We start from the raw sequence: 57,671 nt of genomic DNA on the forward strand, positions 1-57,671 counted from the left end.
CTACACTGTCTGCATTTGACATCAGGAAGCCAGCATCATCAGCTGAACCTGAACGGTGGTTACGCTGCACCTGCTCACCTGCGGCTGCACTTCCTGCGACCGCAGTACCGCCCATTGCGCCACCAAACAGTACATTAATGATAGAGCGATTCATGGCTTTACACATGATATAAGATAAAATAGCACCTGATGAACCCACCAGTGAACCTGCCACTATCAGCATATTATTTTCCAGGGTAAAACCAATACCCGCAGCCGCCCAGCCAGAAAAAGAGTTAAGTAACGAAACCACTACCGGCATATCACCACCGCCAACCGGTGCAATCCATACCCAGCCAAAGACCAGTGCCAAGATAGTCATTGCCCAGAATGCCTGCATGTTTCCTGTTGTAAAGAAGTAAAAACCGCATGCTAACATGGCAATAAAGATAATCGCCTGTACTGGTTTTACCCAGCCACCAGAGATCGTTTTAGCCCATTTCTTTGCAGCCAGTTTACCGTAAGCAAATACTGAGGCTGTAAAGGTAATTGCACCTACAAAACAACCCACAAACAGTTCAAACAGGTGAACCTTGTTCATATGGGCATGTTCAACTCCAGCAGCAGTCAGGGCCGCTTCATTTTGTAAAAACAATGCGCTGAGCTGGTTATTATGCAGAATGGCTGCTATCGCAATCAGAACTGCTGCCAGACCCACCAGAGAATGCATTAAAGCTACAGTTTCCGGCATCTGAGTCATCGGTACAGTACGTGCCCGGGCAATACCAATTAACCCGCCCAGTACCATTGCTCCTACAATCATCCAGATGACTGGATGATCTGCAACAAAGAATGTAGTGATTACCGCAATCGCCATAGCAATCATGCCATAACGGTTACCAGCAATCGCTGTTTTAGGGCCTGATAAACCGCGTAAGGTCAGAATAAAAAGAATGGCACCAATCAGGTAGAACCAATCCGCATTTGCTCGAATAAATTCCATTTATTAGCCCTCTTTTTTCTTTTGCTTTGGCTTAAACATTTCAAGCATGCGTGCCGTTACAGCGAAACCGCCAAAAATATTAATACTGGCCAGAAAGACTGCGATTGCACCAAGTACACTCACTACATTGATGCTCTGGAACGCTACATTTGCATCTACACCAAACACAGGCATACCTACTGTCTGAATCATGGCACCCACAATAATAATTGAGGAAAGTGCATTGGTTACTGCCATCAACGGTGTATGTAATGCCGGAGTAACGCCCCATACCACGTAATAACCCACAAAGATGGCTAGGACAAAAATTGTAATAGTTTCAACCATGAGCAGTCTCCTTAACCACGTTTAAGCAGGACTTGGCCATTGTGAGTGACCAGCAGGGCTTTTTGAATTTCGTCTTCCAGGTTAACCGTAAAGTTTTTTTCTTGATCAAACAGGGTTTCGACAAAATTGAATACATTACGGGCATACAATGCTGAAGCTTCTGTCGCCACAGTGGCAGGAATATTCGGCACACCCAGAATTTTTACACCATTACTGGTCGTGACTGTCTCACCACATTTAGAGCCTTCTACATTACCGCCTGACTCAACTGCCATATCCAGAATGACTGAGCCCGGTTTCATCTTGGCCACAGTTTCAGCTTTAATAAGACGCGGCGCATCGCGGCCAGGTAGCAGTGCCGTAGTAATTACAATATCGGCATTGGAAACAGCTTTATCAACAATAGCGGCCTGATCTTTAATATATTGTTCACCAGGCATCCAGCCGTAACCATTTTTTGCAGCTTCCGCAGCACGTTGCTGCTCTTCTGCAGACATGGGTACATCCAGCCATTTGCCACCCAAAGACTCAACCTGATCTTTTGCAGTTGGACGCAGGTCAGTTGCTTCAACTACTGCACCCAGGCGCTTCGCTGTTGCAATTGCCTGCAGGCCTGCAACACCCACTCCCATGACTACTACACGGGCGGGCTTTACAGTACCAGCCGCGGTCATCAGCATTGGGAACATACGTTGATATTCATTGGCCGCCAGCAATACCGATTTGTAACCGGCCAAGTTGGCCTGTGAAGACAGTACATCCATATTTTGTGCACGAGACAAAGTACGGGGCAACAACTCAAGGGCAAATGCAGAAACCTGTTGTGATGCAAACTGATCAAGCTCAGTATTACGATATGGATCAAACATTGCCACAACCGTTGTATGAGGAGAAAGTTTCTGAATCTCCTCCCCTTTAGGTGCCCGAACTTTTAAAATAATCTGGCTATTCTGATAGGCATCATCGGTTATGGTTGCACCAACCTGTTCATAAGCGCTATCTATATAAGCAGCTTTAACCCCTGCTCCACGTTCAATAACGACACTATGACCAGCATTGATCAACTTTTTTACTGTCTCTGGCGTAGCAGCCACACGATTTTCACCGATAACAGTTTCGGTTGGGATTCCGATCTGCATGAGCGTTCCTCAAGCTAATTTTTCTTAAGTAAACATCGCCAAAAACGATGTTTCCCCCAGGATGTATTCTTGTTGAATTTCTGGATTCTAATTGAACCGTTTTAAAATACTACCCAATATTTATTTAATAAATACCTATATTTTGAACTGATGATTCATAAATATAAAAAATCCAACCATAAAATATAATTATTATTTATACATTAAATGAATATTTTTTATTCATTCTGTTTATTTTTTCTCCGTTCTTTCTTTTAATTTCCTTGTTATATATTTTTTATAATTTTCTATAGCAACATTGAATGGCATTTCTGACAATGAATGGAACACTTTTAAACATTCATCACGCCACTTGCCGACTTTATTTTCCGGCAACCTGTACTTAATTTAATTCTATATGAAGGCATATTTTGCTTTTCTGACAGAATAGTGAGTTCATTAAAATAAGAAAATAGCAGTGTTCTTTAAAGTTCTAGGCAAAAAAGTGAATCATGGATAAAGCATATTAAACTGGTTAGCTACACTTAGTAGTGATAGATATTTTGTTAAATCTAGAGCTTTATCATAGTTTGAAAAAAATATAGAAATTTACAGAAAAAGTTTTTTCATCATTTTATCTGATGATGAACAGCTGATCTATTTCTATTTTTTGATTTAAATTGCACTATTTTTGGGCATAAATACAACAAGAGTTAAGACTGTATAAGTTAAATTTCTATATAGTGATTATTCTGCTGTGTTCTGATCAAGCAAAACTTTCTCTAATAAATGATCTTAACAAATTGACTTATTCCCCAAGCTTTAAGGATTAATGACTTTTTTATATTTTCTCTCACCACGGTAAAACTTTATAATTCAAGTATCGATACGTTTGCCGCTCTGGCTGTATCAGGCAACGTGATTAAACAAGACTATAAAATGAAATTCTCCATTACCCGGATACAGCTTGGCTCCCTGTTTGCCATTTGCTCTGCTTTTCTATTTAGTACCAAAGCAATTTTTATCAAGCAGACTTATGCTCTTTCTCCACTGGTTGACGCTACGCTATTGATGGCGCTGAGAATGGCGAGTGCCTTGCCCTTTTTTCTTGTTATTTGCTGGCTGAATCGTCACCGTAATCAGGATATCAGACCGCGAGAATGGTTATTACTGGTGTTGGCGGGCATACTTGGCTATTACCTTGCCAGCTGGCTTGATTTCTTAGGATTAATGTTTATCAGTGCCTCATTGGAAAGGATTATCCTGTTTTTATATCCAACTCTAACGGTACTGGCTTCTAGTCTGATTTACCGGCAAAAGCTCGCTCCAAAAATGCTTTTTGCAATTTTACTCAGCTATAGTGGTACAGTTTTAGTGATGTTACAGGAACATCAGTCTGGTCCTGAAAACTCTTTATGGTTAGGTGCAGGACTGGTTTTTGCCAGTGCTGTGGCCTTTTCAGCTTACCTTTTGCTTACACCGCACCTAATCCATAAATTTGGTTCCTGGAATTTTACAGGCCTAGCCCTGAGTGTGGCTTGTAGTGGTACTTTAATACATTATTTTCTTGCTACCCCCCAACCTTTAGTACTGATTACACAGTTACCTGCCTCTGTGATCTGGTACGGTATTGCACTAGGAATTCTGGTGACAGTATTGCCTACTATTTTACTCATGCAGAGTATAGAGCGATTGGGTGCAGCGCAATCAGCCATGATTGCCTCTATTGGACCAATTTTGACACTGCTTCTGGCCGTAGTATTTTTAGACGAATACCTGAATGGCTGGCAGTGGCTAGGATGTATCTTAAATATTGTTGGTGTAATGATAATTACATTAAGTAAGCGAAAGCTGCAGCATTGAATTTTACTTTTATGGAAGTTAGATATTCTGCTTGTCTATAATAGTTATTTTCATAATGTGCTAAAAGAGTGCATGAAGAATCTTAAATAACTGCGTATCAAAGTAGAATAGCAGCAACTTGATGTAAGCTGGAGCTGCCCTGCATCTCTATAGCAAATACAGTTTCAGAAAAGTAACCGCCAGATTTGGCCATTTTTTAATTCCGGAAAAGTAAAATGGATAACTCTCAGGATATTAGCCAGAACAGACCACTGCTCTGGCTAATGGCAATCGCATGTGGGCTATGTGCAGGAGTAAATTATTATTGTCAGCCACTGGTACATTCTATTCAGCAATATTTTGCCGTAACTGAGGCCCAAGCAGCTTTAACTGTTACTTTTGCTCAGGTCTCTTATGCGCTAGGCTTGCTGTTTATTGTACCTTTAGGGGATATTCTCAATAAAAGCAGATTTATTCCTTTACTCATGTTTTTTGCTGCTATTGGTCTGCTTCTTTGTGGTTTTGCTATCAACCTGCCTATGCTCTGGGTTGGCACTGTTATAGCAGGTCTGTTTTCAGTTGCTGCTCAGGTGCTTATTCCACTGGCTACCATGGCGGTTCAACCGGAAAAGACCGGAGAGGTTGTTGGTTTTTTAATGAGTGGCCTGTTAATTGGGATACTTCTTTCAACCAGTCTGGCAGGCGTATTATCCAATCTATTTGAATGGAACATTATTTATTTGGCTAGCGCGGTCATGATGTTATGCCTGGCTTACCTGCTAAAAAGTCGGCTGCCTTATGTCATGCGTTTCAAGATGGGCTATCTGCAAATCTTTAGTTCAATGGCCAGCCTGATTAAAGAAGAAAAACGTCTGGTCTTACGCTCACTCGTCGGTGGGTGCGCATTCGCTTCGGTCAGTACACTTTTTTCAACAATTGCAGTATTACTTTCAGGGCCTGCATTCCAGCTACCTGACTTTATGATTGGCTTGATACCTCTTATGGGGATATTTGGTGCCTTATCCACCCAGTGGATTGGTAAACAGGCAGATAAAGGTTATACCCGGATTCTTACCTGGATCGGTTGCGGGCTATTAGGTATCAGCTGGATTGCATTTTATTTTACCCAGTATAGCTTAATAAGTTATATCACCGGCTTCGGTATAATCCATCTAGGTTTGGCAATAGTGCATAGCTGCAACCAGAATATTGTCTTCCGGCTACGCCCAGATGCCAAATCCCGTTTAAATGCCATTTACATGACCATGTATTTTATTGGAGCTGCGGGCGGTTCTGCATTAGGGATTTATGCTTGGCATCATGGGGGATGGCTGATGACCTGTCTCGCTGGTTTCTCTTTGGCTCTAGCTGCAACAGTATTTGCCCTGATTGACCAGTTGATCAAGCATGAGCCGCAGCAGGCTTAAAAAATTTTGATCACCTAGAAACTAGCAAACAGCAACTTGAGGATAAAAAGGCTGCTGGCTATGGCTAAAACATTCTCCATGTTCCAGCATGATTAAAATTAACACAGGAAGCAATGTAGTCAGGATACGGGAAGCCAGCTCATTCAGCTCAGCCTGTAACTGGCTTTTGCAGGTGATGCCACCTTGCAGAATTTGAGTATGTAGCGTTATTAATCTTGCAAATACTATTTCTAGTAATGCAGCAGTGTCTTTATGTCTGAATATCTGTTCACAGTTTTGCTGCTCCTGTAAATCTTGCATCTGCCATTCTGGCTGTGTTAGCTGGCCATGACGATATTGCCAGTAGGACTGCCGGCTATATTGACTCATCAGGTAAGTCTGTATAGCTGAATAAAGCCTTCCCCATAAAGTTCGCTCAAGTTTCCCTTCTACATCATATTGCAAGAGTGATTTTAAAAATAGGCAGAGTTCTTCTTGATGTGAAATTTGGTTTATTTTTGAAGTCACATATAGGGCCTGTAAGCTAATCCACAGGCTAAGTATCTTTAGCTCGAGATTTTCATCGAGATCAATCGATTGCTTCAACCAGCTGATGCTACGCTGCATCCGCAAATTAAAATGCTCAGGATATTCGGCTTTTTTTGCTCTGAAAACCTCTTCTAGCACTAACATTGCCTACCCCACTTATGATTATTTTATCTTGTCTATATTTTTAAAATAGCGCTAAAGCTGAGGTTACTTCAAATACTTATTGTGACCAGAGGTTAATTTTATTTTATACCTCGTGATTTGGCCCTACAGTTAAAAGCTTACCCTGTTGTATCAGATCTAAACCCCGTATAATACGCCTCTTCGTTTTTCTGTTAGCTTCAGGTCCGGATATGCAAATTCTTCAGTCACCTCAGCCTCGTATTTCGGTTGCGCCGATGATGGACTAGAAATACATATAGATAATTATAATAAAATACAATAACTTATATTTATTATTTTTTTAATGGTGCAAATTTGGTGCAAAAATTTAATATGCTTTTATCTAGTTAGAGTCTCTTAAAAGAATGAAATTCACTGTAATATATTAAAAAATTGAATCACTTACTAAATTATGTTTTCACATGACACTTTTCATATAAGAACTAAAACAAGGGTAAAAAAGCTTATTCAAGCTGGCTTTTGGCGGGGCATCAGTGTTCAAGATCTAGAAAGATGGTGTGGTGAATTTAGAACTCCACAGGAACTTGAATTACTTTCTTTTCTACTAGACTCTTTAGTGTTTCGCTCACAAAATCAAATTACTGGATTAATTCATCAATTATTTGATACTCAACTTTCTCAGGTAATAAATTGGGAAGAAGATTTAGGCGCAAATTCTGAGTCTAGATCTTTGTTCGATATACTCACTTTAAAATATCCTGATAATAGAATAAATAAAATTAGATTAGTACCTGTCATAAAGACAGAAGATCCTCCTACTAAAAGTGGCCCCCTTATTGCACGCATTTTAAATAAGCACACAATCAATCATAAATACATGTGTTGGCCTTGGGATCAAGAAAAACTCAGAAATGAGGATCTAAGCTATACTATTTTTTTCGATGATTTTATTGGTACTGGCACTCAATTTTTAAATTTCTTCAATAACTTAATTGAAAATGGAACTATAGATAAGACAAAATCTATGTTCTGTTACATAGCTTTTTCTGGCACACAAAGTGGTATAGACCATATCGAAAAAGAAACTCAAGGATTAGTAAAAGTTTTTGTCTCAGAAACAATTAAAGAATCAAATAAATTTTTTACTGGATTTTCAACTCGATATGAAAAACTTGGCACCTACTTAGATATGCCTTTAGATGAATATGTTGAATCCTTAAAACAGACTTATCTAGAGTTCCTTCATAATCATCAAGTAAGAAACAGAGAACCTTTTGGTTATGGAAATTTAGAATTAACCCATGTCTTCTCACATGGTACACCTAATGGGACATTACCAATATTTTGGAGTTCTAATGCCAATTATCATGCCTTATTTCAGAGATAAAATATGAGTATTGAAATAGCAAATCTTTTGTCGAATAACAGGACTGAGCACATTGGATTAGATGTTTGGTCAGACTTCGTAGTTCCCTATAATTTTAATTTAAATGAATTCTACTCACTTCAACCAATAAAATTAGAAGGTGGTCGAGGAAGTGGAAAAACTATGATATTGAGATATCTATCTCACTATTCTCAATTTTCCCCAAATCGAGATTCTGTTCCAAATGATACTTTACAGAATATTGGAATTTATTTAAAAGCAGATACTCAATTTATGAGACTCCTGCAAAAAAGAGGTTTCGATGAAGCTATTTGGTCTGACATTTTTGAACATTACTTAAACTTAATTATTTTAATCGAGGTTCTATCTTCACTTATTAGTATCAAAAACTCTAATATTGACAATCAAATCAAAGAATCTGTTAGTTCTATAAAAATTGAATGTCTAGAAAACTATAATATTCCTCCTGATACTATCGACAATACTCTAAAAGAGCTAAAAAAACTAAAAGGTTTTTGTGAAAAAAATGTTCTAAATCCTAAGAAATTAGATGATATTGAAATATTTTCATATCAGCTTATTAAAGATCTAATTGAAGAAATTAATAGTTATACTCAATACACAACCATATTTCATATCTTTATCGATGAATATGAAAATCTTCTCGAGTATCAACAAAAAATTATCAATGCTCGTATGAAGCATTCAGAACCACCTATTAATTATAACATCGCCATTAAGTGTAATGGTGCACCATTTATTGAGATTATCGGAAGTAATGAAAACTTAAATCTACAACACGATTTTATTGCAATAAATTTAGATAATTTGATGATGCAAAATTTTGAAGTTTTTGCATCAGAAATATTGTTATCAAGGTTATCTAAAAAACATGAAAAGTATAAAAAATTATTTTCAAATATAAAGCTTAATGAGACTGATAACTTAACTCTTAGAAGCAGAGATGAATATCAAAACTCTATCTTGCAAAGTGCAAGAGAAATTCTTCCAAGTAGTTCCCAGGAAGACTTAGCTAATGAAGTTTTTTCTGAATCTCAATTTTACAAAAAACTATTAAATGAAATTGATCAGGCGTTAAAGGGAAAAACAACCAATCTCACTACTAAAGATTTCATTGATACAGGTTTAAGAAAAGAACTGATCGTTTGCTCCTCAATTCTTTATAGGAATCGACTTACACCAGACCAGATATTTGAAGAGCTGATTAGGGTTCAACTACAGCAGGATAATGATTTTGAACAAGGAAAAGAATGGACGGCTAATAATTTCATTGGTAGCTATATCAGGATTACTAAAGTTCAAAAACATAAATCTACTTTTTATGCAGGTTTGACTGCATTTACAAAATTAGCTAACGGAAACATTAGATATTTCTTAGAATTATGTAGATCAACATTCTCAAATACTTTTAGTACGAATGAAAATGATCTAAGTATCCCTAAAAATATTCAACATCAAGCAGCTCTTGAAACGAGTGAATTATTCTTTAAAGAATTAGACAGCATGAAACCTGTTAGAACTCCTTTAAAAAGTCTATGCCTTCGACTAGGAACAATCTTTAGTGTCTATCATGATAGGAACTCTCAAAGTGAGCCAGAAATAAATCACTTTACTATCTCCGATCCAATTAATATTGGATCCGAATTACAAAATAAAATTAATGATGCTGTAAAGTGGGGTATTGTTTACCAAACTAAAGCCACTAAAGAAAAGGATGCAAATAACTTTATTCCTTTCTTTGACTATGTTCTAAATCCCATATTCTCTCCTCATTTCTATATAAGCTATAGAAAAAAAAGAAAGATTAAGCTTTCTTCTTCAAATATCAATATGTTATTTGACAGCAATCAAGATGAGTTCATGAACTTTATCAAAGATTTAGAAACACAATTAAACCCCGTAGAAAAGGTGAAAGTTAAACCTGAACCTGAATCAATTACCATGTATCAAGATGATTTATTCAAATGAACATAACTTGTTATGCTCCTAATCAGATAGAAACAGCTCTTACCAAGAATTGGGATATTTGCCTTTTAGGAAAGACCTTTGATGCTAGAGACGATCTTGCACATCAAATATTAAGTAAATCTTCTACTCTTAAATATGAAGTAGCATATGATTCAACAGAATTTGAATTCATTATCATTAATAAAGATACTACAGAAGAGAAAAAATTCTATACGCATGATTTAGATCAATTTTTTTCAGAATTCTTTTCTAAGAAAGTAATTATTGATGCAACCACGTTTGATGTAGCTGTATTAGCATGCCTATGTAAATACCTTAAAACTTATGTCAGCAATACATTAGATATTTTCTATATTGAACCAGAAGATTACGATGTAATTCGTACATTTTCTGAAGATGATTTTAATCCTAATTTATCAGATAGTACTTTAGGGTTTGAAGAAGCAGCGATACCCGAACTCACAAAACCTATTGAATCAGATGAACATAATTTTTTTGTATTTTTGATGGGGTATGAAGGTCATAGAGTATCTAATGCTTTTGAAAAGTTAGACTATAATTTACAAAAGTATCAATTTATATTTGGTGTACCAAGCTTTGTATATAGTTGGGAACATATACCATTTTCTACTCAAGCACATATTTTGCTAGAAAAAAATGAAAACTCACATGACTATATTAAATATTGCGGAGCTAATAACCTAATTGGTACATATAGGCTCTTACAGGAACTTAAAGACAAAAACAGGGTAGAAAATTTATTCTTAATTCCGTTAGGAACTAAAATTATGGGGCTAGCTGCAATTCAATTTCTTTGCCATAATCCGGACACATATATACTTTATGATTACCCTAATAAAGTCGAGGGAAGATCATCTGGAGCTCAGAAAATCCACCTAATTGAGTCTTTCTTATAGTTCATGCACTTTTTTCACCCTACCCCTTTAGACATTGTTGACCAATTTATATCAGCTAAAACTAAAGGCAAATATTTTGATAGAGTTCTAGATCCATGTGTAGGAGATGGAGCTCTTCTTACGTCTTTAGAAAACAATTTTGATAGCCTTACTATTATTGATATCGACTCAGAAAAATTAAAAAACTTTAGAGATAGTAATTTTATAAAATATGAAGGAGACTTCTTAGATATTGAATTAAGTGAAAAATTTGATCTTATCTTATGTAACCCTCCATTTAATAATAAGTCAGTATCAGGCTTAAGTATTGAAGAAAAATTTCTATCGAAATGTTTAAATCTTATTAATAATAAGGGATATGGTATTTTTATTTTACCAAGCTCAATTATAAATGGAACTAAAACAAAAAAAATAAGAGAATATTTGATCAATAACTTTACTCTCATATCTATTGATATCTTACCAAAAAAAACTTTCACTAAAATTGAAAGCCACTTTTATATTATCACCTTAAAAAATATTAAAACCATTGGAAATTATAATATTGATACAAACATGGGTATTATCAATATTAATCTAATTTTAAAACATAAATATGAAACATTAAATCCAAAATATCTGATTAGTTTTTCTAAATATCAAACACTACTAAATTATTTTCCAAAAGTCTTTATATATAAAGACAATTTATTTAGAGGTAATGTTGAAAAAAATAACTGTCAATTGCATACCACTCATTTTTCCACCTTACTGTGTAATAAGTATGAGAAATTTTTAGAAAATAAAAATGGGAAAAAAATTAAAAAATATGATTTATTATGCAAAAGAGTAGGAAGAAATTGTCATAGTACTTTTTCTATATACTTAGGAAATAATGAACTTGTAGTAAGTGATTGTATAATTGTTCTACCATCGAACTCAAAAAACCTCCAAGACAATTTAATTCACCTATTAAACATTAGATTATCAATATTATTGGGCGCTTCAGATAATTTTATGATTGAAGGATCAGGAGCAAATTATATTTCTTTAAAAAAACTAAAAGAAACAGATTTTATTGATTTTAGAAATCACATTTCAAAAAAAGATATTAGAAAATATGCTCATTTAATTTTAAAAAACAATGTTAATAAAACAATACTATTTGAAGAAACCTTAAAAAATAAAATTTCAAAAAAAATACATATTTAAAATATGTATTTTTTTATTTTAAAAGTAGTGACTATCTAAATAATCCTCTAATATTTTCATATATTTCTCCTCCTCTTCTTTAGTATCAATCCTCATAGGCAATAAATCTAACATTGGCATATATTCCTCCAAGTTATTAGCCTGAATATCTTTTTCAAACTGCTCAATAAACTTTTTTAATCTTTCTACTTCCATTACAACACCTCAAATTTCAAAACTTAACTTATGGGTAAAATCTTCTTTTCCAAGTGATTGGATCTTATTTACTTTATCACTTAAGACTACTTCCTTTTCATTGAAGGATTGTTTGTTCTGTTTTAAGGTTATATGCGTTCTGATAACTCTTGAAAGTTTGTTAAGATTTCGCTGTAGATTGCTGAAATTTGCTTTTGATTCAGATATAAATCTTTCTGTGTCTGCTTTAAATCTTTCTGATATTGTTGCAAAATATTCACTTGTTTTTCCAAGGCAAGCTGTTGTTTCCACAAAGCTTCTTGCTGATTTTTCATAGTTTCCTGTTGTTCTTCTATAATTATTAATAATTGTTTCTCTAAATCGGTCATCATTTATATCTCCTTGCACATAACCTGATATCGTTTCATAAATTGACTCTTGTTGAGTTCTAAAGCCTTTCTGATCTCGATTAAATTTTTTTCCTCTTGTTGTACTAACTCTTTCATATTCTGTAATTGGGTCACTTCCATTTTTATTGAAAAATAACCAATTATTATTAGTGTAATAATCATAAAGCTGATGAAACTCATAAAAAGGTAAAACTTCAGCTTCTTTTCCCTTATTTTGATACCGCCTAACCTGTGGTTGACCTCTTCTATTTGTATTAAAAATTTGCCAGTTTCCAACATTTGATTTTTCAAAATGTTGTCGTAATTCTTCAGTGTCTTTAAACATTTTTCTTGGCTTCTGTTGATAGCGCTCAAGTAGCCATTTTCCTTTTCTTTCAACCTCTCTTCGAAGGCTTTCCCTATCGTTGATATCGAATCGTTGTATTGACTTTCTATTTTCTTCTGTTCGTTTATTAGGCCCAATTTCAAAGAGTCTAGTAGTTTTAAATTCTGATTCATATATCAAGCCTTCTAACCTTATATTTCTTTTAAATTCAGGATGTTTTATAGATATTGATTTATTTACTTGCCGTACCACATTTAAATTATTTTCAGTAAGATAATTTATTAATGATTTTCGATCATATACATTCCCATTTTTAATCCCCAACTCAACCAAACTACCAATAAGCTCTACAACATCCCTAGTCTTTTTAGGAGTGTTTTCTCTTATTTTCTTTAATAATGGTATTGCTAAATCTGGACCATGCAAATTGTACTTAAAATTTATAAATTTTTTATATAAATCTATTCGCTTTAAATCAGTAGGTGCATAAAAAGGATTAAGTCTTTTCCCTGTAGTAATTTCAATATTGGGTATAACAAAATTTAACTCTAAACGATCTTTATCAGTATGCTCTATCCATAAAATATTGTACTGCTCTCTATTTAAGCCTGGAAATAATATTTTTTCAAAATCATCCATAATCTTAAACTTATCTTTTTTATCAATATTTTTTTCATAGAATGATAAGCAACCACTAGTATACTTTTTTATATAAGGTGAACTATCTATAATAGAACTTGTTAATGCTACACTTCCCCTCATTACTTGTGCTTTTTCCCTTTCCCTATCTTTACCCAATAAATAATTTATACAACCTTCAGACTTTCCTTTACCATGCCTAAAAAACTTAATAATCATAAACTTATACTCCTTATTTGATTATCTATTGAAATTAATAACTGTAATAGCTTCACTTTTTTATAAGTTCCTGTTCCTGCCATTTCTTGATTGACTGCATATGCGATCTGATTAATATTTGTCCCTATTTTTGATAGTTGATATAGTTTTTCTCTTTCTACTTTTAAATAAATTGGATCTTCAATTATTCCAATTTTTTCAAGTGCAGATTCTCTTAAAAACTTTGCTACTGCAATTTTAGATTTTCTTATCTCTGTTAACTCTGATTCAAATAGTCGGACTTTAATTATATGACCACGTTTAGGTCTTCTTGATTTTTGATATTCATTCATAATTATTTATGCCATTTTATTAATTGGTTTTTTAAAGGGGTCTTGGGGAATTCCCCAAGCAAGGTTTCATAAAAGCTTCCGAAGGGGGCTTTTGTGTATCCTTGCTTTTTCTTTTCCATTTAATAAAAATATCAAATATTATTATTTTAAAAATAAAAAAATTCAATTTTACTGTTTTTTCACTTATTTATTATTTTAATCATATAAAAAAACTGACATAACTTAGTTATGTCAGTTATGTCAGTTTTTATTCACCTTGATTACTTATTATATATTTCTGGATTAATATAATACTTAATAGTAGGTCTACCACCTTTATCAGTACTAGGTACATTTTCTTTTACTAACCATCTATGCCTAATTAGATATTCTAAAGATGAGACTATAGTCTGATTTTCTTTGAATCCTTTCCATTCTTTTCTTACGATATCCCTTACAGTAAAACCCGATGTTCTCATAGAATCATTCGGCTCTAATATTTTCAATTTACTACCTAGTTCATAAGCTTGATTTCTTGGATTTGATTCTAGTAGCCCATAAACTTTACGTGCATGAGATTCTAAATATACTAGCCATTTCAGCCCTAAATTCAGCTCATCTGATGTAATTGTTTTTGATTTCTTTTCTTTTGTCTCAATTAACCTAACCAAATGAAAATTAAAACTATCGCTAATAAAAGTTTTTCATACTTACCCAAATGCTCTACTAACAATGAGTTTTGTTCATTAGATTTCTTTTCGCTCATAGCATTAAACCAAGCGATATACTTCTCTTGAGCTTCAATATCAAAACGTAGAATTCCTCTTTTAGTTTCAGGATCTACTTCTGTAGCAATCTCACTTATATCCTCATCTGACAGGAAATAAAGTCTTTCAAATATATTTTTTACCGCATTTCGATTTTCAATATCTGGAGCAATATCCGTAAATTTTCCTATACTAGGTTCTGGATAAACCATCACTTGGAACCTTTGTAAAAATCCATCATTTTTTGATGCTGTAGCTTTCTCTCTCATATACGTATTAAGTTTTTCAGGCTGAATAGCACCTACGACACTGAGACAATGATTTTTAATATAGCCATCCCCTCGTCCAATTCTGCTGAAAGTGTATGAACTGTTCCCATTCCATCCTTCTAAAAAGTACGCTCTTCCTTCCCCATCATTCTTTTCCAAACTCACAAGAAGACCCATCAATTCATCCCTTACAATGGCTAAACCATATGGGTTATTTTTTTGCTTTTCCGCTAAAGCTTCAGGAGTACTATCATTTAAATATAAATACCTTGGTGGCGTTACTTCTTCGTTATCACTATCCTTTAACTCCTTTTTATACCTTTCAAACTCTTGTTCCTGGATTTGCTTTAAAAAATACATACCGGCATTGATTGCAAAAGATTTCTTTTGGGAGGGTTCAGCGATAATTACGCCCCAAATATTTGGAATTACACCAAAAGTTGCATTTTGTTTAGGGCGCATCTCTAGCTTTGCACCAATTACTGTACCTAATGCAACAAGCAAGCTTGTTGCAATAAAGTCAGGAGGCATACAATCTGCACCATATGCAGTATCAAATACATATTTGGATAATGTTGCAGGCATCATCTCTTTTTGTAACACATTAACTTTTACTTCTTTTTCCTCAAAAGGAATCACTGATTCAAATTGAATAAGCTTAGTCTCCTGAGGCTTATTAGCTTTTAACTTTTTTTCAGCGTTAGAATTCAAAGATTTTTTAACGTCGTTAGAAATCTTAGATTTCTTTTTTTTGGGCATTTTTCACTCCAGATTTATATGCAAGACACTAAAAGGTCCCTCCTGATTTGAAGCCTATAATTTTTTAATTTTTGAAGATTGATTTTGTGTTGAAATTGGAAAAAATCGCTAAATTTAATTTTTTTGAACAATTTTTTTTAGATTTCTATCAAATTCATTTTGATTTTTATCTTTTTGGTAATGTGCCATCAAGTTATTGAAATGGTGCTATGTCACGTTTTATGAGAAATACCTCTGATATACAGCTTATGCTTCTTGAAAAGTACAAACATTCGCCAGTAATTTTATTGGAGACAGTATTAAAAGACTTTTTCCCCCATTTAAACTTAAGCTCTGCCAAGAAGAAGGCTGCCTGTCAAATGTTGCCATTTCCTGTTTTTAAAGCAGAAAAGTCTCAAAAATCCCCTTATTTAGTGAATATTTTTGACTTAGCTAAATATCTAGCAAAACAAAGTAATTTAGGTACCAAAGATTGGGAGAATATGAACCGCTAGATAGCGGTTCTTATTTTTTTAGATTTAACTATGTCGATTACTTCATCAAATTCAATTCGATCATGTCTACGACGCTTAATGTTTATATACCGCTCTAGGCTAGAAAGTGATTCATGCAATGAGTAACACTTTATCTCATGGATACTTTTACCATCTTCTGCCAAACGTGTTAATGCTTCATGTCTCAAATCATGAAACCGAAGATCCTTTATGCCACACATTTTCACACCATCTCGCCAATCTTTTGCAAAAGACCTAGCATTGAGAGGTACCAATAAATTTGGTTCACCACCTAACCTTAACATTCTCTGACGTACTTTTTCATCTAATAATTGCTCAATAACACCTTTAGCCAATTGATCAATTCGAAAATACTTATCATTGCCTTCTTTATCCGTAGGATGTTTGACATCTTCCAGTAGCCATTCCTGATGGACCTGATCAAAATTTTCCAATTTTAATCGTGTAATTTCATCCTCTCGTCTACAAGTATAAATAGATAACCACATGATTAAATGTAGTGGCATAGATATATTGCGCGAATGCCAACGATTATAGAAATGCTCAGTTAAATTAATAAGCTCTTCTCTTGTTAACAATCTAGTTCTTTTCTTTGACTTCGTAATAATCTTAGAGCCTCTAAGCCCTATCATTGCTAGCTCTAACTCTCCCAAATCAACTTCTTCATGCCAAACTAAATGGGCATATAAGAGTACTGTTTTCATATATTGCAAATCTTGGAGTGCAGTACTGCTTGCAATAGCTTTGGCTCCTATTTCAGGATAACCTTTACGGCGTAAGAAAGTATGTTCTGTAAAATGCTCCCGTTTAAGATTCTTCAATTTCACCTGACCAATAGGCCAGTTTGCTAGGAAACGTATTCCCATCCTTTTAGAACGACCAAAGCCCTCGACTTCTGCTAAATATTTTTCAAATGCCTGACTCAGAGTCAGATCACTAATTTTTTTAGGATTAAATATCGCATCAGGATTAATCTCAATTTCATCTTCAAGATTTCTGATCCATTGCTTTGCTAAAACCCGTGTACTAAAAGATCTAGACTCGCTAAAATGCGTGCCATCTTTACGCTTGACCCTAACTTGTGCACGAAAACTCGTACCCTTTTTACCTTTACGCTCAGTTATCGTTCCCAATTAAATTGCACCATTTTCTGTATTTAAATTTTTGGTGCAGTTTTTGGTGCACCAATTCACTAAAATCTTCCCAAATATCCCGAAATATGAGAGAAAATGCAACATGCAAATTGTATCTAATGAATTGAAAACAAAAGAAAACAACGGTGCATCAATAAATCCTCGTATTTCGGTCGCCCCGATGATGGACTGGACGACCCGTGACTACCGTTTCTTTGCTCGCCTGTTTAATCCAAATGTGATCCTTTATACTGAAATGGTCACGACTGGAGCGATCTTATTTGGAGATGCTGGCCGCCATCTAAATTACAATCAAGAAGAACATCCGGTTGTACTCCAACTCGGTGGCTCTAACCCAAAAGATTTGGCCACATGTACAAAGATGGCTGAGGACTGGGGTTATAATGAAGTTAACCTGAATGTCGGCTGTCCAAGTGACCGGGTACAAAATAATAAAATTGGTGCCTGCCTGATGGCAGAGCCTGAGCTGGTGGCAGAATGTATTTCAGCGATGCGCCAGGCAGTTAATATTCCGGTTACGGTTAAACATCGAATCGGAATTGATGACATGCAATCTTATGAAGAGATGCTGCATTTTGTGGACACAGTAGCAAAAACTGGTTGTAATAATTTTATTGTGCATGCCCGTATTGCCCTATTACAAGGATTATCTCCAAAAGAAAACCGTGAAGTTCCACCTTTGCGTTATGAGGATGTCTACCGGTTAAAACAGGAACGTCCTCACCTCACGATTGAAATTAATGGCGGCGTTAAAACTTTAGCTGAGACACAAGAGCACTTGAAACATGTAGATGGTGTCATGATTGGCCGTGAAGCCTACCATAACCCTTATCTGCTGGCCGAATTAGGTGAGCTCTGGAATTTACCCATGCCAGACCGTTTTGAAATTATGGAACAGATGCTTCCTTATATTGCCAAACGGCTAGAAGAGGGTGCACCACTATCTGTGATTACCAGGCATATTTTAGGTTTATTCCAGTATTTACCTGGAGCCCGAAAATGGCGTCAGGCTTTAAGTGGAGGGAATGCCAAAACTTATGCTGATGTCGAAAGTGCGATTCAGAATATTAAGGCTGCCATGCAGCGCACTGAAGATTACCTGAAAGAACAACATATTTTTTAAACTTTAAAGCCCCTGTTTAAGGGGCTTTATTTCTAAAAGCATATTATAAAATACAAGCAGTAGCGTTACTGTTTTGCCTTAATTGCTTCAAGTTTTCTCAAAACCTCTGCGACTGCCACCATGGCAAAACTTGAAGTTACCACCACAGCAGAACCATATCCTCCACAGCGCAGCCCTGCACTAGCACAAACTTCGCTACTGGAAAACGGATTATCAATTGAATAAATACAGGTAATCCCGAATTTCTCTTTTGGCTTTTTGCAAATTCCTTTACTGCGTAACTGGGTACGTAGTTTAGCCAGCATAGGGTCCTGTTCGGTTTTTGACAGATCTGCCACTCTGATTTTAAGCGGATCAAGCTTGCCTCCTGCTCCACCAGAAACAATTAGAGGGATTTTATTAAAGCGGCAATGCAGCATGAGGGCCAGTTTAGCTTTGACATCATCAATACAGTCCAGTACCAGATCAGGCGCCATGGCAAGTATCTCTTTTACATTGTCTGAAGACAGGTAGTCATCAACCAGGTTGACCTTAATTCTGGGATTAATGGAATAGCAACGTTCAGCCATGACAGCAATTTTTTCCTGTCCCAAGGTAGCGGTCATAGCAGGTAACTGTCGATTAATATTAGATGCAGCTACCACATCCATATCGACCAATGTCAATTCACCTATGCCGGAACGGGCCAAAGCTTCTACTGCCCAAGAACCTACACCGCCGATTCCAATCACCATAACATGACTGTGTTCATAGTAATTAAATGCCTCATCTCCATAGATTTTGGCCACACCCGCAAATCGGCGCTCATATTCATCGTTTTGGAGAAGTTCAGTCATTACATTCCATGAAAATATTACAGATCACTCTATTTTAACGGGAATGACCTCAGTGTGACAGCTCATAAGATCCAAAAAAATTCTGCTGTCTGAACCATACAAATGATATGAAGCTCAGGCAACTACTCTTCAGGAAGCAATCAAATGCCGAAGCACATAATGGAGAATGCCACCGGCCTTAAAATACTCGACCTCATTAACAGTATCGATACGGCACAGAACCTTAAAACTTGACTGCGTTCCATTAGGTTGTTTCAGCTCTACCCTTAGGATCTGCTGCGGTGACAAGTCATCAGATAAACCATGAATTGACAGAATTTCATCACCATTAATATTGAGTGAAGTCCTGCTTTCATCTGGCATGAACTGTAAAGGTAACACTCCCATACCCACCAGATTGGAGCGGTGAATTCGCTCAAAACTCTGGGCAATAACAGCTTTCACTCCCAGTAAATTAGTTCCTTTAGCTGCCCAGTCACGTGATGAACCTGTGCCATATTCCTTGCCTGCTATAATAACCAAGGGTGTGTTTTCTGCCTGATATTGCATGGCCGCATCATAAATAGACATTTTCTTATGAGTGGGTATATGGAGTGTATTGCCACCTTCTTCACCACCCAGCATTTCATTTTTAATCCGGATATTGGCAAAAGTTCCGCGCATCATTACTTCATGATTACCACGGCGTGATCCATACGAATTAAAGTCTTTTGGCTCTACACCCAGTTCCTGCAAATAACGACCTGCCGGACTGTCTTGCTTAATATTTCCCGCCGGTGAGATATGGTCTGTAGTGACTGAATCACCCAGAACAGCCAGTATTCGTGCTTTTTCAATATTTTTAACCGCTTGTGGGGGCTGATCAATTTTTTCAAAAAACGGTGGATGACGGATATAGGTAGAGTGCTCATCCCACTGATAAGTTTTAGTTTCGGGAATTTGCAGAGATTTCCAGTTTTCTTCACCTTCAAAAACAGCCGCATATTCTTTATGAAACATTTGGGTATTTACATACTGCAAAGCCTCTTCAATTTCAGCTTGGGTCGGCCAGATATCCTTCAAATAAATTTTTTCGCCATTTTTTCCTTCACCAATTGGTTCAGAGCTTAAATCAGTGCGAATATTTCCAGCCAAGCCGTAGGCGATCACCAGAGGGGGAGATGCCAGCCAGTTCGTTTTTACCAGTGGATGAACACGCCCTTCAAAATTACGGTTCCCAGAGAGTACGGCGGCTACATTTAAGTCAAAGTTCTGGATTGCCTCTTCGATAGGTTCTGGCAAAGGGCCTGAATTTCCAATACAGGTGGTACACCCATACCCTACCAGGTTATAACCCAGCTGATCGAGATAAGGCATCAGTCCAGATGCTTTCAAATAATCAGTCACAACTTTGGAGCCTGGAGCCAGAGAGCTTTTTACCCATGCTTTCCGTTGCAAGCCTTGTTCTACTGCTTTTTTAGCCAGCAAACCTGCTGCCAGCATGACACTCGGATTTGATGTATTGGTGCATGAGGTAATGGCTGAGATCACCACATCACCATGAGAGAGGAAGTAATTTTTACCCTCTATTACACAGCAAGGATTAGAATGGGGTAAATTGGCCTGTTCTGCCTCAACAGCTGTTCCACCGCCCCCTTCATTTTCCAGTCGTTCCTTCTCAGCTTTAGCAGGCTTTAAATGCAGATCCATTAGTGCCTGAAAAGTATGAGGCACATCAGAAAGTGCCACTCTGTCTTGTGGGCGCTTTGGTCCAGCCAGGCTTGCTTCGACTGTACTCATATCCAGGGTTAACGTATCAGTAAAGACCGGTTCATCTCCTGTCTCGCGCCATAGGCCCTGCTCTTTACAATAGGCTTCAACCAGTTCAATCCGTTCAGCATCTCGGCCGGTCAGGCGTAAATAACCCAAGGTGACCTCATCAACCGGGAAAAAACCACAAGTTGCACCATATTCGGGGGCCATATTGGCAATGGTGGCACGGTCCGCCAGTGGCAGTTCAGCCAACCCGTCACCATAAAACTCGACAAATTTTCCAACTACCCCTTTCTGGCGTAGCATCTGGGTAATCGTCAGTACCAGATCTGTAGCTGTAATTCCTTCGCGCAGTTTTCCGGTGAGCTGAAAACCCATCACCTCAGGAATAAGCATGGAAATGGGCTGTCCTAGCATGGCTGCTTCTGCTTCAATTCCACCTACGCCCCAGCCCAGCACTCCCAAACCATTGATCATGGTTGTATGGGAATCTGTTCCTACCAGCGTATCTGGAAAAGCAAATTCTTTTCCATCTGATTCACCAGTCCATACAGTCTGTGCGAGATACTCAAGATTGACCTGATGACAGATTCCTGTGCCTGGAGGAACGACGCTAAAATTATTAAAAGCAGATTGCCCCCAGCGCAAAAACTGATAGCGCTCGCCATTGCGTTGCATCTCTACAGCAACATTGGCTTCAAAAGCATGTTCATCTGCAAAATGGTCAACCATAACAGAATGATCAATCACCAGATCAACAGGGCTTAGCGGATTAATCTTTTCTGGATCAGCTCCTGCCTTTTCGACTGCTGCACGCATGGCAGCCAAGTCAACTACAGCTGGTACTCCAGTAAAATCCTGCATTAGAACCCGCGCTGGCCGATACTGAATTTCCTGAACCGAACTGCGATTCTGCTGCCATGCAACTAAAGCCTGTATATGTTCCTGCTTTACTGTAATCTGATCTTCAAAACGTAGCAGGTTCTCGAGTAATATTTTTAAAGATTTAGGTAGCCTGGTAAAATCATCCAGATGCTGCTGGGCCTGTCTTAAACTGAAGATCTGATAATTTTTTTTTGTTGTTTTTAAAGTCGTCAGTGAATTAAAACTATTAATTGTACTGTACTTAGCCATACGGCAATCCTCCGGCTTCAACTTTGTTCTTGTCAATCATGCTCCATTTAATGTATGCCAAGAATAGGAATACAGTGTTATTGATTAGTTAATATCTGATTTTACGTTTCTAGTTCTTCGTCGGTTTCTGGCTTATATGCAAGGCAGTGAATGAGTTATGCCATAAAGTTTTGGCTAATTCCTCATGTGAGATTCCAAATATTACAGACAGTTCATCCAGTACATAAGTTAAATTACCAGGTACATTACGGGTACGCTGTTCGGTTGAAGTCTGGCAACATAGAGGCGTCATATCAGGACAATCTGTTTCAATAACCAGATGTTCAGGTCCTATATCTTGCACCACTTTTCTTAATTTTTTTGCATTGGGATTAGTCACCTGCCCTGTAATACCCAGTTTAAAACCCAAGTTTACAAATGCTTTTGCCTCTTCAATACCGCCACTAAACGCATGGGCAATACCGCCCAGTTTAAATTTGTGTTTCTTGAGTAAGTTCAGTACATCAGCATGTGCTTTACGGATATGTAACAGCACCGGTTTATGATGCTGTGCTGCCAGCTCGAGCTGTGCAGAAAAATAATCCTGCTGCTTTTGAAAAACTTCTGGCTGCTTATGCTGTTTAAGTAAAGTATCCAGACCGATTTCCCCTACAGCGACACTCTCATGAGTTTTTAGTAGATTTTCCAGCCGATTCAGATCTGAAAACTGATGCTGTTCAATATAAAAAGGGTGCAAACCTGGTGCGAGATAACTCTCTGGTGCATCTTTTAAACTATTCATATAATGATGGGTATCAACCAGGTCATTAAAGCGCGACTCCACAAAACCGATTAATACCAGCTTTTCAACTCCGGCTGCTTTAGCCTGATAGGCCAGATGTTCACGGTCTGCGTCAAAATCTGGCACATCAAAATGTGTGTGAGTATCAAATAGCGCCAGCCTGCCCATAAATTATTTGTCCGCTTCGGGCGTAGCCGGAACTGCAGTAGTTTTGATATCTGGTGGCAAGTATTCTGTTTTGATCACATCCTGTAGCTCACTGTAGGGTACTACAAGACGTGGCAGGCCAACCACATAGGGACCAATTTCATATTCTCCATATTGTAAAATCAATCCCTGCTTGGCTAAAAAGAAATTATTAGAGAGCTTGAATTTCCAGACCTGTTCATATTCTTCTACACTACTGGCGAGCTTGTTCTCCATCACCCAGTTCTGGAAGGCACTATAAAATTTCTTTTCCAGTACTGCCTGTTGATTGCCATTTAAAATATCTTTTAGCTGTAGCTGCTGCTTCTTCACAAGATCAAAATTATAATATTGCTGAGATGCTGAGCCATGGGCACCGCCCAGGTAACTGCTAGTATTTAACACAACTGTCACCAAGGGACCTTTACTTTGAAGTACCTTGGGCGCCACGGTCAGACTGATCTGCTGGTTGGCACTTAATGTCTTGATTTCACGGTCTAGATCTAAAAAGACATCGGCATAACGCTGCACCTGAGCGTCAAAGTTTTGCTGATCAATTGGGGTAGTGGTTGAATTTGTCCGACTGATTTTAGGTTGGCTTTCAGCAGTATCTTTTTTTGACTGAACTTCTGAATTTTCAACCGGTTTTTTTACCATTTCACTGACGTCAAGAATCTGCGCCAGACTGCTTAAAACAGCCTGGTCTACTGCATCATCTACAAAGGCGTAATTAGAGCTGAGGCGTTTTACATCAAACTGTGGGCAGGTATTACCTTTACATTCCGGCATAGTGACAATCACATCAACCTGTTTCGCCTCTAGAACCGGTTCTCTCTGTTGAGGCACCGCAGACTTTTGTTCAGTCTGTGGCTTTTGTTCCGGTTTATCCTTCGGCTGGCATGCCGTTAAACCTATAACTCCGACCAATAAACTTAAGCTTAATACCTGTTGAGTTCTTAACATTGCTCCCCACCCATTTTCGTCTTACTTTAGACCGCCTTGTATTAGCCTAATGGCTTCATTCAGTAATTCACAATTTTTTTTGTATCTCAACTTAAAACATTTGTTGATATATTTCAGGTTTAAGTATCTGCTGAGTCTGTTTGCGGTTCAGATAGATATCCAGCTGGCTGGCTTCAGGCGCTATCTCATGTGCACGATAATGTATACCAATCCCTTCTTCATCAAAAAACCAGTCTGACTGAGACCAAGATAATTTTTTAGGAGTATCTTTACGAACCTCGGCTGTCTCTTTTTCTAACCAGTCCTGATAATGCTGCTGAACCAAGGTGTTTAATGTAGTTTTTTGCTCAGGCTTTAAAATATCATTTAAACTCAAAGCTTTCTGGACTTTGCGGTCTGCTACAAAAAAATATTGCCGGTCTTTAATAGTTAGTTCTTCAATTTTACTGTCTATGCCTATTTGCAACAGTACATATTGATTACGCTGTGATGCAATACGAGTCTTCATTTTCAGCTCGTATGCACGGTTTTTAGAATATTTCGCCTGCCACTGATCTGAAGCTTTTATAAAAGCATTGACTGCCTGTTGTAAACTCAAATTCTGATTCAGATCAATCTGCTGCTGAATAATCTGTGCCTGATTTTTAGCGATCCACTGATTTAGCCAGACATCCTGAGTATTGATAGTTTGAATATCGATATCAATACAGTTTTTCTTTTCACAAAATGGCAAAGCATACTCAGCACGTTGCTCTTTAATATTTAAATAAGGAAGCACATCTGCCTGATCTATTACTTTTTCAGCATAATGTTGCTGGCCTTTTGACTCAGGGGCCTTATGTTTTTCTTCACAGCCCATAAGGCTTAGTACCGAGCAGATCAGGATAAGTGTAAAGTAGGGCTTGTTACGCATTTTATATTCCTTCTGCTCAATGAACTTTATAATAAAACAGCCTCCGAAGAAGCTGTTTTATATCATGACTATTTAGTGTTCACGTGTATTGCGGAATTCAATATCTGGCCAGCGTTCCTGCATGAGTTGCAGATTCACCCGGCTCGGCGCCAGGTAAGTCAGATGTCCACCGCCATCTATAGAGAGCTGATCATGAGCTTTTTTCTTGAATTCATTCAAGATTTTTTCATCATCACAGTAAATCCAGCGCACCGTATTAATACTGACCGGCTCATAAATACAGTCCACGTTATATTCTTCCTTGAGGCGATAAGCCACTACATCAAACTGTAGTACCCCGACTGCTCCCACAATCAGATCATTACTGATCTGTGGCATAAATACCTGAGTTGCACCTTCTTCAGAAAGTTCTTTCAGCCCCTTTTGTAGCTGCTTGGATTTTAAAGGGTCTTTAAGACGGACTCGACGGAACATTTCAGGTGCAAAGTGTGGAATACCGGTAAAATGCAGACTTTTGCCCGAGGTAAAAGTATCACCAATCTGAATAGTCCCGTGATTATGAAGCCCAATAATATCACCCGGCCATGCTTCTTCCAGATGCTCACGTTCACCTGCCAGAAAGGTCAGTGCATCACTGATCCGCACTTCTTTTCCAATGCGGACATGATTCATCTTTAGACCTTTTTCATATTTACCCGAACAGATTCGCATAAAGGCAATTCGGTCCCGATGTTTGGGATCCATATTTGCCTGAATCTTGAAAACAAAACCAGAGAATTCTTCTTCAGTCGCTTCAACTACACGCTCCTGTGCCGGATGTGCCTTAGGCTCAGGTCCCCAACCAATAAATGCATCCAGCACGTGATCTACACCGAAGTTGCCCAATGCAGTACCAAACAGCACAGGTGTCTGTTTACCTTGCAGGAACAGGTCACGGTCAAATGGATCGCTCGCCATTTGTACCAGCTCCAGTGACTCTTCAAAAGCAGCAAAGGCCAAATCGCCTACTTTTTCACGAATATCGGGATGATCGTAGCCGTCACGTACTTCAATCTCAGTAATCACTGAGCCGAAGCCATGCTTGTATAGGTACAGCTTATTTTCCGCAATGTGATATACCCCGGCAAAATCACGCCCCATACCCAAGGGCCAGGTAATTGGCACACAACGGATTTTGAGAACATTTTCAATTTCATCAAGCAATTCTAGGGGCTCACGGATTTCACGGTCCATTTTATTGACGAAAGAAATAATCGGCGTATCACGCATCCGACAGACTTCCATTAATTTAATGGTTCGCTCTTCTACACCTTTCGCCCCATCAATCACCATTAATGCAGAGTCAACGGCTGTCAGTGTACGATAAGTATCTTCCGAGAAATCTTCGTGTCCTGGCGTATCAAGCAAGTTAATTACATGATTTTTATAGGGAAACTGCATAACTGATGTAGTAATCGAAATTCCCCGCTCTTTTTCCATTTCCATCCAGTCAGAAGTCGCTGCACGGTCCGACTTACGACTTTTAACCATACCTGCTACCTGAATAGCTTTACCCCATAACAGGAGTTTCTCGGTCATGGTCGTCTTACCGGCATCGGGGTGCGAAATGATGGCAAAAGTCCTGCGCGCCTTTACCTGACTGATTAATTCATCTTTAAACATTGATAAAAATCTGCATTTGTACACATCCTGTCTAAAACATCAACGTGATGTTCTGAAAGCATGTGAGAGAAAAATTTGAAATTGGCGCAATTGTAGCAGATCAAGACTGCTTTTAAATCGGTAGTTGTATGGCAGTTTTATTTTTGAGAGTTTTTATCTTTTAGAGTTGAACGCTTTGTTTATAAACTTTTAAGCGCTCAACCTCAACAGGCGCACCTAATAGATAACCTTGTAATTGCTGACAACCTAAACGTGTCAGAATTTCCGCCTGCAGTGGTGTCTCCACACCTTCGGCAGTGACAATCAAGCCAAGTTTTGTCGCTAACTGAATAATACTTTCTAGAATAATTTCTTCTTTATTCCCCGGCTTTAACCCGACAATAAAACCCCGGTCAATCTTCAATTCATCTACAGGTAAATCTTTTAAATACAGCAGACTTGAATGTCCGGTACCAAAATCATCAATCGCAAGACGGATTCCCATTTTTCTGAGTCGCTCAAAACTACGAATACTCAGTTCAATATGATGCATGGCAGTAGATTCAGTAATTTCAATAATCAGGTTATTTGGCTGGATCCTGTACTTTTCCAAGAGGTTTTCCAAGGTATCAAACAGCTTCTGATGCTCGAACTGGATTGCAGAGAGATTAACAGCAACCGGACAGAGGCTGATTCCATTTTGTTCCCAATACTGGATCTGTTTGCAAGCTTCCTCAAGCGCCCAATATCCCATCGGAATAATCAGACCGGTTTTTTCAGCCCCTTCTATAAACATATTAGGGCTAAGCAGGCCCAAGGTAGGATGCTTCCAACGAATTAAAGCTTCTACCCCACAAACTTCATAGGTTTTAGCTGAAAATTTGGGTTGATAAAACAGGATAAATTGCCGCTCTTCTACAGCTTTATACATATCATTAATCAGTTTAGACTGACTTTGAGCTTCATACTGATGCACAGAATAACTAAAGACAGCATAGGTATTGCGACCCTGTTCTTTCGAAGCCAGCATAGCAGCATCTGCATTGATCAACAGATCCTGCAAATTAGTACCATGCTCTGGATAAATCGCAATACCGATACTGCACGAAATATTGATTTCCTTGCCCGCGATCAGATAGCTTGCCTGAATCAGGCTTAAAACTTTTTCAGCATAATAAATGGCACGTTTACGCCCAGTATTTTCAATGATCAGGAGAAATTCATCTCCCCCTACACGTAACAGTTTAGCTTCAGGGCCAAGATTTTGATGAATACGAGCGGCTACCTGAATCAATAACTGGTCACCTACCTGATGGCCGAAAGCATCATTTACTGCCTTGAAACGGTCCAGATCAATATATAAAAAGGCAAAACTCTTTTTATTTATTTTATGCTCAATAAATAAATATTGGGCATAATCTAGCAGAAAAAGGCGGTTAGGAAGCCGGGTCAAATTGTCCTGAACAGCCAGATTGGCCAGTTCTTTATTAATTTCCATAAGGCGCCGGTTACGCTCTTCCAGACGCTCTTCCAGAATCGCTACCAGAAATGCTGTCATGAGTACCAGACAGGTAATAAAAACAATAGTAAATAATAAGAGTGTACGTCCTGCCTGGTAATGTTCCAGAACTTCAATCTGTCCACCGGTATAGAAAACGACACCAGCCATGGCAATATAATGAACACTGGAAATACTGAGTGCAAATACCAGCGCTACACCCAGTTTAATCCAGAACCGGTATTTAGTAGCATGCTGATATTTAAAAGCCAACCAGAATGACAATCCTGTTCCCAGTATTCCAACTAACACTGAAAGAATTACCAGCAAAAGCTGGTAATAGATCATATAGCCATGCAGGATGAGACCCATCATCCCGGTATAATGCATACCAGAGATTCCAAGCCCCATCACTACTGCAGCAAGTACCAAACGTGGTAGGGACAGAAATTCACGAGAAGTTAACCAGAGTGCAAAGATAGAAGCAGCGGAAGCAACTAAATATGAAACGATGGTTAAGGCAGGGTCAAATACTGACTCTTGGGAAAGATGCACAGCGAGAAGCCCGGCAAAGTGCATTGAACAGATCGCCAGGCCTAAAAACAAACCGCTCCCGGCAAGAACTACATTATGATACTTAGGAAAAGTATTTTGAATTAAAAGTTCACGTAGCGAGATTGCAATATAACAGACGGCTACGGCCACCAAGACCGAGCCTAACACCAGTATGCTGTTATAATGCATATGAACCATAAACAATCCAAAACAAAATGATAATTATTCTTCTTGCAAGTTAAGTACCTTAAAGCATACCTGTTATGTGTAGCGTAAAGAATTGGTAAGATTATTTATTCCTGCATTTAGGTTAATTCTTTTTATTTTCATTATCAATTAAATAATTTCTTAAATAATGCTTTAAAAATTACCTTTTATCTGGAAAATTCTATAGAACGTTAAAATAAAAATAAATGACCAGAAAAACAGCACGAAATAATAGATGATTTATTTTCCAGTCCTTTTTAGCTCATCATTTTAAAACTCATAATAGCCATACATCCAATATGAAATATGTATTCTGGAATCCGGTAAATTTTTTCCTTAACTTGGCCTGAAGTTATTTTTAAATTTGGTAGTTTATAAATCTTGAGAACAATTAAAACAGATCATTATTTAACAATTTTAAGCATCAAGATTTTTATCATGAAGTAGAATTTAAGAAAGAGTACTTAATAAAAAATTAAAAACAGAATATTTAATAATCACTAAATAGATATTCTGATTTTTTCACTCATAAAATAAAAACCCTACATAATGCAGGGTTTTTATAAATAAAGACAGAAACTTAGTTTTTTTCTTTATCAACAATCTTGTTAGCTTGAATCCACGGCATCATTGCACGAAGTTTATTGCCTGTTACTTCAATACCATGAGCAGCATTTTGACGGCGACGCGCAGTCATAGACGGATAATTTAAGGCGCCTTCCTGAATAAACATCTTCGCATATTCACCTGACTGAATACGTTTTAATGCATTACGCATTGCTTCACGAGACTGTTCATTAATAACCTCAGTACCAGTCACATATTCACCATACTCAGCATTATTTGATACTGAATAGTTCATATCTGCAATACCACCCTCAAACATCAAATCTACGATCAGTTTAAGTTCATGCAGACATTCAAAGTAAGCCATTTCTGGTGCATACCCTGCTTCAACCAGTGTTTCGTATCCCATTTTAACCAGTTCAACCGCTCCGCCACAAAGTACAGCTTGCTCACCAAACAGGTCAGTTTCAGTTTCTTCGCGGAAAGAAGTTTCAATGATACCAGTACGGCCACCACCTACACCCGAAGCATAAGACAACGCAACATTACGTGCATTACCTGAAGCATCCTGATGGATCGCAATCAGATCAGGAACGCCTGAACCACGCTGGAATTCTGAACGTACGGTATGGCCTGGTGCTTTCGGTGCAATCATGATGACATCAAGATCTTTACGCGGAACAACCTGGTTATAAAGAACAGAAAACCCGTGGGCAAATGCAAGTGTTGCACCTTCTTTAATATTTGGTTCAATAACATCGCGATAAAGTTGTGACTGGAATTCGTCTGGAGTGAGGATCATAACCAAATCAGCCTGTTTGACTGCTTCAGGAACTTCTGAAACTTTAAGGCCAGCATTTTCTGCTTTTTTCCAAGAGGTAGAACCTGCACGCAGGCCAACCGTAACGTCTACTCCAGAATCTTTCAGGTTCAGTGCATGTGCGTGGCCTTGTGAACCGTAACCAATAATCGCTACTTTTTTGCTCTGGATGATTGATAAATCACAGTCTTTATCATAAAAAATTTGCATTTGTTATCTCCACTATAATGCTTTTTAAATTTAGTTAGATGGTTAAAACTTTTTCGCCACGCGCGATGCCTGATACACCAGAGCGAACCACTTCAAGAATGGTATTCTCTGCAAGTGCATCAATAAAACCATCTATTTTTTCTGTTGTCCCTGCAATCTGGATGGTATAGGTGGTCGGGGTTACATCCACTACCTGGGCCCGGAAGATGTCTGCGGTACGCTTGATCTCGGCTCGCGCTGCACCTAATGCTTTGACTTTAATCAGCATCAGCTCACGTTCAATATGAGCACCTTCAGACAGGTCGACCACTTTTACTACTTCAACCAGCTTATTCAACTGCTTGGTAATCTGTTCGATCTTATGGTCATCACCATAAGTTGTTAAGGTCAAACGTGACAAGGTTGGGTCTTCAGTTGGTGCCACGTTAAGGGTTTCAATATTGTAGCCACGCTGACTGAACAAACCGACCAGACGGGAAAGCGCGCCGGCTTCGTTCTCTACGAGTACAGAGATAATATGTCTCATTTCGTGCGCTCTCCTTTTGTCAACCACATATCTTGCATAGACTGACCTGCAATCAGCATAGGATATACATGCTCAGTACGGTCTACCATGACATTGATGAAGACACACTTGTCATTGATCGCCATCGCTTCGGCTAGTTTAGACTCCAGTTCATCTGCATGATCAATTTGGATCCCAACATGACCATACGCTTCCATCAGTTTTGGAAAATCAGGTAACGACTCGACATAAGAACTAGAATGACGACCTTCATAATTCATATCCTGCCACTGTTTTACCATACCAAGTGCACGGTTATTCAGGCAGAGAATTTTGACATTCAGGCCATACTGTTTACAGGTCGATAATTCCTGAATACACATCTGGATAGAAGCTTCACCAGTAATACAAACCACCTGCTGTTCTGGACAGGCCAGTTTGGCAGCCATGGCATATGGTAAACCTACGCCCATGGTACCCAGACCACCAGAGTTGATCCATTGACGTGGCCTCTTGTACTTATAATAAAGTGCAGCAAACATCTGGTGCTGTCCTACATCAGAAGTAATAATGGCATCCCCATTGGTCAATTTGCACAGGGTTTCTACTACCTGTTGCGGTTTCATTGAACCATCATTAGCCATTTGATATTTCAGGCCGTGTACCTTGCGCCATTCATTGATCTGGCTCCACCAGTCAGCAATTGCTTCAGGATTCGGCTTTGAAACATTCATCTGCTTCAACTGGGCCAGCATTTCCTGTAGTACCGGCTCTACTGCGCCTACAATTGGAATGTGCGCCATAATCGTTTTTGAAATGGTCGCAGGGTCAATATCAATATGAATAACTTTAGAATTTGGGCAGAATTTTGCCGGGTTATTGGTAACACGGTCATCAAAGCGCGCACCAATCGCCAGAATTACATCAGCATTATGCATCGCCATATTGGCTTCATAAGTTCCGTGCATGCCTAGCATACCAATAAACTGAGGGTCATTACCCGGGAATGCTCCCAGTCCCATCAGGGTATTAGTCACCGGATAACCCAGAGTATGCGCCAGTTCAGTCAGCAGATGAGAAGCATTGCCCTGTACTACGCCACCGCCAGTATAAATTACTGGACGTTTGGCCGAGATCAGTTCGTCAATTGCTTTACGGATCTGACCTGCATGACCACGTGAAGGCGGCTGATAAGAACGCATCTTCACTTTTTCCGGATACTCGTAGGCAAATTTTTCAGCCGGATTGGTCGCATCTTTAGGAATATCAACAACAACAGGGCCCGGACGTCCAGATGCTGCAATATAGAATGCTTTTTTAATAATTGCCGGAATTTCACTGGCATGACGGACCTGGAAACTGTGTTTTACGATTGGACGGGAAATACCGACCATATCTGTTTCCTGAAATGCGTCTTCACCGATGAGATGGCTTGCAACCTGGCCAGACAGAATGACCATTGGAATTGAATCCATATAAGCAGTTGCAATTGGAGTTACAGTATTGGTTGCGCCTGGACCTGAGGTAACCAGAACTACACCAGTTTTGCCGGTAACACGTGAATAAGCATCAGCCATATGACCTGCAGCCTGTTCATGGCGCACGAGGTAATGCTTGACTTTGTCTTGTTGAAATAGCGCATCGTAGATATGTAAAACTGCGCCGCCTGGATATCCAAAAACATGTTCAACGCCTTCATCCGCGAGTGCGCGAACGAGCATTTCACCACCAGATAAAAGTTCCAACGTGATTCACCCTAATCTTATTTGCATTATCATATGGAAGGCATAGATAAGTGCTTAATTCATTAACTGTCTGCACTGTTATAGCACACATATTTCATAGTTTTTGCCGCAATAGGAAAAAATTCTGATCGGGCTGCTGTTTGAGCGGCACAGTGATCTAAAACATGCTGGGATAAACATATTTTACGGTTTTGTACATCTCCTCGGCTAGAGGAAATGCCCATTGCGTATCATGTCATTTATTCGAAGGGTGATCGAACAGATGCATATAAAACCTGAGCAAGCATTTTTCTTGTTTCAGACTGTAAAGTCAAGATGAAAGATTGGCTTTTTTTGCTCAATAAATAGTTCGAACAATTTTTCTACTATTTTCTTAAAAAAATTATAAATATATTTTTTAACAAATAGAATCAGTATTTTAATTATAAAAAAAAGTTCAAGCTCTCTTAAAAAAATTGAATATAAAAAGTTATATGTATAATTCTCTGTATAAAAAATTACCCATATTCTTCTTTCTAAATTAAATATAATGAGGCAGATTAGTCACTGATAATTACTACCTATTTAAACAGGTGTATTTTGATAGTATCTATTGCTTGGAAACGCTAAACCCTTCTCTGATTTTTATAAGGATGAAAGCCATGGTATTGAGTTCATTAAAGCGTAAAAGCTTGATACATCTGATTATTATCAGTACGGGTGCAGGTCTTAGCCAACCGTTATTAGCACAGCAATATTATAAATGGGTAGACCGTAAAGGGACAACTCACTATACGACCACTCCACCGCCCAAAACAGCCAAGAAAAAAGGCAAAGTGGAAACTTATGGCTGGCATAATTCAGCCCCACTCAATACAAACCAGCCTAATACTCAAGATAGCCAAGCTGTAGCATTACCGCAGAATATGCAGACGCCACAAGTTAATTCTGTACCATCCAGTAATTCTCAGCAAAATGGACAAACGCAGGCTATTCCAGTCCTTCCTGCTGCTGCCCCTCAAACACTGGCAACTCCTTCAGAAAATGTGAATCAGCAGCCTCGTTAAGCCAATCTTTGATTAAAGTACAACTTTTCATAAAGAAAGCATCTGCAAAATTCACATTTAGGTATATTTTGCGCTATGCTTTCCACAAAATTTTTATTGCTGTTCATTAGACGTTTATGACTACTCACATTGACCCTGAATATCAAGCGAGCGCGATTGAACCTCAAGTCCAACAAGACTGGGATAATCGTAAAGTATTTAAAGTTGCCGATACGGTTGAAGGTAAGCACCGTTACATCCTTTCGATGTTCCCTTACCCAAGTGGCAAACTCCATATGGGTCATGTGCGTAATTATACGATTGGCGATGTCATTAGCCGATTTTATCGTCTGAAGGGTGAAACCGTGCTTCAGCCTATGGGTTGGGATGCGTTTGGCCTACCTGCTGAGAACGCGGCAATTGCACATAAAGTTGCTCCAGCAAAATGGACATTTGAAAATATCGCTTATATGCGAGACCAATTAAAAAAACTCGGCCTGTCTGTAGACTGGGATCGTGAATTTGCAACGTGTACACCAGAGTACTATCACTGGGAACAATGGTTGTTCGTTCAGCTTTATAAAAAAGGTTTGATCTACCGTAAGCTTTCAACAGTAAACTGGGATCCGGTTGACCAAACAGTTTTGGCCAATGAACAGGTAGAAAATGGCCGCGGCTGGCGTTCTGGTGCATTGGTTGAAAAACGCGATATTCCAATGTACTACTTCCGAATTACGGATTATGCACAAGAATTACTAGACGATCTGGACACGCTCAAAGACGGCTGGCCTCAACAAGTGTTGACCATGCAACGTAACTGGATCGGTCGTTCTACAGGTATGGAAATTACTTTCCCATCTGCCAATACCGAAATTTATGCTGACGGCCTAACTGTTTATACAACACGTGCTGACACGCTTATGGGCGTGACATACGTGGCGGTTGCAGCAGAACACCCTCTTGCGCTTAAAGCTGCTGAAAATAACCCTGAATTGGCTGCATTTATTGAAGAATGCCGCATGGGTTCAGTTGCAGAAGCTGACTTGGCTACAGCCGAGAAGAAAGGTATGACAACAGGTTTGTTTGCAAAACACCCTGTAACTGGCGAAGAGCTTCCTGTCTGGATTGCGAACTACGTATTAATGTCTTACGGTTCTGGCGCAGTGATGGCTGTACCAGCACATGACGAACGTGACTTTGAATTTGCTAACAAGTTCAACTTGCCAATTAAGCAAGTGATTGATGCCAAGGGCACTGATGATGCAGAGTATTCTGCAACTGAATGGCAAGAATGGTACGGTTCTAAAGAAGGTAAACTTGTTAACTCTGGCGAGTTTGATGGTTTAGAATTCCAGGCTGCATTTGATGCATTCCTTGCGAAATTAGAGCCACAAGGCTTAGCAAATTCTAAAGTTCAATTCCGTTTACGTGACTGGGGTGTTTCTCGTCAACGTTACTGGGGTTGTCCAATTCCAATGATTAACTGTGATACTTGTGGTCAAGTCACAGTTCCAGAAGACCAACTTCCGGTTGTATTACCAACTGATGTTGTTCCAGATGGCTCAGGTAACCCGCTTAATAAAATGCCTGAGTTTTTCGAGACCAAATGTCCTTGCTGTGGTGGCGATGCACGCCGTGAAACAGATACATTGGACACATTCGTAGAATCATCTTGGTACTACGCACGCTATGCATCTCCAGATTTTACTGGCGGTATGGTTAAACCTGAAGCTGCTCAAAACTGGCTTCCAGTCAATCAATACATTGGTGGTGTTGAACACGCGATTCTTCACTTACTTTATGCACGTTTCTTCCACAAGTTAATGCGTGATGAAGGTGTTGTACAAGGTAATGAGCCATTTACCAACTTGTTAACTCAAGGCATGGTACTTGCAGATACTTTCTATCGTGAAGCAGAAAATGGTAAGAAAACTTGGTTTAATCCTGCTGATATCGAACTCGAACGTGATGAGAAAGGCCGTATCATTTCTGCAAAATATACAGGGGATGGTCAAGAAGTGATTATCGGCGGACAAGAAAAAATGTCCAAGTCAAAAAATAACGGTATCGACCCGCAAGCGATTATTGACCAGTACGGCGCAGATACAGCTCGTGTATTCATGATGTTTGCTGCCCCACCAGATCAGTCACTTGAATGGTCGGATGCAGGTGTTGAAGGTGCAAACCGCTTCCTGAAACGGGTATGGCGTTTAGCCACTGGCTTCCTTGAAAAAGGTAACAATGCATCAAACATCGACAAAACTGCATTGTCTGCTGCCGCGCAAGACTTGCGTCGTAAAACACATGAAACCATCCAGAAAGTTAGTGATGATATTGAACGTCGTCATGCATTTAACACAGCCATTGCGGCAATGATGGAACTGTTGAATGCCAATAACAGGTTTGAGGCAAAAGATGATAATGATGTGGCAGTTGCACGTGAATCTATCATGGCACTGCTTACATTGCTTGCTCCTTTCGCGCCACACTTAAGTCAGACATTACTGGCCAAGTTTGGAAGTGATTTAACCGCTGCACTGTTCCCTGTTGTGGATGAGTCTGCATTGGCTCGTAATACGCAGACTATTGTGGTACAAGTAAACGGTAAACTTCGTGGCAAACTTGAAGTTGCTGTCGATATTTCTAAAGAGGAACTGTTGGCTCAGGCCAAAGCCCTGCCAGATATCCAGCAGTTCCTGACAGGACCAACCAAAAAAGAAATTGTTGTGCCAAACAAACTGGTTAACTTGGTCGTTTAATTAAATATATAGCAAAGGGGAAATGGCATGCACCTGGCCCAACGTTTAGCAGCAATTGTTTTAACTTTAGGCTTAAGTGCAGGCCTGGTTGGCTGTGGGTTTCATCTCAAAGGAACAGAACCTACAGCAATGCCTCTGGCCTATCAAAAATTAAGTCTTGTCTTGCCTGCAAATGCTGAAGAGCTACAGAGTCAGTTAAGTATTTATCTGACTGCCGCAGGCATTCAGCTGACCAATTCACCAAATGCTTATGTACTTCGGGTAGTAGAATATACACCAAGACGCCAACTGCTTAATGGTAAGCTCACGGAGGTTTTACTGCGTCTGACTGTCACCATCCAGATTGAAGATCATCAGGGTAATCCGGTCACCGAACCACGTACCCTTACTGCATCACGCAGCTACCAGTATGATGTGGAAACTGTAAATACAGATAATCAGGAAGAAGGCTATTTACAGCGGCTACTAATTGATGATATTGTCCAGCAAATCAGTCGCCAGATCAGCTCTAACCGCTTGCCGCGTATACAGAATGTATCCTGACAGCCTGTAAATACAGTTTATGAAAATTGATTACCTCCAAGCTTTAAAACGTGTCACGGATGCTCGCGGTACGTGGATCCTGCACGGGCAGGAACCATTACTGGAACAGAACCTGCTTGATGCATTTCGCCAGTCATGGCAGGTACAGGAAACTGAACGGCAGCGTTATGATATTTCCAGTGTTTCTGACTGGAAGCATGTCTTTAACGCACTTAATAGCCTGTCATTATTTTCACAGCATCTTGCCGTTGAAGTACACGGCAATATCAAACCAGATGCTGGCGCCCTCAAGCAGCTGAAAAACTATATCCAGCATAATGAGTCTAACCTACTGTTAGTGGTGATGCCAAAGCAGGACAGTAGCAGTCTCAAATCTGCCTTTTTTCAAGTAGTTGAGGCAAATGGTGTAGTGGTGCCACTAGTGGCGAATTATCCTAAGGAACGCCAGCAGATTTTAAGTATTGAGGCAGAAAAGCTAGGTATCCAGCTGGATCAGGAAGCCTGGCAGTGGCTCATGCAGCACCATGAACATAATCTGCTTGCTGCAAAAAACAGCCTGATGCGTGTTAGTGATACGTTTCCCGAACAGCGGTTAATTCTCACTGAACATTTATATGCCTGTTTACAGGACCAGTCACGTTATAGCACCTATGATCTGAGCGATGCTTTGTTAGCTGGCAATCTGGCACAGTCAATCCGTATTTTCCAGTATCTGCTGGCCTCAGGTGAACCCATGAGCCTAATACTCTGGACTATTAGCCGTGAAATGCGGCTATTGATGCAGTTATTTGAGCAACCACAGAATGCACTGCAACTGGGCATCTGGAAGACTAAAATCTCCAGTTACCAGCAGGCTTTACGCCGTCTTAATCCGAGACAGTTTTTAACCTGGCCGGGTTTGCTGTTGCACATTGATGCTGCAATTAAGGGCATGAGTGAAGAAAATGCCGAGCATCTCTGTCAGCAGGCAATTGCCGAACTATGCGGTGTTAGCCTATTTGAATACTCAGCCTGATTAAAACAGTTGAGTAAATGTAACTCATTATCAGATATTTAAAAAAATTCAATATTTATCCTCATTTTATTCTTATACTTAAACAAATTTTTTCCCTTAACCTGAATCATCATGCGAAAAATAAAGCCAACCAAAGCGATTATCATCGCAGTCAGTATTGCCATAATTGCAGCCCTTGCCTGGTATTTTCTGAAGCCGGAACCTGAACAGCCGCAATATATTACCGCTGAGGTCACACGCGGCAATATTGAAGATTCGGTACTGGCAACAGGTATCCTGGAAGCGACTCAAATGGTTAATGTCGGGGCCCAGGTTTCTGGTCAGGTCAAAAAAATGAATGTGAAACTGGGAGATCAGGTAAAGCAAGGCCAGCTGATTGCACAGATTGATTCGATTCGTCAAGAAAATGAAGTTAAGACTGCTGAGGCGAATATCAAAAACCAGCAGGCGCAGCTGGCGGTCAGACAGGCCAATCTGGCTAAAGTTGAAGCTGAGTACCAGCGCCAGCGGAACATGTACGCACAGGATGCTACCTCACGTGCTGAATATGAATCTGCTCTCGCCAGTTATCGTACTGCTCAGGCAGAAATTGCAGCAATTAATGCCCAGATTGAACAGTCGCGTTTAACCTTAGCTACTGCGCGTGAAGATTTAGGCTATACCCGCATTGTAGCACCAATGGATGGTACTGTCGTTGCGATCGTGACTGAAGAAGGTCAGACCGTAAACGCAAACCAGAGTGCACCTACCATTGTTAAGCTGGCAAAACTCGACAATATGACTATCAAGGCTGAAATTTCTGAAGCTGATGTAATGAAAGTAGAGCCTGGCCAAAAAGTCTATTTTACGACACTAGGTGATAGTGAAACTAAACACTATGCCAGCCTGCGTCAGGTTGAGCCTGCGCCAACCTCAATCAATTCAGAAACTACCAATAATACTTCAAGCTCATCCAGTACTGCGGTGTACTATAACGCACTATTTGATGTGCCCAATGAAGATGGCAAGCTGCGTATTGATATGACTGCACAGGTCTACATTATTCTGGCAGAAGCCAATAACGTGTTAACTGTACCGGCTTCTGCCCTTACAACTGCCAACCGTCCACAACGTACACGTGGTGAAGGCAGTAGCGCAGCAGGCGGTGATAAACGCCCAGATAGAAATACTGATAGTAAATCTGCAAACCCGAACCGCCCGCAACGTCTTAACCTGACTGCCGAGCAGCGTCAACTGGTGGCACAAGGTAAGGCCAAACTCTCGAGTGTCAGGATATTACAAGCTGATGGTAGTAGCCGTCCACAACAGGTACTGGTGGGTCTGAATAACCGAGTCACTGCAGAAATTATTGCAGGGCTCAAACAGGGTGATCAGGTCATCATTGCAGATGGTTCCGATAACTCGAATGAAAATGCCAAACGCAGTAATCGTGGCGGCCCAATGAGAATGTAAGCATGAGTCAGAATCAGCAGCAACCTTTACTGGAGGTCAGCCAGCTCACTCGTGAATTTCCGGCGGGTGAAGGCACTGTCCAGATTCTTAAAGGCATTGATCTAAAAATTTATCCAGGTGAACTGGTGGCTATTATTGGTCAGTCCGGTTCCGGCAAGTCGACCTTGATGAATATTCTGGGATGTCTGGACAAGCCCACACAGGGTAGTTACAAGGTCAATGGTAAAGAAACCCGTAAACTGGAACCAGATGAGCTGGCTCAGTTGCGCCGTGAGTATTTTGGCTTTATTTTTCAGCGCTACCATCTGCTGGGTGATTTGAGTGCAGCAGGGAATGTAGAAGTTCCAGCAATTTATGCAGGTGCAGACAGCACTGAACGGCATGAACGCGCACAGAAATTACTGACAGATTTAGGCTTAGGAGATAAGACCCAAAACCGTCCAAGCCAGTTATCTGGCGGACAGCAACAGCGTGTTTCAATTGCCCGTGCGCTCATGAATGGCGGTGATGTCATCTTGGCTGACGAACCAACTGGCGCGCTAGATAAGCATAGTGGTGTAGAAGTAATGCGCATTTTGCGTGAACTGAATGCCAAAGGCCATACGATTATTCTGGTAACACACGATATTAATGTTGCCAAAAATGCCACACGAATTATCGAAATCAGTGATGGACAGATTATTGATGACCGGCCAAACATACCGGAATATCAGGAAAATGAAGCAGCGCTAGAGCCAGTACAAACCTTAGTAAAAGAACCACAAGCAAAAATTTCATCTTGGCGCTCGGCCTTGGACCGTTTAGGTGAAGCATTTCGTATGGCCTTACTGGCCATGAATGCGCACCGGATGCGGACCTTTCTGACTATGCTGGGTATTATTATCGGGATTGCTTCGGTAGTTTCAGTGGTAGCACTCGGTAATGGTTCACAAAAACAGATCTTGGAAAATATCAGCAGTCTGGGTACCAACACTATTACCATCTATCAGGGTCGTGGATTTGGCGATAATTCGCGCTCTTCTCAGGTAAAAACCCTGATTCCGGCTGATGCCGATGCATTAGCAGATCAGCCTTATGTCCAGGGTGTTTCTCCGACAGTCAATAACAGTGTCACTGGCCGTTTTAAGGATACTGAGGCTTCGATTACTGTAAATGGAGTCAGTGATCAGTTCTTTGATGTGCGCGGTTTAAATTTCACTGCAGGGCAGGCATTTGACAAATTTGCTATTAATGAACGCTCGCAGGATGTGGTCATTGATAGTAATACTCAAAAGACCCTGTTTGCAGTTGGTTCCGATCCGATTGGACAGGTCATTTTGCTCGGAAGCGTACCAAGTCGAGTGATTGGTGTAGTCGAAGCCAATGCCGGTATGTTTGGTTCCGACAGTTTGAATGTATACCTGCCCTACTCTACTGTAATGAGCCGGATGCTGGGTCAGTCCAATGTACGTAGTATTATTGTACGGGTAAAAGATGAATATTCCAGTTCGGCCGCTGAAAATGCCATTCTATCTTTACTGGAACAGCGTCATGGTGCTCAGGACGTTTATAGTCAGAACTCGGATAGCATCCGCGAAACCATTGAGAATACAACCAAAACCATGACCCTGCTGGTGTCTGCAATTGCAGTAATCTCTCTGGTCGTGGGCGGAATAGGGGTTATGAATATTATGCTGGTTTCAGTCACCGAACGTACCCAGGAAATCGGGGTACGGATGGCGGTAGGAGCACGCCAGAGTGATATTCTGCAACAGTTCCTGATTGAAGCCATACTGGTCTGTATTCTGGGCGGGATTCTGGGCGTTTTGCTTTCCCTCGGTTTAGGCCAGCTGGTTACCAAGCTCTCTAACGGGTCTTTCCAGATGGCTTACTCCACCACCTCCATGATTGCAGCCTTTGTCTGCTCCAGCATGATTGGTATTGTATTTGGATTTTTACCGGCACGTAATGCTGCACAGCTTGATCCTGTTGCCGCCCTTTCAAGAGAATAAGGAGAATTTCATGTCTTTGCAGTTGACTAAACTTGCTGCCGCACTTTTTCTGACAAGTTCTCTGGTCGGCTGTGCGGCAATGGTAAAAACACCATATGAGCAGCCAAATATACAAATTCCGGGCAGCTTTCAGAACAGCCCGGTAAATGGCAAGCAAATTCATGCCAATGTTTATGCAGATCAATGGTGGACACTGTTTGGAGACCAGCAGTTAAACACTCTGGTAAATCAGGTTTTAGCCAGCAACACAGATTTAGCTGTCGCGGGACTAACTCTACGTCAGGCGCGTTTACGTGCCGAGCTGGCACGTAATGCCGAGTTACCCCGGGTAAATGCGGGTGTCTCGACAGGACATCGGATTGATCTGAATTCAGGCGATGACCAGTCGCAGGGGGTATCACTCAGCAGTGGAGTGAGTTATGAAGTGGATCTGTTTGGTCGCTTAGACCGGCAGACTGAAGCTGCACGCTGGGAAGCCGCAGCAACGGCTGAGGATTTACAGGCTACTGCCCAAAGTCTGATTGGTAACACAGCAAATCTTTACTGGCAGTTAGGCTATCTGAATGAGCGCCTGGTTGTACAGAACCAGAACCTGCAAAGCTCACAAAAGCTTTTAGATCTGGTCCGGGTACAATACCGTGCAGGTGCTGTATCTGGACTGGAAGTAGCCCAGGCAGAACAGGCTGTACAAAGTCAGCGGGCCAGTTTGAGCCAGTTACAACAACAGCTGGTGGAGACACGCACTGCACTCGCTATACTTCTACAGATTCCGGTACAGCAGTTAAATATTCAGGAACCGCAGCGCTTGCCTGTCATCCGCCTGCCTGTTCTTGGCGCGGGTCTACCTGCAGAAATTTTAGCGCGTCGCCCAGATTTACGCGCTGCCGAGTTACGTTTACGTCAGGCATTGGCAACCAAAGATGCAACTCGAGCCAGCTATTATCCTTCAATCAGCCTGACTGGAAATCTGGGTTCAACCAGTACTTCCCTGACCCAGCTTTTACAAAATCCTGCGCTAACGCTGGGAGCGAATTTAAGCCTGCCTTTTTTGCAGTGGAATGATATGAAGCGTGATTTAGCTATCAGTGAACTGGATTATGAAAAAAGTATCTTGAACTATCGACAGACTCTTTATCAAGCTTTCGCTGATGTAGAAAATGCACTCTCAGCCCGGACTGAACTGGATAAACAGGTTCGCTATCAGGAACAGAATCTGGCTTTGGCGGAACGGACTGAACGTTTATATGAGGTACGTTATCGCAATGGTGCTGTGGCTTTAAGCAACTATCTGGATGCTCAAGAAACTACTCGTAATGCTCGTATTGCCTTGGTTCAGGCTAAACAGAACCAATATAATGCTTATGTTACCTTAATGCAGGCTTTAGGCGGCAGTCCCATTCAACAGCTTCCTTAAACAGAGAAAAACTTTAAAAAAGCTCATTGTTGGGCTTTTTTACTGCTTAATACCTGTTGTTTTGAATTTCGTTAATAATCAGTTTTTAATTTCTCAAGTATTTATATATTATTCAGTATTTAAACTTAGCCATAAATTTTTATTTCATCAGCCCGTTCGATTCTAGAAAAACTTACTTTTATAAACGCCCTTAAGAACTTAAGACTAGCCCTTTTTAGATTTAATGAAAATAGGACTATAAAAATAAAAACGGCCTGTAATGGCCGTTTTTAAGTGAATATTTTTTATTCAGTTTCTAGTAAAGCCTGGCTCATGCCAACTGTATTAAAACCAGAATCAACATACAGGATTTCGCCAGTGATACCAGATGCCCATGGAGAACACAGGAATAAAGCCGCATTTCCGACTTCTTCAATAGTGACATTACGGCGTAATGGCGCAACACGTTCATTAGCATCTAGCATTTTACGGAAAGATTTAATTCCGGAAGCTGCCAGTGTACGGATTGGACCGGCAGAAATGGCATTGACACGAATACCTTTAGGACCCATGCTTGATGCCAAGTAACGAATACCAGCCTCTAATGAGGCTTTAGCCATACCCATGACATTATAGTTAGGCATCACGCGCTCTGAACCTTGGTAGGTTAGCGTGAGTACACAGCCCTGACGTGCCTGCAGTAAAGGCTTGGCAGCACGTGCCATGGCAATCAGGCTGTAAGCACTAATGTCATGTGCAATACCGAAACCTTCACGGTCTGTAACCTCGGTAAAATCGCCATCGAGTGTATGTGCCGGAGCAAAGCCAATTGAATGCACTAAACCATCCAGACCATCCCAGTGCTTTGCCAGCTCGGTAAAGGCTGTTTCGATTTCAGCATCATTCGCCACATCACAAGGAAATACCAGTTGAGAACCGAACTGTTCAGCAAAATCATCCACACGTTTTTTTAATTTTTCATTCGGATAGGTAAAAGCCAGCTCAGCCCCTTCACGATGCAGTGCCTGTGCAATACCAAATGCAATCGATAACTTACTCGCAATACCCGCAATTAAAAAGCGTTTACCTGCCAATAATCCTTGTGCCATGGGATTCTCACTTTAAATAATTTGTCTGCATAATGCCAAGTCTTGAATAATTGTGAAATTGCATAAAGCACCTTTTTTTATATTTTTTCTTTTTATAAAAAATTGCCTCAATACATGAGGCAATTTTTGCAAATTTTATAGAGAAGATCAGTCATTCGATAACAGACCGATCAAACGCAGGAATGATATATACATCCAGACTAGAGTAGCCAGTAAGGCAATACCACACAGCCATTCCATGGATTTTGGTGCACCTTGGGCTGCGGCTGTCTCAATCAGGTCAAAATCCAGAATCAGGTTTAATGAAGCAATGACTGCAACAAATACGGCGAAACCAATACCTAGCCAGTTACTCTCAAACAGGTAAGGAATGGCCGAGCCAAAGGCAAACTGCATGATGAGCTGAATGACGAAGACAATACACAGCGCCAAGGTTGCAGACATCACCACTGCTTTAAATTTTTCAGTCGCACGGATAATCTGCATACGGTACAGGGCAAACATGACCAGTGTAGTCACAAAGGTAGCCAGTAAGGCCTGAAGTGGTGCGCCTGGGTATTTCAGTTGAAATACAAAAGAAATACCACCCAAGAAAGCACCTTCAAATAAAGCATAAGGAACGGCCAGTGTGGGAGCAGTATTAGGCTTAAACGTTGTCACCAATGCCAGAATCAGCCCCCCGAACATACCGACCAAGGCTGCTGAATAGGCTAGGTTGGCATTGGCAGTCATAGCGCAGTAAAAGAACAGCGTAATACCGACTACAGCAGATACAACAGTCAGCATCACTGATTTTTGAATTGCGCCACGGATGGTCATAGGCCGGTTGAAATCACTATAGGTTTCAACCCGGGTTAATACAGGGTTATTACTTTGCATAATTGAACTCAACATTTATTGTAATTTAGGGATAATCAAATTTTAAACCGAATTTCTTTTGTGCTGATGAAGAGCTTGCTTATTTTTGTTAATTTAAGCTATTTCATTATAAATAGATTTATCTTTTATTAAAGTTATCAAAATAAGCACTTGAATTACTTATCTCTATTTAATACTCATAAAAACTACTGGTCTCTGAATTTATACACAGTTATTGAACTGGAACCAGCTGATAATAACCAGAGGATAGCACCCAGCGGTAACCTCTTGGTGGAGCAGGTAATTTCGGCTCATTTCCCTCATCAATAATATATTGGCTTCCCTGATACTGAGTTGGAAATTGACTATTCAAGATTACCTGTCGCTGATTACTGTATTCATAGTGTCTAGGTAGCTCGTAACGGTACTCAACATAAGGCCCTCTCTGCTGTGGATAAGAATATTGAGGATGAGGCCGATGCGGACCTGTGCCCCATTGTGGAGGTCTTTGATGAGGCGGACGGTACTGTGGCGGAGACAATGGCTTCGCAGGGCGCTCTACACCTCGATAATTTCCCCAGCGGTTACTGCTGTCAGCAAAAACAGATAATGCCATTCCCAAACACAGGCTGCCAAGGACAGCTAGACGCAATAAGTTATGCATGGCAGTACTCCAGATCCATATATTTCTATCTTAGCCCTAAAACATGAATAAAAAATAAACATTTTTTAAAAATCTTATGCTCCAAACTGAAAGAACTAGCTGAAATCGGGTAAAAGCAAAAATATGCTAAGATGCGTTTTTGTTTTGCTATGGGAAACAGGTCTGTGTCTGACTTAAGCTTTGAACGGCTCTATCAATTTTTCAGTAGGGTTCCATGTGTACAGGAACAGCGAATTGCAGCACATGGAAATGATGGTGAACATGCCTGGTGGTTCAAATTTTACATCGATATTGAACACCCGCTAGCTTGGCAAACCGTACAGGAACTGGGCCATGTTTTGAATTATCTATCGACCAATGAACGCCTGCCCACACAGTTTTTACCCGTTTCACCTCCACCTTACATGAATGGAGCAGCCAAGGACTTTCTCGCTTGGGTAATTCAATGTAATCATGTAGATTTTCCGCCTGATGTGGTTTGTGACTGGCTAGAAGCCCGCTTGCCGAATCCAGTGGATGATGAAAGTCAGTGGCATATTAAAACTGACCTGAGTGAACTGGAGAATTTGACACCTGCCGAACTTGATCAGTTGATCCCCCCCACTCACTGATTATTTTATCGGGCACGAGATTATATAAACCTCCTGCCCTTCTTAGAATATTCTAAAAAGTGGATATACCACTCCACTCCATAAAACGATATGTCCAGTATTTTAATTTTGAGTGATCAGCATATTGAGAATAAGGCACGCTCATAGACCGTCCATTCAGATTAGACCAAGCTGTATCAAAATAGCGTTGAGCATCAACAAAAACCTGTGCTTGCGGCTGACCAACTACTCTTAAATCTGTTTCCAGATTATAATTTTTCAAATTTCTTGCAGTAAAGTTAGCAGAGCCGGCAATTATTTCACTTTGATTCTCACCACGTTTCAACAGTATTTTGCTATGACATTGCTCGCCTTGGGTATTACACCAGCGTAAAGGAATCCCCACCTGATGCAGCTCCATTGCTACTTGACGGTTAGGTATACCATTTTTCTGGCGGCCAAAAGCATCTTTATTCGGATCAAGTAGTATCCGCAATTTTACCCTCCGCTCATGGGCAGCAATTAATGCCTTAATAATATGCCGTTCCGAAAGGTAGAACATGGCCAGATCAATCTGTTCATTAGCCTTGGCAGAATTGATTAAATCCAGAGCTTTCCGGTAAATTGCTTCTTCTGTAAGAACTTGAACCTGAGGATAATTTGAATCCTCTTCAAACTCACCGACTACTACAACTGGCGCTTCTCCTTGAGACATTCCGGCTACAGCCTGCTCAGTTTTCAGCACATCCATAGCAGTATTGCCTGTTACGACCAGTCCAATGTTGGAGTGACGTGAACTGCCATCATGCGGATTGGCTGAAGTAACCAGTGCTTTCCAGCCAGCTTCAGTGTCAACCACCAGTGTTTTACGATGATTGGCTTTAAAATTAATGAGATGCAAATAGCTGCGTAAAGTTACCTTTTCCTGCCCGAACGGGTTGGGAAGCCAGCCTTTCTCTGGATTATTCCCTAATCCCTGACAACAGATATACCAGAAACCTGACCATAATGGATTAGAAGCCCGCAATGGTGTTAAGTCAGTTTCTATAACCTCAATACCACTTTTACGCAATTGTCGGTAATGTTCAGGCGCAATTCCCCCATAGACTGAATTTATCGGGTCAGTAATCACGGTAATATCAATACCCGGAATTTGTCGGCGCTTACTGATCAGCGCATTGGTGAGTTCTTGGGTGAGAGGACGGTGCGTAGTCTTGGCGGCACCAATTTCGGGATTATATAAAAACATATCCAGCACAATGGTCGTGCGGGCTTCCTGAATCAGTTTCAGCATTTCATTGAATATCTGCTGGTCCGCCTGCTGCCGTCCCTGAATATCAATATAGGTTTCATCGGCAAGAAACTTAATATTGGCATGGCGCAACCGGCCTTCGAAGTCCAGTCCTTCTGGTAGAGGTTTATAAATATGATAAATGGCTGAAGCGAAGTACCCTACAGCCATTAAGGCTATAATCGTAGCGATATAACGGCGGCCTGACCAGTTCAGTTTATGATGAATTCGATGAAAGATACGCATATGATAAAACCTAACCCAATCGGTTCAGGCTAGGTTTTATCAGCTGATTTTTCAAGAGCTTTTTCGTGAGCCATTTTTATTTAAATAGCTCAAGCCTTTTATTTAAAAGTTAAAATCCAGCCCGACAGTAAAGTTACGGCCAACCTGTGGAATATTTGAAAGGAAAGAAGCGTGGTTATAAACCGTTTCATCCAGCAGATTATTGGCTTTCACATAGATGCGGTAATCGGTTTTATCTGTCGCTCGTGCCGAATAGGCCAAGCCCAGATTGACCATATTATAGCCTTCTGTTTCAGTTTCATACGCAGCAATTTTGTCTTGGGTAAAGACATGGTAATACTCAGCCATACCAGAGAAACCATGACCAAAGTCCGCATCAATCTTGCTACCTAGACGTCCGCCCGGAATCCGTGGTGCATTACCTTCTGTTTCGATCTTGCCACGAACATAATCACCAAATAGACTGGCTTTATAGCGTGGCGACAGCTGATAGGACACTTCACCTTCAGCACCATAAAAACGTGCTTTATCTTGTGTATATTCAACCAGGCGGAAGTTTTCGAAGCGGTCCAGTGTCTGAGCATAAATATAGTCATCAAACCAGTTATGGTAAGCATGAACATGATAATTCAGCTTGTCGCCCTCATAATGAAAACCCAGTTCGATGTTATTTGATTTTTCTATGTTCAGATTCTCATTACCGATTTCATAGGTATTGGTGGCCAAATGCTTGCCTTTGGCATAAAGTTCCTGAGCCAGAGGTAAACGCTCCTGATGCGAGGCAACCAGTGACAGTTTATAATCAGGCAAGAATTCCCAGTTAGCAGCGCCTGAATAAGAAAAGGCATGATCATCATAATTTTTTTGTGGTGAATCAATCTCAATCTTTTGCTGATCAAAACGCGCTGCCAGCTCAAAATGTACATCATTCCACTGGGTGTGTTCTAAAGCAAACAGGCTCCACTTATCTGTTGTGGTTGGCCCGGCAAATAAAGATTCTTCACCAGTAATATTCAGCTTCTGACGACCAAATTGCGTACCGATGACGCCTTCCCATGCTGCGACCGGCTGATGCACCATTTCCAGACGCGCATCATAACCCGTACTTTTAAATGTGGTAGCTGCTTCACCCTCTTCAATTTCATCATGTTTATAGTCGGTATAGCTGGCTTGAGCACGTAATTTTTTAAATCCGGCAAAAGGATCATCCAGCTCGGTTCTAAAATCATAGCGTTCAGACTTCAAATCAACCCAAGGACCGGCATGATCATGATCCTTTTCATGACTGTGCTCGTGTTCATGTCCCTCTTCATCATGATGATGTTCATCACCACAATGTAGATGAGGCCTACCGGATAAATAGGCTTCACAGCTTTCATATTCATGACTATGTCCAGGTAAACCATACTGGTCCTGGCGGTTCGTATAGGAAAGGCCGGTAAACCCGCGATCATGAATCCAGGAAAGTCCGACGCTGGCTGTATCGGATTGTGCGAAGGTATTATCAACCCTGCGTTCTTTTACCAGATGGCTGTGGTCGCCGTGGCTATGCTCATGATAATAGTCTGGCGCAATATAATTGTTGGCATCACGTTTTAGCCCTTCAACCCGAAGTGCCACCTGTTCTCCCAAAGCTAATGTCACACCTGCTGTTTCAAGCTTCTCATCATTACCACTGTTGTAACGCAGCCCTGCACGACCTTCATAACCATTATCAGGTATGCGTGTCGGAATTTTACTATCTGTAACATTAACCAGCCCTCCCACTGTACCGGCACCATACAGCAAGGTAGATGGCCCACGCACGATCTCTACCTGCTTGGCAAGCGCAGGGTCAACCATAACAGCATGATCAGGCGACAAGGTGGAGACATCCATGGTTTCTGAGGCATTTTGCAGTACCTTCACTCGTGCCCCCTCCTGCCCGCGAATTACAGGGCGGCTAGCACCGGGTCCGAACTGGTTGGAATATACCCCCACCTGATCACTTAAAGCTTCACCAATTGTTGTACCGCCCTGGATCAGTTGCTCTTTTTCAATAATATTATCTGCCGCCACGTAATCTACAGCGCTTTGTACCAGCGGATGAGCTGTTACCTGTATTGTTTCCAGCTGCTGAACAGAGCTATTTTCTTCAGCAAAAATTACCGGAGAAACCACCGCCATAATCGATAAAGTTAGAAAGTTCTTAGAAAACTGCATCTTGTTGACTCAAGTGTACTTTTAATAAAATGTTATATTATAACATTTCACTATTTTTGCAATAAAAAACATTCTAATAAAAAGTTTTAAGTAAACTGTGGTTCATTATTTTTAGTCTTTATCAGTTTTCATGCCTTTTACGCTCTCTCATGCAGTTTTGGCGCCACCACTAGCAAAACTTAGTGGTAACCGCCTGCCTCTGGCTGCATTAGCCATTGGCTGCATGGTGCCTGACCTGATCCGTTTATTTGTTGCAGATGCTGCAGGTTATACTCACCAGTGGGCCTCAATACTGCATCCTAATTTATGGATTGGCCTAGCTTTCACGCTGGTTTGGTATCTGATTTACCGGCCTGCGTTATACCGTTTTTTAGGTATCCAGAAACCTCTAAATATTCATAGCCCTCTGCAAGCGCTTATTTTTTTAGTAAGCTGTAGTATTGCCATTTTACTGGGCACAGCAACGCATATCCTTTGGGACGGGCTAACTCATGCTGACTACAGAACTTTTGCCTTCTATAATTTTTTAAGTCAGGACATAACTCTTTTTGGTAATACTTATCCTGTCCATCTAGTGTTGCAGATTGGTACTTCAATATTGGCATTACCTGTTCTGTTTTGGTTTTCCTGGCGTTATTACCTGCATTATCGGCAGCACTTGAAAGTGTCTTCTAAAATTAAAAATTATTTTTGGATATTATTTGGTTTGGCATTCCTAGCTGGTGCATGGTCTGTTTATGACTACCTGAGCTATTTCAAGCCAGAGTTAATCTCATCTGAGCTTTATTTTTTTACTGGTAAATCTATTAACGAGTTCAGTCAGGCCTCACTGGCTATTTTCAGCTTGGGATGTATCCTGTTTTTAATTATAGATCGGCAACATCTTATGGATTAGTCATATTTTTTCTCTTAAATATTACTAATCTGACCAGAACCGATCCAAGATATTTCTCTTAAAAGCTATAAGCACAATTTATCAGGGTTTTTTGATCTAGTTCTTGTGACAGAATCTTCTAAGAGGCATAATCTCCCATTACCTTAAGGCGGTACGCTGTTTACGTATACGCTTTCACTAACCCATATAGTTGGATTTTAGACGCTATGATGCGAACTCATTACTGCGGTTCTTTAACCGAAGCTCAAATTGACCAAACCGTAACTCTGTGTGGCTGGGTACACCGTCGCCGTGACCACGGTGGTGTGATCTTCCTTGATATGCGAGACCGCGACGGTCTAGTTCAAGTGGTTATTGACCCAGATACACCTGAAGCGTTTGCAACAGCGGACAAAGCTCGTTCTGAATATGTATTGAAAATTACTGGTCGTGTACGTCGCCGCTATGCGGGTACAGAAAATGCCAATATGATCAGTGGCCAGATTGAAGTATTAGGTAAAGAAATTGAAGTTTTGGCTCAGTCTGAAACACCTCCATTCCCGTTGAATGATGAAAATACGAATATCTCTGAAGAAATTCGTTTGAAATACCGCTTTTTAGACATTCGCCGTCCGGAGATGCTGGACCGCTTACGTTTCCGTTCTAAAGTCACCAACCTGATTCGTAACTATTTAGATGATCATGGTTTCTTGGATGTTGAAACACCAATTTTGACACGTGCAACACCTGAAGGTGCACGTGACTATTTAGTGCCAAGCCGTGTATCTAACGGTAGCTTCTATGCTCTACCACAATCGCCACAATTATTTAAACAATTGTTGATGGTGGGCGGTATTGACCGTTATTACCAAATCGCAAAATGTTTCCGTGACGAAGATTTACGTGCAGACCGTCAGCCAGAATTTACTCAAATCGACATTGAAACATCGTTCATGAGTGACGATGACATTATGGATTTGATGGAAGGCATGACCGTGAAGATGTTCGATGAGCTTCTAGGCGTGAAATTCGACAAATTCCAACGTATGCCATATTCAGAAGCGATGCGTGATTATGCATCTGATAAGCCAGACTTGCGTATTCCATTGAAATTGGTAGACGTAGCAGACTTAATGCAAGACGTTGAGTTCAAAGTGTTTGCTGGCCCAGCGAAAGATCCGAAAGGTCGTATTGTTGCGCTTCGTGTTCCTGGCGCGGGTTCATTGCCACGTAGTGCAATTGATGAATACACTAAATTTGTTGGCATATACGGTGCAAAAGGTTTGGCGTATATTAAAGTTAATGAACTTGAAAAAGGCATTGAAGGTTTACAATCTCCAATCGTGAAATTTATTGAGCCAATCGTGCTGGATCTGTTGAAACGTGTAGGCGCTGAAAATGGCGACATCGTATTCTTTGGTGCAGATAAAGCCAAAGTGGTAAACGATGCAATGGGCGCACTCCGTGTCAAAATTGGTCACGATTTGAACTTTGCAACCTGCGAGTGGGCGCCGCTTTGGGTCGTTGATTTCCCAATGTTTGAAGAAACAGATGATGGTAAATGGACCTCTGTGCATCACCCATTCACTTTGCCAAAATCAAGCGTTGAAGATGTAAAGAGCAACCCAGGTGAAGCTTTATCTGTTGCGTATGACATGGTATTGAACGGTACTGAAATTGGTGGTGGTTCACTGCGTATTTATACTTTAGAAATGCAAAAAGCGATTTTTGAGGCTTTAGGTATTGAAGAAGAAGAAGCCGAAGAGAAATTCAGTTTCTTACTGAATGCGTTGAAATATGGTGCGCCTCCGCACGGTGGTTTGGCATTTGGTTTAGACCGTTTGGTGATGTTGATGACAGGTGCATCGTCTATTCGTGATGTGATTGCCTTCCCGAAAACCAAGACAGCTGAATGTCCATTGACTCAAGCACCCGCACCAGTTGATGCCACTCAATTGCGTGATTTGGGTATTCGCTTACGTGAAAAACCAAAAGCAGAATCTCAAGAATAAGTTTTGAGAATGTGAGAAGAACCCTGCAAATTAGCAGGGTTTTTTTATGAATTGAGATAAAGCCAAGCTAGTGGCATAATAGCGCTTCGTTTTGAATTTTTAGTTGAGCGTTACTATGGCTATGCGTCCTGCAGTTCGTAATCGTGGCATTATGCTAATTGTATTTGCTGTCGCTCAATGGCTATTCATGCGTTACATTTTGGCCAATAACCTATTTGCCTTAGACACCAATGACCGCATTTTGTACTTTAGCTTAAGTTCTATTGGCGGTGCGTTTGTGATTTTTGTGGGGCTGATTTATATGGTGTTGGCGGGGAATGCGGATAAACAATAATTTAAATTAGCCTACTCATTCAAAATATTGGTGTTCCCCTTGAACTTGACTTATTTAAGACTAATTAAAAAAGCCCCCAAATTATTTAAGAAACTTGGGTTAAATTCTTTAGAAAAATCAGCTCAAAAATACTATCAAAAGTCGTTACTTCAATATTTATATGAACAGAATGGATACCTATTTGTAGACGCTATAAATCAGTCTACAAACTCATCTTCCGATATAATCTGGGTATGTTGGCTTCAAGGTATAGAGAATGCCCCTCCACTTGTCAAAACATGCATCACATCTCTACAGAAAAATCATAGTAATGTAATTATTATAGATCTTAAAAATTATGATAAGTTCATTGATATGCCAGATTTTCTAGTACAAAAATTTGAAAAAAAGATTATTCAACCCGCTCACTTTTCAGATGTACTTCGATTTGCATTGTTATCTCAATATGGAGGTATGTGGATTGATGCAACATATTTATGCATAAATGGAATACCATCAAAAATTTTGAAAAAAAATTTTTTCACGCTTTCTAGTACAGAAAATTTTTTTAAAAAATGGCTTCCTGAGGGGAAATGGTCATGTAACTTTATAAAATTTGGTACCAATGACCCAACCCCTAAATTTATATATGATGCATTAATAAATTATTGGTCAAAAAACAACAAAGTAATTGATTACTTTTTATTAGATTATATTATTAAACTAGCATATCAATATATACCTTCATTTAAATTACAACTTGAACAAAATGAAAATCTAGCGGATAACATCTTCTTACTTGCAGAAATACTTTTCGAACCTATCACGCCTACAAATAATTATCGATTAGAACAAGACAGTATAAAAATTTATAAGCTTTCTCATAGAGTTGATACCCTATCACAGAGTATCAACAGCACATATTACGAGAAATATATATTAAACAAATAATAGACCTCTTGCGAAAGTATAGTTTTATCTAATTTTTGAATTGGCTAAAGCCTCATAAAATATAGCTTTTGGCTACTTAAAATGTGACTAACGCAAGAAGTCTAATATTATTTCATTACGACATCAATTTCACTTACTTTTATTTCATTATTATGATGCAATAAAAACACATTAAATAGTCGCTCAGACAAAAAACCAAATATTCTTTTTTGATATGAATTATAAGAAGAAATATCTAATTCTTTTTCAAGCTCAAATAAAATTTTAAACATCCAATTACAGTATTTGTCTAACCAAATTTTATGCATGACAAACATATTGAATAAAGATATTCCTTTAATCGAATTACTCAAACAATCAAATGCCTTAATATATTCAGGACTATTCTTCTCAATTATTTGACGTAATAAAATAAAGTCAGCCAGATAGTGATCTTTTTCATAATGTTCTTTAACGCTAATAGCTTTTTTTGAAAATCGTAATCCAAAAACTTTTTTAACTTTAAAGAACTGATTTCTCTTTGCGACCCAAATATGATTTTCAGCTAATTGGCTAATATCATTTGTTGTTAGTAGCTCACCTTGTTGATTCACAAAATAACGTCGATAGTGTACTAATCCTAATATTTTTGCCTCAGAATTTTTCCACATCCAATACAAAGCTGTTAATTCACAAAATGAAGAGTTAAGGTGAGATATATGATCTCCAGTATTATCACCGATAATACCTAGATCTAATAATGAGTTTTCCTTTCCAACATGAATCGGAATATAAGGCTCTATATATGGAAAATCATATGCTTTGTGCGTTGCGATGTAGACCTCATGTTTCATCAGGAAATACCCTCCTGATGGTAAAAACTTTCAATCAGTTTTCCTTGTACGATATCTTTAAGCATTTTTTTTGACAAATCTAAAGCCTCTCTTATTGTTACATCCATATCCATATAACGATAAGTTGCTAATCGTCCTGCAAATGTTACTCCTCGCTCATCCCGAGCAAGCTTTATATATTCATCTAAGATTTTTTTGTCATCAACCAATCTAATAGGATAATAAGGAATATCTTTTTCTGTGCATGCTCGACTATATTCTTTAAAATAAATAGTTCGATGATGTTCTTCCCAAGGTGTAAAGTGCTTGTGCTCTGAAATACGTGTAAATGGAACCTCTTCATTTCCATAATTCATTACTGCAGTACCTTGAAAATCTCCTTCCGCCTCAAACTTAATAAAATCTAGAGTTCTATAACCTAAATGACCTTTTTTGTAATCAAACCACTCATCAAGCTTGCCCGTCCAAATGATATGATCAAATTCATTTTTTAATACAGCATCGAATTTTGTAGTAAGTTTAATAGCAATATTTTCATGTGATAAAATATTTTGCACTAAATAAGTATAACCATCTCGAGGCATACCCTGATATTTATGTGAAAAGTAATTATCATCATAATTAAAACGAACAGGCAAACGCTTTAGAATACTGGCAGGCAAACTACTCGGTTCACATCCCCATTGTTTTTTAGTATAACCTTTAAAAAAAGACTCATATAAATCTTTACCAATAAACTTTAAAGCTTGCTCCTCAAAGTTTTTTGGTTCTTGAATATCATCTGATGCAATTGATTTAATCCAATCCTTTGCCTCTTGAGGGTTCATACTTTTTTTATAAAATTGATTAATCGTATGTAAATTAATTGGTAACGAATATACTTCATTATTATATGTTGTTTTCACACGATTAATGTAAGGAACAAACTCACCAAACTTATTAATATATTTCCATACTAATTCATCACTTGTATGAAAAATATGTGGTCCATAGACATGCTCCATGATCCCTGTATTCTCGTCTCGTAAAGTATGACAATTTCCAGCAATATGAGAACGCTGATCAATCACCGTGATTTGATGTCCCTGTTGAGCCAACTCTCTGGCAATAACAGCACCTGTAAAACCAGCTCCAACTATAAGAAAATTCATTATTTACTCTATCAATCTAAAGGTTTACGCAACTCTATATTTAAGAAACAGTTGAAATTTAAGACTTTGCTCTTAAACTATTAAAATACTCAACCACTTCTGAAATAAACTTATTATGCTCTTTCGCAATTTGTTCAAAGCTATAAATATTTAATGCTTCTTGTTTTGCATTTTGTGCAATTTCTAATGCTTCATCTGGATGATTTATCAGATATTCAATACCATTAGCCAAGTCTTCAGGATCTCCAACTTTACTAACCCAAGCATTTTCACGATGCTTACATACTTGCATAGGTCCAATATGATCACTACTCAATACGATCTTTCCCCAGCCAAATGCATCTAAAATACCGAGTGGTTGAATATCAGTTAATGAGGTAATCGCCATCATATCTGCTTGATGATAAATCTCGACTTTTTGTTGAGCATCTACCCAGCCAGGAAATTTTACTAGATGTTCAATTCCGAAGCTCTTTACCATTTCTTGATATTCTTGTTTATTCTCGCCATCACCAGCAAGAATAGCATTTATAGATATTCCTCTTTTATTAAGTATATGAATAGCTTCAATTACAACATGAACTCCCTTATTTGGAATCATTCGTGTCAGCATGCCAATAGTTGGTGGAGATTTCAAAGGAGATGGAAGTGCTGGCTCATCAGGTAAATGCATAAGATTTGAAATGACACGATGCATTTTTTGTTCATCTTGCTCCTTAGTGAGCCTTGATTTAACTAAATCCTGAATATAAGGAGTAATATGAATAAATGCATCTGCACGCACTGTCCGTTTCACATTATGACTATGATTAACTGCAATAACAGGAATTTTCTTTTCCATACCAATCATAGCATTCTTGAAAAGCCATACCGCTTTTCCACTATGAGCGATTACAGCATCCGGTTGTTGCTGTTGGATAAAATTTCGAACCTTCATGGCAGCAATAATGCTATAGAATCCAGTATTTGGAATTACATGAATAGGACGTTGACCACTGCTTAAATGTTTATTTTCCTCACCACGCAATAGAACAACTTCATGTCCTCCTATCTGCTCTAAGGTATCGGCAATATTCAACATAGCTTGCCATCTACCGCCAGTTGCATCACCATATACAGTATTAATAATCTTCAATTTTTTCAAAATATAACCTTAAAACAATTTAAGCAGTGACCCTTTATCTCAATATTCTAATATTTTAAACTTATTTAATCTATTCCCCTTTCTTAAATTACACACTTAGCTCATAACTAGCAGTTCTGACAAATTTAATGAATTTTGCTACCATACCAAATAGATAGATCAAACTTTCAAATATTATGAAAAGCAAACCTAGTCTTGCAGTTCTCCTCATTCATGACCAACGTGCTGGACATTTAAATCCCAGCCTTGGCGTATATGACTGCCTAGAAACAGCTTATGCAACAACTTTAAAAAATGCAGAAACTCCTGATATAAAAAAATGGCAGATCAGCCTGTTAAAAAAACTGACTTGGTATCCTTATTTATTCGATCTTTGCTCACATATTCTTTTTAATGATTTGCCACACAAGCAAAATATTGACTGTATTATTTGTTCAGGCATGCCA

49 protein-coding genes (2 of these 49 cut by a window edge) are annotated in these 57,671 nt (G+C 39.5%); 21 read left to right on the top strand and 28 right to left on the bottom strand.

All coding sequences use genetic code 11. The annotated features are described in order from the left end of the window. The 3 genes in view from B3X18_RS14880 to B3X18_RS14890 are tightly spaced (at most 11 nt apart) and all read right to left on the bottom strand, a layout consistent with a single transcriptional unit that may run on beyond the window. A protein-coding gene (locus B3X18_RS14880) for an NAD(P)(+) transhydrogenase (Re/Si-specific) subunit beta (protein ID WP_005023470.1) crosses the window boundary here: on the bottom strand, positions 1 to 982 show its 5' portion. Its footprint begins 476 nt before the window's first position; only the first 982 of its 1,458 coding nucleotides appear in the window; the start codon lies at positions 980 to 982; its stop codon lies beyond the left edge, outside the window. Between the two features lie 3 nt (positions 983 to 985). Beyond that, the gene (locus tag B3X18_RS14885; protein ID WP_005016254.1) at positions 986 to 1,309 is read right to left on the bottom strand and encodes a proton-translocating transhydrogenase family protein; all 324 of its coding nucleotides are present in this window, start codon (positions 1,307 to 1,309) and stop codon (positions 986 to 988) included. An 11-nt stretch (positions 1,310 to 1,320) separates the two neighbouring features. Next, positions 1,321 to 2,448: a Re/Si-specific NAD(P)(+) transhydrogenase subunit alpha gene (locus tag B3X18_RS14890; RefSeq protein ID WP_005023468.1), complete on the bottom strand. Its 1,128-nt coding sequence runs from the start codon at positions 2,446 to 2,448 to the stop codon at positions 1,321 to 1,323. A 918-nt stretch (positions 2,449 to 3,366) separates the two neighbouring features. Here B3X18_RS14890 and B3X18_RS14895 point away from each other — a divergent pair. Together B3X18_RS14895 and B3X18_RS14900 are read left to right on the top strand one after the other, a co-directional pair. Next, positions 3,367 to 4,290, top strand: coding sequence for a DMT family transporter (locus tag B3X18_RS14895; protein WP_005023465.1), 924 nt, complete (start codon positions 3,367 to 3,369; stop codon positions 4,288 to 4,290). A 215-nt stretch (positions 4,291 to 4,505) separates the two neighbouring features. Further along, positions 4,506 to 5,696, top strand: a complete 1,191-nt coding sequence (locus B3X18_RS14900) for an MFS transporter (RefSeq protein WP_005023463.1) — start codon at positions 4,506 to 4,508, stop codon at positions 5,694 to 5,696. A gap of 21 nt (positions 5,697 to 5,717) precedes the next feature. On the opposite strand, the gene B3X18_RS14905 is transcribed toward B3X18_RS14900, so the two are convergent. After that, entirely contained in the window at positions 5,718 to 6,368 is a 651-nt protein-coding gene (locus tag B3X18_RS14905; RefSeq protein ID WP_005023461.1) for a HEPN domain-containing protein, read from the bottom strand. Positions 6,369 to 6,798: 430 nt separating this feature from the next. Here B3X18_RS14905 and B3X18_RS14910 point away from each other — a divergent pair, with 430 nt between their 5' ends. Genes B3X18_RS14910 through B3X18_RS14925 form a run of 4 tightly spaced genes read left to right on the top strand, consistent with a single transcriptional unit; the run spans position 6,799 to position 11,831 of the window. Next, a complete protein-coding gene (locus B3X18_RS14910; protein WP_017400774.1) occupies positions 6,799 to 7,734 on the top strand; it encodes a phosphoribosyltransferase-like protein in 936 nt (311 codons plus the stop codon). Between the two features lie 3 nt (positions 7,735 to 7,737). Continuing rightward, positions 7,738 to 9,723: a hypothetical protein gene (locus B3X18_RS14915; RefSeq protein WP_017400773.1), complete on the top strand. Its 1,986-nt coding sequence runs from the start codon at positions 7,738 to 7,740 to the stop codon at positions 9,721 to 9,723. Further along, the gene (locus B3X18_RS14920) at positions 9,720 to 10,640 is read left to right on the top strand and encodes a hypothetical protein (RefSeq protein ID WP_017400772.1); all 921 of its coding nucleotides are present in this window, start codon (positions 9,720 to 9,722) and stop codon (positions 10,638 to 10,640) included. The genes B3X18_RS14915 and B3X18_RS14920 overlap by 4 nt, the downstream gene beginning before the upstream one ends. Positions 10,641 to 10,643: 3 nt before the next feature. Next, positions 10,644 to 11,831, top strand: a complete 1,188-nt coding sequence (locus tag B3X18_RS14925; RefSeq protein WP_034675164.1) for an Eco57I restriction-modification methylase domain-containing protein — start codon at positions 10,644 to 10,646, stop codon at positions 11,829 to 11,831. An 18-nt stretch (positions 11,832 to 11,849) separates the two neighbouring features. Here B3X18_RS14925 and B3X18_RS14930 read toward each other — a convergent pair whose 3' ends face one another. The 5 genes from B3X18_RS14930 to B3X18_RS14950 form a co-directional block, all read right to left on the bottom strand. Beyond that, positions 11,850 to 12,026: a hypothetical protein gene (locus tag B3X18_RS14930; RefSeq protein WP_017400770.1), complete on the bottom strand. Its 177-nt coding sequence runs from the start codon at positions 12,024 to 12,026 to the stop codon at positions 11,850 to 11,852. A 9-nt stretch (positions 12,027 to 12,035) separates the two neighbouring features. Further along, positions 12,036 to 13,598: a relaxase/mobilization nuclease domain-containing protein gene (locus B3X18_RS14935; RefSeq protein WP_017400769.1), complete on the bottom strand. Its 1,563-nt coding sequence runs from the start codon at positions 13,596 to 13,598 to the stop codon at positions 12,036 to 12,038. Next, complete coding sequence (mobC, locus tag B3X18_RS14940; RefSeq protein WP_017400768.1) at positions 13,595 to 13,930, bottom strand: plasmid mobilization relaxosome protein MobC; 336 nt, start codon at positions 13,928 to 13,930, stop codon at positions 13,595 to 13,597. The genes B3X18_RS14935 and mobC overlap by 4 nt, the downstream gene beginning before the upstream one ends. 260 nt (positions 13,931 to 14,190) lie before the next feature. Continuing rightward, positions 14,191 to 14,580: a hypothetical protein gene (locus tag B3X18_RS14945; RefSeq protein ID WP_026056631.1), complete on the bottom strand. Its 390-nt coding sequence runs from the start codon at positions 14,578 to 14,580 to the stop codon at positions 14,191 to 14,193. After that, a complete protein-coding gene (locus B3X18_RS14950; RefSeq protein WP_026056630.1) occupies positions 14,568 to 15,704 on the bottom strand; it encodes a DUF3987 domain-containing protein in 1,137 nt (378 codons plus the stop codon). Before B3X18_RS14950 ends, B3X18_RS14945 begins: the two co-directional genes overlap by 13 nt. Before the next feature lie 209 nt (positions 15,705 to 15,913). Between B3X18_RS14950 and B3X18_RS14955 the strand changes: the two genes are divergently transcribed. After that, the gene (locus B3X18_RS14955; RefSeq protein WP_017400767.1) at positions 15,914 to 16,198 is read left to right on the top strand and encodes a pyocin activator PrtN family protein; all 285 of its coding nucleotides are present in this window, start codon (positions 15,914 to 15,916) and stop codon (positions 16,196 to 16,198) included. On the opposite strand, the gene B3X18_RS14960 is transcribed toward B3X18_RS14955, so the two are convergent. Then, on the bottom strand, positions 16,195 to 17,352 hold the full coding sequence (locus tag B3X18_RS14960; RefSeq protein ID WP_017400766.1) for a tyrosine-type recombinase/integrase: 1,158 nt from the start codon (positions 17,350 to 17,352) through the stop codon (positions 16,195 to 16,197). The genes B3X18_RS14955 and B3X18_RS14960 overlap by 4 nt on opposite strands. Before the next feature lie 103 nt (positions 17,353 to 17,455). Here B3X18_RS14960 and dusA point away from each other — a divergent pair, with 103 nt between their 5' ends. Further along, the gene (dusA, locus tag B3X18_RS14965) at positions 17,456 to 18,496 is read left to right on the top strand and encodes a tRNA dihydrouridine(20/20a) synthase DusA (RefSeq protein ID WP_017400765.1); all 1,041 of its coding nucleotides are present in this window, start codon (positions 17,456 to 17,458) and stop codon (positions 18,494 to 18,496) included. Positions 18,497 to 18,561: 65 nt separating this feature from the next. On the opposite strand, the gene B3X18_RS14970 is transcribed toward dusA, so the two are convergent. The 10 genes from B3X18_RS14970 to B3X18_RS15015 all read right to left on the bottom strand — a co-directional run bounded on the left by B3X18_RS14970 (position 18,562) and on the right by B3X18_RS15015 (position 32,809). Beyond that, positions 18,562 to 19,332 carry a tRNA threonylcarbamoyladenosine dehydratase gene (locus tag B3X18_RS14970; RefSeq protein ID WP_005023457.1) on the bottom strand — a complete coding sequence of 257 codons (771 nt, stop codon included), beginning with the start codon at positions 19,330 to 19,332 and terminating at the stop codon, positions 18,562 to 18,564. A 129-nt stretch (positions 19,333 to 19,461) separates the two neighbouring features. Continuing rightward, complete coding sequence (acnA, locus tag B3X18_RS14975; protein WP_286935797.1) at positions 19,462 to 22,218, bottom strand: aconitate hydratase AcnA; 2,757 nt, start codon at positions 22,216 to 22,218, stop codon at positions 19,462 to 19,464. Positions 22,219 to 22,327: 109 nt separating this feature from the next. Then, positions 22,328 to 23,167, bottom strand: a complete 840-nt coding sequence (locus B3X18_RS14980) for a TatD family hydrolase (RefSeq protein ID WP_005023452.1) — start codon at positions 23,165 to 23,167, stop codon at positions 22,328 to 22,330. 3 nt (positions 23,168 to 23,170) lie between these two features. Then, positions 23,171 to 24,148 carry an RsiV family protein gene (locus tag B3X18_RS14985; RefSeq protein WP_005023450.1) on the bottom strand — a complete coding sequence of 326 codons (978 nt, stop codon included), beginning with the start codon at positions 24,146 to 24,148 and terminating at the stop codon, positions 23,171 to 23,173. Between the two features lie 91 nt (positions 24,149 to 24,239). Continuing rightward, positions 24,240 to 25,061: a DUF3298 domain-containing protein gene (locus B3X18_RS14990; protein ID WP_005023448.1), complete on the bottom strand. Its 822-nt coding sequence runs from the start codon at positions 25,059 to 25,061 to the stop codon at positions 24,240 to 24,242. Positions 25,062 to 25,133: 72 nt separating this feature from the next. Next, positions 25,134 to 26,723, bottom strand: a complete 1,590-nt coding sequence (locus tag B3X18_RS14995) for a peptide chain release factor 3 (protein ID WP_286935798.1) — start codon at positions 26,721 to 26,723, stop codon at positions 25,134 to 25,136. A gap of 160 nt (positions 26,724 to 26,883) precedes the next feature. After that, positions 26,884 to 28,953 carry a putative bifunctional diguanylate cyclase/phosphodiesterase gene (locus B3X18_RS15000; protein ID WP_005405915.1) on the bottom strand — a complete coding sequence of 690 codons (2,070 nt, stop codon included), beginning with the start codon at positions 28,951 to 28,953 and terminating at the stop codon, positions 26,884 to 26,886. Between the two features lie 589 nt (positions 28,954 to 29,542). Then, entirely contained in the window at positions 29,543 to 30,559 is a 1,017-nt protein-coding gene (gene ilvC, locus B3X18_RS15005; protein ID WP_005016389.1) for a ketol-acid reductoisomerase, read from the bottom strand. A gap of 34 nt (positions 30,560 to 30,593) precedes the next feature. Then, positions 30,594 to 31,085, bottom strand: coding sequence for an acetolactate synthase small subunit (gene ilvN, locus B3X18_RS15010; protein ID WP_005016393.1), 492 nt, complete (start codon positions 31,083 to 31,085; stop codon positions 30,594 to 30,596). Beyond that, the gene (locus tag B3X18_RS15015) at positions 31,082 to 32,809 is read right to left on the bottom strand and encodes an acetolactate synthase 3 large subunit (RefSeq protein WP_005016394.1); all 1,728 of its coding nucleotides are present in this window, start codon (positions 32,807 to 32,809) and stop codon (positions 31,082 to 31,084) included. Before B3X18_RS15015 ends, ilvN begins: the two co-directional genes overlap by 4 nt. A gap of 641 nt (positions 32,810 to 33,450) precedes the next feature. Between B3X18_RS15015 and B3X18_RS15020 the strand changes: the two genes are divergently transcribed. The 7 genes from B3X18_RS15020 (at position 33,451) to B3X18_RS15050 (ending at position 43,008) form a co-directional block, all read left to right on the top strand. Next, complete coding sequence (locus B3X18_RS15020; RefSeq protein WP_286935800.1) at positions 33,451 to 33,855, top strand: DUF4124 domain-containing protein; 405 nt, start codon at positions 33,451 to 33,453, stop codon at positions 33,853 to 33,855. A 116-nt stretch (positions 33,856 to 33,971) separates the two neighbouring features. Next, the gene (leuS, locus tag B3X18_RS15025; protein WP_005023438.1) at positions 33,972 to 36,593 is read left to right on the top strand and encodes a leucine--tRNA ligase; all 2,622 of its coding nucleotides are present in this window, start codon (positions 33,972 to 33,974) and stop codon (positions 36,591 to 36,593) included. 27 nt (positions 36,594 to 36,620) lie between these two features. Beyond that, positions 36,621 to 37,136, top strand: a complete 516-nt coding sequence (lptE, locus tag B3X18_RS15030) for an LPS assembly lipoprotein LptE (RefSeq protein WP_005023436.1) — start codon at positions 36,621 to 36,623, stop codon at positions 37,134 to 37,136. 19 nt (positions 37,137 to 37,155) lie between these two features. Beyond that, positions 37,156 to 38,151 carry a DNA polymerase III subunit delta gene (gene holA, locus B3X18_RS15035; RefSeq protein WP_005023431.1) on the top strand — a complete coding sequence of 332 codons (996 nt, stop codon included), beginning with the start codon at positions 37,156 to 37,158 and terminating at the stop codon, positions 38,149 to 38,151. 111 nt (positions 38,152 to 38,262) lie between these two features. After that, a complete protein-coding gene (locus tag B3X18_RS15040; protein ID WP_017400738.1) occupies positions 38,263 to 39,603 on the top strand; it encodes a MacA family efflux pump subunit in 1,341 nt (446 codons plus the stop codon). A 2-nt stretch (positions 39,604 to 39,605) separates the two neighbouring features. Then, the gene (locus B3X18_RS15045; protein WP_026443922.1) at positions 39,606 to 41,594 is read left to right on the top strand and encodes a MacB family efflux pump subunit; all 1,989 of its coding nucleotides are present in this window, start codon (positions 39,606 to 39,608) and stop codon (positions 41,592 to 41,594) included. Positions 41,595 to 41,604: 10 nt separating this feature from the next. Further along, positions 41,605 to 43,008, top strand: a complete 1,404-nt coding sequence (locus B3X18_RS15050) for an efflux transporter outer membrane subunit (RefSeq protein ID WP_005023424.1) — start codon at positions 41,605 to 41,607, stop codon at positions 43,006 to 43,008. Positions 43,009 to 43,292: 284 nt separating this feature from the next. On the opposite strand, the gene B3X18_RS15055 is transcribed toward B3X18_RS15050, so the two are convergent. From B3X18_RS15055 to B3X18_RS15065, 3 genes are all read right to left on the bottom strand, one after another. Further along, positions 43,293 to 44,096, bottom strand: coding sequence for an enoyl-ACP reductase FabI (locus B3X18_RS15055; RefSeq protein ID WP_005023422.1), 804 nt, complete (start codon positions 44,094 to 44,096; stop codon positions 43,293 to 43,295). 147 nt (positions 44,097 to 44,243) lie between these two features. After that, positions 44,244 to 44,975, bottom strand: coding sequence for a Bax inhibitor-1/YccA family protein (locus B3X18_RS15060; RefSeq protein WP_005016414.1), 732 nt, complete (start codon positions 44,973 to 44,975; stop codon positions 44,244 to 44,246). 211 nt (positions 44,976 to 45,186) lie between these two features. Further along, the gene (locus B3X18_RS15065) at positions 45,187 to 45,618 is read right to left on the bottom strand and encodes an RcnB family protein (RefSeq protein WP_106438697.1); all 432 of its coding nucleotides are present in this window, start codon (positions 45,616 to 45,618) and stop codon (positions 45,187 to 45,189) included. A gap of 164 nt (positions 45,619 to 45,782) precedes the next feature. Between B3X18_RS15065 and B3X18_RS15070 the strand changes: the two genes are divergently transcribed. Beyond that, complete coding sequence (locus tag B3X18_RS15070) at positions 45,783 to 46,229, top strand: hypothetical protein (RefSeq protein WP_005016416.1); 447 nt, start codon at positions 45,783 to 45,785, stop codon at positions 46,227 to 46,229. Between the two features lie 52 nt (positions 46,230 to 46,281). On the opposite strand, the gene B3X18_RS15075 is transcribed toward B3X18_RS15070, so the two are convergent. Continuing rightward, positions 46,282 to 47,745, bottom strand: coding sequence for a phospholipase D family protein (locus B3X18_RS15075; RefSeq protein WP_005023413.1), 1,464 nt, complete (start codon positions 47,743 to 47,745; stop codon positions 46,282 to 46,284). A gap of 102 nt (positions 47,746 to 47,847) precedes the next feature. Next, entirely contained in the window at positions 47,848 to 49,947 is a 2,100-nt protein-coding gene (znuD, locus tag B3X18_RS15080) for a zinc piracy TonB-dependent receptor ZnuD (protein ID WP_005023410.1), read from the bottom strand. 130 nt (positions 49,948 to 50,077) lie between these two features. Here znuD and B3X18_RS15085 point away from each other — a divergent pair, with 130 nt between their 5' ends. The 4 genes from B3X18_RS15085 to B3X18_RS15100 all read left to right on the top strand — a co-directional run bounded on the left by B3X18_RS15085 (position 50,078) and on the right by B3X18_RS15100 (position 54,097). Further along, on the top strand, positions 50,078 to 50,842 hold the full coding sequence (locus B3X18_RS15085; RefSeq protein ID WP_005023409.1) for a DUF4184 family protein: 765 nt from the start codon (positions 50,078 to 50,080) through the stop codon (positions 50,840 to 50,842). 206 nt (positions 50,843 to 51,048) lie between these two features. After that, positions 51,049 to 52,833, top strand: a complete 1,785-nt coding sequence (gene aspS, locus B3X18_RS15090; protein WP_286935801.1) for an aspartate--tRNA ligase — start codon at positions 51,049 to 51,051, stop codon at positions 52,831 to 52,833. A gap of 115 nt (positions 52,834 to 52,948) precedes the next feature. Further along, complete coding sequence (locus tag B3X18_RS15095; protein WP_034686420.1) at positions 52,949 to 53,167, top strand: hypothetical protein; 219 nt, start codon at positions 52,949 to 52,951, stop codon at positions 53,165 to 53,167. 39 nt (positions 53,168 to 53,206) lie between these two features. Beyond that, positions 53,207 to 54,097: a capsular polysaccharide synthesis protein gene (locus B3X18_RS15100; RefSeq protein ID WP_052017279.1), complete on the top strand. Its 891-nt coding sequence runs from the start codon at positions 53,207 to 53,209 to the stop codon at positions 54,095 to 54,097. Between the two features lie 107 nt (positions 54,098 to 54,204). Here B3X18_RS15100 and B3X18_RS15105 read toward each other — a convergent pair whose 3' ends face one another. The 3 genes from B3X18_RS15105 to B3X18_RS15115 are packed head-to-tail and all read right to left on the bottom strand — an operon-like array spanning position 54,205 to position 57,225. Further along, positions 54,205 to 54,930, bottom strand: coding sequence for a DUF4422 domain-containing protein (locus B3X18_RS15105; protein ID WP_230245355.1), 726 nt, complete (start codon positions 54,928 to 54,930; stop codon positions 54,205 to 54,207). Beyond that, entirely contained in the window at positions 54,930 to 56,081 is a 1,152-nt protein-coding gene (gene glf / locus B3X18_RS15110) for a UDP-galactopyranose mutase (RefSeq protein WP_286935803.1), read from the bottom strand. The genes B3X18_RS15105 and glf overlap by 1 nt, the downstream gene beginning before the upstream one ends. A gap of 58 nt (positions 56,082 to 56,139) precedes the next feature. Continuing rightward, positions 56,140 to 57,225: a glycosyltransferase family 4 protein gene (locus B3X18_RS15115; protein WP_034685953.1), complete on the bottom strand. Its 1,086-nt coding sequence runs from the start codon at positions 57,223 to 57,225 to the stop codon at positions 56,140 to 56,142. Between the two features lie 176 nt (positions 57,226 to 57,401). On the opposite strand from B3X18_RS15115, the gene B3X18_RS15120 reads away from it, so the two are divergent. Then, positions 57,402 to 57,671, top strand: partial view of an ELM1/GtrOC1 family putative glycosyltransferase gene (locus B3X18_RS15120; protein ID WP_034685952.1) — the start only. Its footprint extends 699 nt past the window's final position; the window shows 270 of its 969 coding nt (coding positions 1-270); it begins with the start codon at positions 57,402 to 57,404; its stop codon lies beyond the right edge, outside the window.

The sequence above is a fragment of the Acinetobacter sp. UBA6571 genome, from assembly GCF_002434085.1.
Lineage (GTDB): Bacteria > Pseudomonadota > Gammaproteobacteria > Pseudomonadales > Moraxellaceae > Acinetobacter > Acinetobacter radioresistens.

Coding starts and splice junctions, on each gene's coding strand:
- B3X18_RS14885 (WP_005016254.1), bottom strand. CDS start 1,309: ATGGTTGAAACTATTACAATTTTTGTCCTAGCCATCTTTGTGGGTTAT.
- B3X18_RS14890 (WP_005023468.1), bottom strand. CDS start 2,448: ATGCAGATCGGAATCCCAACCGAAACTGTTATCGGTGAAAATCGTGTG.
- B3X18_RS14895 (WP_005023465.1), top strand. CDS start 3,367: ATGAAATTCTCCATTACCCGGATACAGCTTGGCTCCCTGTTTGCCATT.
- B3X18_RS14900 (WP_005023463.1), top strand. CDS start 4,506: ATGGATAACTCTCAGGATATTAGCCAGAACAGACCACTGCTCTGGCTA.
- B3X18_RS14905 (WP_005023461.1), bottom strand. CDS start 6,368: ATGTTAGTGCTAGAAGAGGTTTTCAGAGCAAAAAAAGCCGAATATCCT.
- B3X18_RS14910 (WP_017400774.1), top strand. CDS start 6,799: ATGTTTTCACATGACACTTTTCATATAAGAACTAAAACAAGGGTAAAA.
- B3X18_RS14915 (WP_017400773.1), top strand. CDS start 7,738: ATGAGTATTGAAATAGCAAATCTTTTGTCGAATAACAGGACTGAGCAC.
- B3X18_RS14920 (WP_017400772.1), top strand. CDS start 9,720: ATGAACATAACTTGTTATGCTCCTAATCAGATAGAAACAGCTCTTACC.
- B3X18_RS14925 (WP_034675164.1), top strand. CDS start 10,644: ATGCACTTTTTTCACCCTACCCCTTTAGACATTGTTGACCAATTTATA.
- B3X18_RS14930 (WP_017400770.1), bottom strand. CDS start 12,026: ATGGAAGTAGAAAGATTAAAAAAGTTTATTGAGCAGTTTGAAAAAGAT.
- B3X18_RS14935 (WP_017400769.1), bottom strand. CDS start 13,598: ATGATTATTAAGTTTTTTAGGCATGGTAAAGGAAAGTCTGAAGGTTGT.
- mobC (WP_017400768.1), bottom strand. CDS start 13,930: ATGAATGAATATCAAAAATCAAGAAGACCTAAACGTGGTCATATAATT.
- B3X18_RS14950 (WP_026056630.1), bottom strand. CDS start 15,704: ATGCCCAAAAAAAAGAAATCTAAGATTTCTAACGACGTTAAAAAATCT.
- B3X18_RS14955 (WP_017400767.1), top strand. CDS start 15,914: ATGTCACGTTTTATGAGAAATACCTCTGATATACAGCTTATGCTTCTT.
- dusA (WP_017400765.1), top strand. CDS start 17,456: ATGCAAATTGTATCTAATGAATTGAAAACAAAAGAAAACAACGGTGCA.
- B3X18_RS14970 (WP_005023457.1), bottom strand. CDS start 19,332: ATGACTGAACTTCTCCAAAACGATGAATATGAGCGCCGATTTGCGGGT.
- acnA (WP_286935797.1), bottom strand. CDS start 22,218: ATGGCTAAGTACAGTACAATTAATAGTTTTAATTCACTGACGACTTTA.
- B3X18_RS14980 (WP_005023452.1), bottom strand. CDS start 23,167: ATGGGCAGGCTGGCGCTATTTGATACTCACACACATTTTGATGTGCCA.
- B3X18_RS14985 (WP_005023450.1), bottom strand. CDS start 24,148: ATGTTAAGAACTCAACAGGTATTAAGCTTAAGTTTATTGGTCGGAGTT.
- B3X18_RS14990 (WP_005023448.1), bottom strand. CDS start 25,061: ATGCGTAACAAGCCCTACTTTACACTTATCCTGATCTGCTCGGTACTA.
- B3X18_RS14995 (WP_286935798.1), bottom strand. CDS start 26,723: ATGTTTAAAGATGAATTAATCAGTCAGGTAAAGGCGCGCAGGACTTTT.
- B3X18_RS15000 (WP_005405915.1), bottom strand. CDS start 28,953: ATGGTTCATATGCATTATAACAGCATACTGGTGTTAGGCTCGGTCTTG.
- ilvC (WP_005016389.1), bottom strand. CDS start 30,559: ATGCAAATTTTTTATGATAAAGACTGTGATTTATCAATCATCCAGAGC.
- ilvN (WP_005016393.1), bottom strand. CDS start 31,085: ATGAGACATATTATCTCTGTACTCGTAGAGAACGAAGCCGGCGCGCTT.
- B3X18_RS15020 (WP_286935800.1), top strand. CDS start 33,451: ATGGTATTGAGTTCATTAAAGCGTAAAAGCTTGATACATCTGATTATT.
- leuS (WP_005023438.1), top strand. CDS start 33,972: ATGACTACTCACATTGACCCTGAATATCAAGCGAGCGCGATTGAACCT.
- lptE (WP_005023436.1), top strand. CDS start 36,621: ATGCACCTGGCCCAACGTTTAGCAGCAATTGTTTTAACTTTAGGCTTA.
- holA (WP_005023431.1), top strand. CDS start 37,156: ATGAAAATTGATTACCTCCAAGCTTTAAAACGTGTCACGGATGCTCGC.
- B3X18_RS15040 (WP_017400738.1), top strand. CDS start 38,263: ATGCGAAAAATAAAGCCAACCAAAGCGATTATCATCGCAGTCAGTATT.
- B3X18_RS15045 (WP_026443922.1), top strand. CDS start 39,606: ATGAGTCAGAATCAGCAGCAACCTTTACTGGAGGTCAGCCAGCTCACT.
- B3X18_RS15050 (WP_005023424.1), top strand. CDS start 41,605: ATGTCTTTGCAGTTGACTAAACTTGCTGCCGCACTTTTTCTGACAAGT.
- B3X18_RS15055 (WP_005023422.1), bottom strand. CDS start 44,096: ATGGCACAAGGATTATTGGCAGGTAAACGCTTTTTAATTGCGGGTATT.
- B3X18_RS15060 (WP_005016414.1), bottom strand. CDS start 44,975: ATGCAAAGTAATAACCCTGTATTAACCCGGGTTGAAACCTATAGTGAT.
- B3X18_RS15065 (WP_106438697.1), bottom strand. CDS start 45,618: ATGCATAACTTATTGCGTCTAGCTGTCCTTGGCAGCCTGTGTTTGGGA.
- B3X18_RS15075 (WP_005023413.1), bottom strand. CDS start 47,745: ATGCGTATCTTTCATCGAATTCATCATAAACTGAACTGGTCAGGCCGC.
- znuD (WP_005023410.1), bottom strand. CDS start 49,947: ATGCAGTTTTCTAAGAACTTTCTAACTTTATCGATTATGGCGGTGGTT.
- B3X18_RS15085 (WP_005023409.1), top strand. CDS start 50,078: ATGCCTTTTACGCTCTCTCATGCAGTTTTGGCGCCACCACTAGCAAAA.
- aspS (WP_286935801.1), top strand. CDS start 51,049: ATGATGCGAACTCATTACTGCGGTTCTTTAACCGAAGCTCAAATTGAC.
- B3X18_RS15095 (WP_034686420.1), top strand. CDS start 52,949: ATGGCTATGCGTCCTGCAGTTCGTAATCGTGGCATTATGCTAATTGTA.
- B3X18_RS15105 (WP_230245355.1), bottom strand. CDS start 54,930: ATGAAACATGAGGTCTACATCGCAACGCACAAAGCATATGATTTTCCA.
- glf (WP_286935803.1), bottom strand. CDS start 56,081: ATGAATTTTCTTATAGTTGGAGCTGGTTTTACAGGTGCTGTTATTGCC.